Source organism: Streptomyces sp. NPDC025651 (genome assembly GCF_055558735.1).
The window spans coordinates 57,672-115,342 of sequence record NZ_JBVHLZ010000020.1 but is presented as its reverse complement, the minus strand read 5'-3'; the positions used below and the strand labels follow the sequence as shown (position 1 = coordinate 115,342).

General features: G+C 71.7%; 42 protein-coding genes (1 of these 42 only partly in view). 30 read left to right on the top strand and 12 right to left on the bottom strand.

Annotated elements, in window-relative coordinates; genetic code table 11:
• The first annotated feature begins 200 nt into the window (after positions 1-200).
• The 3 genes from ACZ4D5_RS41380 to ACZ4D5_RS41370 all read left to right on the top strand — a co-directional run bounded on the left by ACZ4D5_RS41380 (position 201) and on the right by ACZ4D5_RS41370 (position 5,045).
• The gene (locus ACZ4D5_RS41380; RefSeq protein ID WP_467777678.1) at positions 201-2,090 is read left to right on the top strand and encodes a family 20 glycosylhydrolase; all 1,890 of its coding nucleotides are present in this window, start codon (positions 201-203) and stop codon (positions 2,088-2,090) included.
• 131 nt (positions 2,091-2,221) lie between these two features.
• On the top strand, positions 2,222-3,796 hold the full coding sequence (locus ACZ4D5_RS41375) for an alpha-L-fucosidase (RefSeq protein ID WP_467777677.1): 1,575 nt from the start codon (positions 2,222-2,224) through the stop codon (positions 3,794-3,796).
• Between the two features lie 340 nt (positions 3,797-4,136).
• Positions 4,137-5,045 (top strand): nitroreductase/quinone reductase family protein, encoded by a 909-nt coding sequence (locus ACZ4D5_RS41370; protein WP_467777676.1) that lies wholly within the window; start codon positions 4,137-4,139, stop codon positions 5,043-5,045.
• 71 nt (positions 5,046-5,116) lie between these two features.
• On the opposite strand, the gene ACZ4D5_RS41365 is transcribed toward ACZ4D5_RS41370, so the two are convergent.
• On the bottom strand, positions 5,117-6,166 hold the full coding sequence (locus tag ACZ4D5_RS41365) for a LacI family DNA-binding transcriptional regulator (RefSeq protein WP_467777675.1): 1,050 nt from the start codon (positions 6,164-6,166) through the stop codon (positions 5,117-5,119).
• A gap of 306 nt (positions 6,167-6,472) precedes the next feature.
• On the opposite strand from ACZ4D5_RS41365, the gene ACZ4D5_RS41360 reads away from it, so the two are divergent.
• The 5 genes from ACZ4D5_RS41360 to ACZ4D5_RS41340 all read left to right on the top strand — a co-directional run bounded on the left by ACZ4D5_RS41360 (position 6,473) and on the right by ACZ4D5_RS41340 (position 14,254).
• Positions 6,473-7,768: an extracellular solute-binding protein gene (locus tag ACZ4D5_RS41360; protein ID WP_467777674.1), complete on the top strand. Its 1,296-nt coding sequence runs from the start codon at positions 6,473-6,475 to the stop codon at positions 7,766-7,768.
• A gap of 41 nt (positions 7,769-7,809) precedes the next feature.
• Positions 7,810-8,772 (top strand): carbohydrate ABC transporter permease, encoded by a 963-nt coding sequence (locus ACZ4D5_RS41355; RefSeq protein ID WP_467777673.1) that lies wholly within the window; start codon positions 7,810-7,812, stop codon positions 8,770-8,772.
• An 89-nt stretch (positions 8,773-8,861) separates the two neighbouring features.
• Positions 8,862-9,683 (top strand): carbohydrate ABC transporter permease, encoded by an 822-nt coding sequence (locus ACZ4D5_RS41350; RefSeq protein ID WP_467777718.1) that lies wholly within the window; start codon positions 8,862-8,864, stop codon positions 9,681-9,683.
• Between the two features lie 38 nt (positions 9,684-9,721).
• Entirely contained in the window at positions 9,722-10,987 is a 1,266-nt protein-coding gene (locus tag ACZ4D5_RS41345) for a glycoside hydrolase 5 family protein (protein ID WP_467777672.1), read from the top strand.
• 249 nt (positions 10,988-11,236) lie between these two features.
• Positions 11,237-14,254 (top strand): alpha-mannosidase, encoded by a 3,018-nt coding sequence (locus ACZ4D5_RS41340; RefSeq protein WP_467777671.1) that lies wholly within the window; start codon positions 11,237-11,239, stop codon positions 14,252-14,254.
• A 29-nt stretch (positions 14,255-14,283) separates the two neighbouring features.
• Here ACZ4D5_RS41340 and ACZ4D5_RS41335 read toward each other — a convergent pair whose 3' ends face one another.
• The 5 genes from ACZ4D5_RS41335 to ACZ4D5_RS41315 form a co-directional block, all read right to left on the bottom strand.
• Positions 14,284-15,006, bottom strand: coding sequence for a hypothetical protein (locus ACZ4D5_RS41335; RefSeq protein ID WP_467777670.1), 723 nt, complete (start codon positions 15,004-15,006; stop codon positions 14,284-14,286).
• A gap of 67 nt (positions 15,007-15,073) precedes the next feature.
• Positions 15,074-15,730, bottom strand: a complete 657-nt coding sequence (locus tag ACZ4D5_RS41330; protein WP_467777669.1) for a class I SAM-dependent methyltransferase — start codon at positions 15,728-15,730, stop codon at positions 15,074-15,076.
• 239 nt (positions 15,731-15,969) lie between these two features.
• Positions 15,970-16,689 (bottom strand): transposase, encoded by a 720-nt coding sequence (locus ACZ4D5_RS41325; protein WP_467777668.1) that lies wholly within the window; start codon positions 16,687-16,689, stop codon positions 15,970-15,972.
• Positions 16,690-16,818: 129 nt separating this feature from the next.
• Positions 16,819-17,667, bottom strand: coding sequence for a transposase (locus ACZ4D5_RS41320; RefSeq protein WP_467777667.1), 849 nt, complete (start codon positions 17,665-17,667; stop codon positions 16,819-16,821).
• Positions 17,668-17,923: 256 nt separating this feature from the next.
• Complete coding sequence (locus ACZ4D5_RS41315) at positions 17,924-18,634, bottom strand: FadR/GntR family transcriptional regulator (RefSeq protein WP_467777666.1); 711 nt, start codon at positions 18,632-18,634, stop codon at positions 17,924-17,926.
• A 205-nt stretch (positions 18,635-18,839) separates the two neighbouring features.
• On the opposite strand from ACZ4D5_RS41315, the gene ACZ4D5_RS41310 reads away from it, so the two are divergent.
• The 8 genes from ACZ4D5_RS41310 to ACZ4D5_RS41275 all read left to right on the top strand — a co-directional run bounded on the left by ACZ4D5_RS41310 (position 18,840) and on the right by ACZ4D5_RS41275 (position 26,979).
• Positions 18,840-19,919 carry a sugar ABC transporter substrate-binding protein gene (locus ACZ4D5_RS41310; protein ID WP_467777665.1) on the top strand — a complete coding sequence of 360 codons (1,080 nt, stop codon included), beginning with the start codon at positions 18,840-18,842 and terminating at the stop codon, positions 19,917-19,919.
• Positions 19,916-21,529 carry a sugar ABC transporter ATP-binding protein gene (locus tag ACZ4D5_RS41305; protein WP_467777664.1) on the top strand — a complete coding sequence of 538 codons (1,614 nt, stop codon included), beginning with the start codon at positions 19,916-19,918 and terminating at the stop codon, positions 21,527-21,529. The genes ACZ4D5_RS41310 and ACZ4D5_RS41305 overlap by 4 nt, the downstream gene beginning before the upstream one ends.
• Positions 21,522-22,559, top strand: coding sequence for an ABC transporter permease (locus ACZ4D5_RS41300; protein ID WP_467777663.1), 1,038 nt, complete (start codon positions 21,522-21,524; stop codon positions 22,557-22,559). The genes ACZ4D5_RS41305 and ACZ4D5_RS41300 overlap by 8 nt, the downstream gene beginning before the upstream one ends.
• A gap of 80 nt (positions 22,560-22,639) precedes the next feature.
• Positions 22,640-24,004 (top strand): L-fuconate dehydratase, encoded by a 1,365-nt coding sequence (locus ACZ4D5_RS41295; protein ID WP_467777662.1) that lies wholly within the window; start codon positions 22,640-22,642, stop codon positions 24,002-24,004.
• On the top strand, positions 24,001-24,756 hold the full coding sequence (locus ACZ4D5_RS41290) for an SDR family NAD(P)-dependent oxidoreductase (RefSeq protein WP_467777661.1): 756 nt from the start codon (positions 24,001-24,003) through the stop codon (positions 24,754-24,756). The genes ACZ4D5_RS41295 and ACZ4D5_RS41290 overlap by 4 nt, the downstream gene beginning before the upstream one ends.
• Positions 24,753-25,766, top strand: coding sequence for an aldo/keto reductase (locus ACZ4D5_RS41285; protein WP_467777660.1), 1,014 nt, complete (start codon positions 24,753-24,755; stop codon positions 25,764-25,766). Before ACZ4D5_RS41290 ends, ACZ4D5_RS41285 begins: the two co-directional genes overlap by 4 nt.
• Positions 25,763-26,077, top strand: a complete 315-nt coding sequence (locus ACZ4D5_RS41280; RefSeq protein WP_467777659.1) for an L-rhamnose mutarotase — start codon at positions 25,763-25,765, stop codon at positions 26,075-26,077. The genes ACZ4D5_RS41285 and ACZ4D5_RS41280 overlap by 4 nt, the downstream gene beginning before the upstream one ends.
• 56 nt (positions 26,078-26,133) lie before the next feature.
• Positions 26,134-26,979, top strand: a complete 846-nt coding sequence (locus tag ACZ4D5_RS41275) for an amidohydrolase family protein (protein ID WP_467777717.1) — start codon at positions 26,134-26,136, stop codon at positions 26,977-26,979.
• Between the two features lie 10 nt (positions 26,980-26,989).
• Here the strand turns inward: ACZ4D5_RS41275 and ACZ4D5_RS41270 are convergent, their stop codons facing one another.
• The gene (locus tag ACZ4D5_RS41270) at positions 26,990-28,417 is read right to left on the bottom strand and encodes a lipase maturation factor family protein (RefSeq protein WP_467777658.1); all 1,428 of its coding nucleotides are present in this window, start codon (positions 28,415-28,417) and stop codon (positions 26,990-26,992) included.
• A gap of 120 nt (positions 28,418-28,537) precedes the next feature.
• On the opposite strand from ACZ4D5_RS41270, the gene ACZ4D5_RS41265 reads away from it, so the two are divergent.
• From ACZ4D5_RS41265 to ACZ4D5_RS41235, 7 genes are all read left to right on the top strand, one after another.
• Complete coding sequence (locus ACZ4D5_RS41265; RefSeq protein WP_467777657.1) at positions 28,538-29,761, top strand: DUF6777 domain-containing protein; 1,224 nt, start codon at positions 28,538-28,540, stop codon at positions 29,759-29,761.
• A gap of 295 nt (positions 29,762-30,056) precedes the next feature.
• Positions 30,057-33,083, top strand: a complete 3,027-nt coding sequence (locus tag ACZ4D5_RS41260; protein WP_467777656.1) for an ATP-binding protein — start codon at positions 30,057-30,059, stop codon at positions 33,081-33,083.
• 335 nt (positions 33,084-33,418) lie between these two features.
• A complete protein-coding gene (locus ACZ4D5_RS41255; protein WP_467777655.1) occupies positions 33,419-34,072 on the top strand; it encodes a response regulator transcription factor in 654 nt (217 codons plus the stop codon).
• A gap of 7 nt (positions 34,073-34,079) precedes the next feature.
• Entirely contained in the window at positions 34,080-35,363 is a 1,284-nt protein-coding gene (locus tag ACZ4D5_RS41250) for an ATP-binding protein (protein ID WP_467777654.1), read from the top strand.
• 613 nt (positions 35,364-35,976) lie between these two features.
• Positions 35,977-36,924, top strand: coding sequence for a ParB/RepB/Spo0J family partition protein (locus ACZ4D5_RS41245; RefSeq protein ID WP_467777653.1), 948 nt, complete (start codon positions 35,977-35,979; stop codon positions 36,922-36,924).
• Positions 36,925-37,058: 134 nt separating this feature from the next.
• Positions 37,059-39,158, top strand: a complete 2,100-nt coding sequence (locus ACZ4D5_RS41240) for a SpoIIE family protein phosphatase (RefSeq protein WP_467777652.1) — start codon at positions 37,059-37,061, stop codon at positions 39,156-39,158.
• A 9-nt stretch (positions 39,159-39,167) separates the two neighbouring features.
• Positions 39,168-40,028 carry an Fpg/Nei family DNA glycosylase gene (locus ACZ4D5_RS41235; protein ID WP_467777651.1) on the top strand — a complete coding sequence of 287 codons (861 nt, stop codon included), beginning with the start codon at positions 39,168-39,170 and terminating at the stop codon, positions 40,026-40,028.
• A gap of 58 nt (positions 40,029-40,086) precedes the next feature.
• On the opposite strand, the gene ACZ4D5_RS41230 is transcribed toward ACZ4D5_RS41235, so the two are convergent.
• Together ACZ4D5_RS41230 and ACZ4D5_RS41225 are read right to left on the bottom strand one after the other, a co-directional pair.
• Positions 40,087-40,716, bottom strand: coding sequence for a zf-HC2 domain-containing protein (locus tag ACZ4D5_RS41230; RefSeq protein WP_467777650.1), 630 nt, complete (start codon positions 40,714-40,716; stop codon positions 40,087-40,089).
• 119 nt (positions 40,717-40,835) lie between these two features.
• Positions 40,836-41,351 carry a hypothetical protein gene (locus tag ACZ4D5_RS41225; RefSeq protein ID WP_467777649.1) on the bottom strand — a complete coding sequence of 172 codons (516 nt, stop codon included), beginning with the start codon at positions 41,349-41,351 and terminating at the stop codon, positions 40,836-40,838.
• 291 nt (positions 41,352-41,642) lie between these two features.
• Here ACZ4D5_RS41225 and ACZ4D5_RS41220 point away from each other — a divergent pair, with 291 nt between their 5' ends.
• Positions 41,643-42,926 carry a CapA family protein gene (locus ACZ4D5_RS41220; RefSeq protein WP_467777648.1) on the top strand — a complete coding sequence of 428 codons (1,284 nt, stop codon included), beginning with the start codon at positions 41,643-41,645 and terminating at the stop codon, positions 42,924-42,926.
• Between the two features lie 447 nt (positions 42,927-43,373).
• Here ACZ4D5_RS41220 and ACZ4D5_RS41215 read toward each other — a convergent pair whose 3' ends face one another.
• Positions 43,374-46,325: a glycoside hydrolase domain-containing protein gene (locus ACZ4D5_RS41215; protein WP_467777647.1), complete on the bottom strand. Its 2,952-nt coding sequence runs from the start codon at positions 46,323-46,325 to the stop codon at positions 43,374-43,376.
• A gap of 104 nt (positions 46,326-46,429) precedes the next feature.
• On the opposite strand from ACZ4D5_RS41215, the gene ACZ4D5_RS41210 reads away from it, so the two are divergent.
• From ACZ4D5_RS41210 to ACZ4D5_RS41195, 4 genes are all read left to right on the top strand, one after another.
• Positions 46,430-47,581, top strand: coding sequence for an ROK family protein (locus ACZ4D5_RS41210; RefSeq protein WP_467777646.1), 1,152 nt, complete (start codon positions 46,430-46,432; stop codon positions 47,579-47,581).
• A 127-nt stretch (positions 47,582-47,708) separates the two neighbouring features.
• Entirely contained in the window at positions 47,709-48,707 is a 999-nt protein-coding gene (locus ACZ4D5_RS41205) for an ABC transporter permease (RefSeq protein ID WP_467777645.1), read from the top strand.
• Positions 48,704-49,639, top strand: a complete 936-nt coding sequence (locus tag ACZ4D5_RS41200; protein WP_467777644.1) for a carbohydrate ABC transporter permease — start codon at positions 48,704-48,706, stop codon at positions 49,637-49,639. The genes ACZ4D5_RS41205 and ACZ4D5_RS41200 overlap by 4 nt, the downstream gene beginning before the upstream one ends.
• Positions 49,640-49,729: 90 nt before the next feature.
• Positions 49,730-51,361 carry an extracellular solute-binding protein gene (locus ACZ4D5_RS41195; protein WP_467777643.1) on the top strand — a complete coding sequence of 544 codons (1,632 nt, stop codon included), beginning with the start codon at positions 49,730-49,732 and terminating at the stop codon, positions 51,359-51,361.
• A 3-nt stretch (positions 51,362-51,364) separates the two neighbouring features.
• Here ACZ4D5_RS41195 and ACZ4D5_RS41190 read toward each other — a convergent pair whose 3' ends face one another.
• Positions 51,365-52,807, bottom strand: coding sequence for an amino acid permease (locus tag ACZ4D5_RS41190; RefSeq protein WP_467777642.1), 1,443 nt, complete (start codon positions 52,805-52,807; stop codon positions 51,365-51,367).
• Positions 52,808-52,904: 97 nt separating this feature from the next.
• Positions 52,905-53,366 carry a universal stress protein gene (locus tag ACZ4D5_RS41185; protein WP_467777641.1) on the bottom strand — a complete coding sequence of 154 codons (462 nt, stop codon included), beginning with the start codon at positions 53,364-53,366 and terminating at the stop codon, positions 52,905-52,907.
• Between the two features lie 91 nt (positions 53,367-53,457).
• Here ACZ4D5_RS41185 and lysX point away from each other — a divergent pair, with 91 nt between their 5' ends.
• Positions 53,458-56,784: a bifunctional lysylphosphatidylglycerol synthetase/lysine--tRNA ligase LysX gene (gene lysX, locus ACZ4D5_RS41180; RefSeq protein WP_467777640.1), complete on the top strand. Its 3,327-nt coding sequence runs from the start codon at positions 53,458-53,460 to the stop codon at positions 56,782-56,784.
• A gap of 113 nt (positions 56,785-56,897) precedes the next feature.
• A protein-coding gene (locus ACZ4D5_RS41175; RefSeq protein WP_467777639.1) for a polysaccharide deacetylase family protein crosses the window boundary here: on the top strand, positions 56,898-57,671 show its 5' portion. Its footprint extends 72 nt past the window's final position; 774 of the gene's 846 nt are visible here — the first part of the coding sequence; its start codon is at positions 56,898-56,900; its stop codon lies off the right edge, out of view.

The window sequence follows — 57,671 nt, the reverse complement described above, 5'->3', positions numbered from 1 at the left end:
CCACGCGCCCCCGACCTTCGACGGCGGGGGCGCAGGTGTGAGCGGGGCCTTTCGCGGGACCCCGCCGCAGCGCCTCATTCATCCGATGGGTCCGTGTGAGTTCACGCGGAGCAAAGGGGTGCGTGGCCGCAGGAATGTCCAAGTCCCTGTGGCGCGCGATGCATTGACACCTCTGTGGGGCGCTTGAATCATCGGACCTCATGACCGAACTGCGTTCGTTCTCCCTGCCCCGCCGCCGGTTTCCTCGCATCGCCGGTGCGCTCGCGGCGCTCGTCCTGGTGGCGGCGCCGGTCCCGGGCGCCGCCGCCGAGGAAGCCCCGCCGGGCGCGCCCCGCACCGTCCCCGCCCTCACCGACTGGACGCCCGCCGAAGGCAGTTACCGCTACGGGCCCGGTACCCGCCTCGTCGCGCGTGACCCCGACTCGCGCCGCGTCGCCGCCACGCTCGCCGACGACCTGAAGGCCGCGGGCAAGGGGCGCGTGCCCGTGGTGACGCGCGGTGCCGCGCGCGACGGGGACGTCGTGATCGACGTCGACCGGGCCCGGGAGTCGCTCGGCTCCGAGGGGTACGAGCTGCGCGCGGGTGACCGGCTGGAGATCACCGGTGCCCGCGAGGCCGGTGCCTTCTACGGCACCCGGACCCTGCTCCAGCTCCTCTCCCAGGGCGACGGCGTCCCGGCCGGAAGCACCGTCGACGTGCCGCGCTACAAGGAGCGCGGCGTCGGCGTCTGCGCCTGCTACATCAACATCTCCACGCCCTGGCTGGAGAACCTCGTGCGCGACATGGCGTATCGAAAGCAGAACCAGCTGCTTCTCGAGCTCAAGGTGAAGAGCGAGCGGCACCCCGAGGCCAACTCCTGGGGCTACTACACCAGGAGCGAGATGCGCCGACTCGTCGCGCTCGGCGAGAAGTACCACGTCACGATCGTTCCGGAGATCAACTCCCCGGGCCACATGGACCCTTGGCTGGAGAAGCGGCCCGATCTCCAGCTCACCGACTCCGACGGCAAGGCCCAGCCCTCGCGCCTCGACGTCACCAAGGACGCGTCCTTCGCCTACTACACGAGCCTCGTCGACGAGTACGCCGAGGTCTTCCCCGCGACGTCCTGGCGCATGGGGGCCGACGAGTACATGCTCGGCTCCGACTTCGCCAAGTATCCGCACGTCCTGGAGTACGCGAAGGAGAAGTACGGCGAGCGCGCCACCCCGCAGGACGCCTTCATCGACTTCGTGAACCGCGTGCACGCCTACGTGCGGAGCAAGGGCAGGAGCCTGCGCGTCTGGAACGACGGACTCACCGGCGACCACACCGTCCCCGTCGCGCCCGGCACCACCGTCGAGCACTGGCTGGACGTGAAGACGAAGCCGAGCGAACTCATCGGCCAGGGCCACCCGTTGATGAACGCCGCCTACTCCCTCTACCTCGTGCGCGGCGGCTTCCACACCGACACCGAGAAGCTGTACGAGCAGCGGTGGGACCCGCGCAGCTTCGAGGGCGAGAAGCTCGCCACCGGCGACGGCGTCACCGGCGCGAAGATCAGCCTGTGGCCCGACAACGGCCGTGGCGAGACGGAGAACGAGGTCGCGGCCTCCATGGCGCTGCCGCTCGCCCACATCGCGCAGGTCACCTGGGGCGACGCCCACCCCGACGCGACGTACGGGGAGTTCGTGGAGCGCGCCACGTCCGTGGTGCACGCGCCAGGCCGGCGTGACCTGACGAAGGTCCCCGTCGCCGACGGGACGTACACCCTGCGCGACACCGAGGGCCGTGCCGAGCCCCTCGACGTCGAGGTGAAGCGCACCGCCGACGGGTACGTGACGCTCAGGTCCGCGGAGAGCGGCGCCTGTCTGGAGACCCGCGGCGGCAGGCTCACGCTCAACGTGCCGCTCCAGCCCGGCACGGCCGTGACCCAGGAGACCTGCGACGCCGCGAACACGCTGCAGCGCTGGCAGCTGACGGAGGTGCCCGGCGGCCACCGGCTCACCAACGCCGTCACACGCATGGCCGCGCACGTGACGCGGGACGGGCGGGTCGTGCAGTACCCGCGGGACCAACGCGCCCCGGCGGTCTGGAGGTTGGCCGCTTCCTGACCCCGGAACCCTCAGCCCTGACCCCGGCCCCCTGACCCCGGCCCCCGGACCCCGACCCCGGACCCTCTGACCGCGACCGGCTCCCGACTCCGACCGCCTCCTGGCCCCGACCCGAGGGAGACAGCACCTCCATGACCGTCAGCAGACGCCTCTTCATGGCCGCCGCCGTCACCACGGCCGTCGCCGCGTCGAACACTTCGCCCGCCGTGGCCGCCTCCGCCGTCCCCGCCGCCCGGACCGGTGGCGAGCGGCCGCCCCACCGCATCCCCGTCGGCCCCGGCGACTCGCCCGAGACCCTCGTCGCCAAGGCGGCCCGAGTCCGCCCCACCGCACGCCAGATCGCCTGGCAGAAGCTGGAACAGACCGCGTTCCTGCACTTCGGCGTGAACACCTTCACCGGGCTCGAATGGGGCACCGGCGACGAGGACCCGGACGTCTTCCGGCCGTCCGGCCTCGACACCGACCAGTGGGCGCGCGCCCTGCGCGACGGCGGCTTCAAGCTGGCCATCCTCACCGTCAAGCACCACGACGGCTTCGTCCTCTACCCGTCCCGCTACACCAAACACAGTGTGGCGAGCGGCAGTTGGCAGTCAGGAAAGGGTGACGTGCTGCGGTCCTTCGCCGACTCGATGCGGCGGCACGGCATCAAGGTCGGTGTGTACATCTCGCCCGCCGACGAGAACCAGTACCTCCACGGCGTCTACGCCAACGGCAGCAAGCGCTCCCCGCGCACCGTCCCCACCCTCGTGCCGGGCGACGACCGGGCGGGCGAGGACCCGCGCTCCTTCACGCTCGACGCCACCGACTACGGCGCCCACATGCTCAACCAGCTCTACGAAGTCCTCACCGAGTACGGCCCCGTCGACGAGGTGTGGTTCGACGGCGCGCAGGGCCGCATCCCGCCGGACAAGGTCGAGACGTACGACTGGGACAGCTGGTACACGCTGATCCGCGCGCTCGCCCCGGACGCCACCATGGCCGTGCGCGGCCCGGACGTGCGCTGGGTCGGCAACGAGGGCGGCCTGGCGCGCGAGAACGAGTGGAGCGTCGTCCCGGTCAAGGACTCCGGAAACGGCAGCATCGACTACGCCCTCAGGTACGACGCGCCCGACCAGGGCAGCCGCGAGGCGCTCGTCGAGGCGCGCTCCGTCGCCCGCTACCTGCAGTGGTGGCCCGCCGAGTGCGACGTGTCCATCAGGCCGGGCTGGTTCTACCACGAGGACCAACAGCCCAAGTCGGTCGAGCAGTTGACGGACATCTGGTTCCGGTCGGTCGGGCGCAACGCGGTGCTGCTGCTCAACATCCCGCCGGACGGGCGGGGCCTGTTGCCGGACGCGGACGTGGTCCGGCTGCGGGAGTTCCGCGAGCGCATCCGCAAGGAGCTGCCGAGGGACCTCGCGCGCGGCGCGCGGACCCGGCACGACTGCGCCGCCGGTACGGTCACCGTCGACCTCGGCAGGCCCCGCGAGGCCGACCGCATCCGCGTCGCCGAGGACATCCGGCACGGCCAGCAGCTGGAGCACGCGGTGATCGAGGCGCGGACCGGCGGCGGCTGGCGGACGGTGGCCGAGGTCGACACGGTGGGCGCGAGTCGTGTGCTGACCCTGGCGGAACCGGTCACGGCGCGACAGTGGCGGCTGCGCGTGACCCGATCGCGGCGGACGGCGCGGATCGCGGAGTTCGGCCTCTACCGGTCGGAGGTGTGAGGGGCTCCCGCTGATGAGGTGCTCACGTCGATGAGGTGCTCACGTCGACGAGGGGCCCGCGTCGACGAGGGGCCCGCGTTGACATGTGGGGGAGCGGGTGACTCTAATGGTGCTCGTGCCGCGTGGCGCCGACCAAAGAGCAGTGGGCAGGTCGGCGATCGGGCGAGCACCTTCACTCAAGGACGACGCCGATGCATACGTCGTGAGTTCACACCGCAGGGCTTTTGCCTGATCCGCGCGCCTTCGCGCGCTCCCGCCACGCCTCTCCCGCGTGGCATTCCCCCACCTTCACCGCGCCCGGCGCGGTCCTCGACACCCCGTACGGAGATTGCACACCGTCATGCCCACATCCTTCAACCAGTCCGTGATCGACGAGTTCCGCGCCAACGCGGGCAAGGTCGGCGGCCCCTTCGAGGGCGGCGACCTCCTCCTGCTCACCACCACCGGCGCGAGGTCGGGCAGGGAGCACACCACCCCGCTCGGCTACGTGCGCGACGGCGGCCTGCTCCTGGTCGTCGGGTCGAACCTCGGCGCGCCGCGGCACCCCGACTGGTACCACAACGTCCTGGCCCGCCCCGCGGTCCGCGTGGAGCTCGGCGACGAGGAGTTCGAGGCGATCGCCGTCCCCGCGGAGGGGGAGCGGCGCGACCGGCTCTTCGAGCGCGTGGTGGCCGCCGAGCCCGGCTACGGCGACTACCAGGCGCGGACCAGTCGCGTCCTGCCGGTCGTCGTCCTGGAACGCCCCGCGCACGAGGCCGGCATCCCTGCCGAGGCGGGCAACTTCGCGGACAAGATGGTGCAGGTGCACCGCTGGCTGCGCGGCCAGTTGCGGCACGTGCGGGACGAGACCGAGGCGCACTTCGCGGCGCTCGCCGCGCACCGGGGGCCGGGGGCGCCGCCGGCCCCCGGGCTCGGCCTGCAGATCCGGCAGCACTGCCTGGCGTTCTGCGACGCCCTGGAGTTCCACCACACCGGCGAGGACGCGCACCTCTTCCCGGCGATGGCGGGCCACCACCCCGAGTTGCGCGAGACCTTCGACCGGCTCGCCGACGAGCACCGGACCATCGCCCGCATCCAGGGCGAACTCGCCGCACTCCTCGCGGACGTCGGGAGTGCGGACCCCGAACGGTTCCGCACCGAACTCACCCGCATGTCACAGGAGTTGACGGCCCACCTCGACTACGAGGAGGAGTCGCTGCTGCCGATCCTCGCCGAGCTCCCGTGGCCTCCGGGGGCACCGACGCCCTGAAGGGGCGCGGGGAACTACGCGGCCAGCCGCGGCATGCCCGCGGTCGGGATGCGGCAGCGGGTGCGGAGCGCCTAGCTCCGCACCCTCCCCGTACTCTCCCGCTCGATGAGCCGCGGCAACGGCACCTGTACCGTCGCCGCCGGCCCGTCGTCCAGGAGGGCGAGCAGTTCCCGGGCCGCGGTGCGGCCGAACGCCACCGTGTCCCGGGACAGCGCCGTCAGCCACGGGTGCACCATGCGGCACAGCGCCGAGTCCTCCCAGGCGACGACCGAGACGTCGTCAGGGACCGCGAAGCCGAGGGATCTCGCGGCGGCGACACCGGCCACGGCCATCACGTCGTTGTCGTACACGAGCGCCGTCGGCGGCCGCGCGGACTCCAGGACCCGCCGGGTCACGGCGGCGCCCTCCGCGTCCGAGTAGTCCGTGGGCACCGAACGCACCCCGGACAGACCGCGGCTGTCCGCCTCCGCGCGCAGGGTGCGGATGCGGCGCTCGGTGTGCGCGAGGCCTTCGAGGCCCGCGATGTGCACGATGCGGCGGTGCCCCAGCGCGTGCAGATGGCCCACGACCGACGCCATCGCGCCCGCGTCGTCCGCCCACACCGTGGACAGGCCCGGATGGCCCGCCTCCGGATCGGGCACGCCCCCCGTCACCACGGCGGGCAGGCCCAGCTCGTCCAGGAGTGCGGGCCGCGGGTCGTCGGTGCGCGGGTCCACCACCAGGACGCCGTCCACCCGGTGCTCGGCCCACCAGCGGCGGTAGACCGCGCACTCGGCGGCCACGTCCTCCACCACCTGGAAGAGCAGCCCCAAGTGCCGCTCCGCGAGGACCTCCTGGATGCCCGAGATCAGCTGCAGGAAGAACGAGTCGACACCCAGCGTCGCCGCGGGGCGCGCCACCACCAGGCCCACCGTCGCCGAGCCCTCGCCGGACAGGGCGCGCGCCGCCGTGCTGGGCCGCCAGCCCAGCTGCTCCGCGACCCTGCGCACCCGGTCGCGGGTGACGTCGGAGACGCCGGGCCGGTCGTTGAGCGCGAAGGAGACGGCGCTCTCGGAGACCCCGGCGCGGCGCGCGATGTCCTTCATGGTCGGCCGGCGCGCCGGTGACCGCTTGCCTTGCACCCGTTGCCCCTTTCCTGGCTCTCCTGGCTCCCGGTTTCCTGGCCGCCGGATACTAATGCGCTTGAGCTGTCCGACCCTAAAGCGCATTAGTCACTTGCCGCAAGGCCTTCAACACACCGTTCTGACCTGGACAGTTGATGCTCCGGCTCGGGGGCCCTCATCGGGTATCACGGAAATTCGCACGCCCGAATCCATTGACTTCTCCCGGCCGTTCCATGCAGGGTCTGCCTCGGCGCGAATCGCCCGGCTTCGACGGTCGCGATCACCGCCGTCTCACGCTGGGCCGAGCAAAGGAGCCGTTTCACCGTGCGTATCTCCCGTACCCCCCGCAGAGCGGTCGCCGCAGGCGCCGTCCTCGCCGTCCTGCTGCCGTTGAGCGCCTGTGGCGACGGAGACGGCGGCGGCTCCACGGACGCGTCGGGGAAGATCGAAGGCAAGATCACCTTCCAGACCTGGAACCTCAAGGCCAACTTCAAGCCCTACTTCGAGGGCCTGGTCGACGAGTTCGAGAAGAAGTACCCCGGCACGGAGGTCGACTGGATCGACCAGCCGGGCGAGGGCTACGCCGACAAGATCAGCGCCGACGCCGCCGCGGGCACGCTCCCCGACGTCGTGAACGTCTCGCCCGACCTCGTCGCCCCGCTCGCCAAGGCGGGCCTCGCCCTCGACCTCGGCAAGGCCGCGGGCAGGTACGAGAAGGAGTACCTCCCCGGAGCCTGGAAGAGCCACCGGATACCGGGCATGGACGGAACGTACGCCTTCCCGTGGTACCTGAACACCGGCCCCCTCTTCTACAACAAGCGGCTGTTCAAGGACGCGGGCCTCGACGAGAACAAGCCCCCGAAGACGTTCGACGAGCTCTTCGGCCAGGCCCTGCAGATGTCGAGGAAGAGCGACGGAAAGATCGCCACGCTCGCCAACGTCCCGGCCATCGAGGACTTCGGGCGCTACGGCGTCCCCCTGATGAACAAGGAGGGCACCGGCTTCACCTTCAACGACGCCAAGGGCGTCGAACTCCTCACCGAGTACAAGAAGTTGTACGACGCCAAGGCGCTCGACGGCCAGGCGATGACCGCCACGCCGGAGTCGACGGGCAAGAAGTTCCTCACCGAGGCCGTCGCCATGAACCCGGGCAGCGCGCTCGACCTGGAGAAGTTCAAGAAGGACGCGCCGAAGCTCTACAAGAACATCGGCATCACCCCGCAGATCAGCAACACCGGCAAGGACAACATGTACGTGATGGGCGTGATGGTGAACGCCCGCACCAAGCAGACGCCGGCCGCCGTCGCCTTCGCGCACTTCGTCACCGACGCCGAGCACCAGATGGAGTTCGCCAAGCAGGTCGCGATCTTCCCGAGCACCGAAGGCTCCCTGGACGACCCGTACTTCACCGAGCAGGACGGCAAGGAGGAGACCCGGGTCCGCGTCGCCGCCGCCAAGTCCATCAAGACGGCGGTGAACTACACGCCCGTGCTCTTCAGCGAGCAGATGAAGGTCGAGCTGCGCAACTCCGTCGCCAAGGCCCTGCAGGGCAAGGAGAGCCCCGAGGAAGCACTTGACAACGCTGTCAAGAACTGTGACCGGCTGCTGAAGCAGAGCTGAGCGCGGGCGCCGTGCCGAGCCATGACCAGGGGACGTCAGCCATGAAGACCCGTACCGCCCCAAGCCCCCCGGGCGCGAGCCGCGCCGCCGCCGCAGCGGGCGGCGGCCGGCCCGCCGGCCGGAGCCCCGCCAGGATCAGGCGTCAACTGCCCACCAGCCCCTGGCTGTTCGCCGCACCGGGGCTCGCGATCGTCGCCGTCTTCATCCTCTATCCGTTCGTCAGCACCCTGAACAACTCCTTCACCGACAAACGGACGTTGATGCCGGGTGAGTACGTGGGCCTCGCCAACTTCTCGGAGCTGCTGAACGACGACATGTTCTGGATCGGCCTGCGCAACAGCACGCTGTACGTCCTCGTGGTCGTCCCCGCGCTCGTCCTGCTGCCCTTGCTGCTCGCGATGCTCGTCCAGAAGCACATCCCCGGCATCACCTTCTTCCGGTCCGCCTTCTACACGCCGGTGGTCGCCTCCATCGTCGTCGTCGGCCTGATCTGGGTGTGGATGCTCGACGAACGCGGCCTGGTCAACGCGGTGTTGGAGGCCGTGGGCGTCGGCAGGGTCGGCTTCCTCAGCGACCAGTGGCTGCTCCTGTTCAGCGCCATGGCCGTCACGGTCTGGAAGGGCCTCGGCTACTACATGATCATTTATCTGGCGGCGCTCGCCAACGTGCCGCGCGAGCTCCACGAGGCGGCGGCCGTCGACGGCGCGGGGCCCGTGCGCCGCTTCTTCAGCGTCACCGTGCCCGCCGTGCGCTCCACCATGGTCCTGGTGGGCGCGCTCTCCTCGGTCGCCGCCTTCAAGGTGTTCTCCGAGGTGTATCTGATGGCGGGCCCCACCGGGGGACCCGCGGGCGAGGACACCACCCTGGTGATGCTGGTGCAGCGCGTCGGCACCGGACTGACCGGACGGGTGGGCTACGCCTCGGCCATCTCGGTCGTCGTCTTCGTCGTCACCGTCGCGCTGATGCTGCTCGTGCTGCGGGCGGACCGGAAGGAGGACGCGTGAGCATCACGGAGAACGTGCGCGCCACCGAGCACGACACGCGCACGAAGCCACGCCGCCGGCTGCGCGTCACCGACGACAACGGCCGCCGGATGCCCGTGTGGGAGATCGTCCTGCGCTACGGACTCCTGCTCGCCGTACTGGCGTTGATGATCGGTCCCTTCCTCTGGCAGCTGTCCACGTCCCTGAAGGGGCCGCACGAGGACATCTTCAGCTCGCCGCCGAGGTTCCTGCCCTCCGACCCGACCTTCCGCAACTACGAGCGGGTCTCCGAGACCATCCCCGTCTGGGACTACGCGCTCAACTCCCTGAAGGTCGCCACCGCCAACGTCGTCACCAACTGCGTGGGCGCCGCCCTCGCCGGCTACGCCCTGGCGCGCCTGCGCTACCGCGGCCGCGGAGCCGCCACGCTCGTCTTCATCCTGGCCATGCTGGTGCCCGTCGAGGGCATCATCATCGCCCAGTTCACGACCATGCGTGAGCTCGGCCTCAACAACACCCTCGTCGGTGTGCTACTGCCCGGCTGCGTCTCCGCGCTCAACGTCCTGCTGATGCGCAACGCCTTCCTGAACGTGCCCTACGAGATCGAGGAAGCCGCGTTCGTGGACGGCGCCAACGTCTGGCAGCGGTTCCTGCGCATCGCGCTGCCCGCGGTCAAGGGCACCCTCGCCGTCGTCGCGATCTTCGCGTTCATGGGCGCCTGGGACGACTTCCTGTGGCCGCTGATCGTGCTGAGCGACCCGGACCGGTTCACGCTCACCATCGGCCTGAACTACCTCCACGGCACCTTCGCCAACGACGAACGCCTCGTCGCCGCGGGCACCGTCATCGCCGTACTCCCGCTGATCGTCCTCTTCGCCTGCCTGCAGCGGTACTTCTTCCGCGGCGTCGGCGAGGGCGCGGTCAAGGGCTGAGCGCGCCACCCCCGAACCCTCCAGAACCAGGATTCGACTTGCCTTCTGCATCGCCCTCCGAACCGCCCGTCGGCGCGCCGCGCTTCGGCGCCAACTACACGCCGAGCCAGGGGTGGTTCCACCACTGGCTCGACTTCGACATCGACGCCGTGCGCGCCGACCTCGACTCCCTCGCCGCGCTCGGTCTCGACCACATCCGGGTCTTCCCGATCTGGCCGTACTTCCAGCCCAACCGCGCCCTGATCCGGCCGCGCGCCGTCGAGCAGCTGGTCCAGCTCGCCGACGCCGCCGCCGAACGGGGCCTCGACGTCAACGTCGACGGCCTCCAGGGGCATCTGTCGAGCTTCGACTTCCTGCCCGCGTGGACGCAGACCTGGCACCGGCGGAACATCTTCACCGACCCCGACGTGGTGTCCGGCCAGGCCGCCTATCTGCGCACGCTCGCCGCGGCGCTCGCGGACCGGCCGAACTTCATCGGCATGACCGTCGGAAACGAGATCAACCAGTTCTCGGCGGGGCCGCACCCCGACCCCGACCGCATCACCGAGGAGCAGGCCCACACCTGGCTGCGGACCGTCCTCGCCGCCTGCGAGGAGGGCGCTCCCGGCAAGCTGCACGTGCACGCCGAGTACGACGCCGCCTGGTACCAGGACGACCAGCCGTTCACCCCGGCGCAGGCGGCGCGGCTCGGTGGGGCGACCGCCGTGCACTCGTGGGTGTTCAACGGCACGGCACAGCGGCACGGGCGCACCGGTACGGCCACCCGTACCCACGCCGCGTACATGATCGAGCTCTCCAAGGCCTGGGCGGACGATCCCCGCCGGCCCGTGTGGCTGCAGGAGGTCGGCGCGCCCGCGCCGCTGATTCCCGCGGAGCACGCCGCGGGGTTCACCGAGGACACCATCGCCGCGGCGCTGGACTGCCAGGACGTGTGGGGCGTGACGTGGTGGTGCTCCCACGACGTGTCGCGCGACCTCGCGGACTTCCCCGAACTGGAGTACAGCCTCGGCCTGTTGACCAACGACGGCAAGGTCAAGCCGGCGGGGGAGGCGGTCGCCCGCGTCGCGCGGGAGTGGCGGGGGCGGGTGTACGCGCCCGCCGCGCGGACGACCGCGCTGGTCGTGGACGGGGCCGTGGCGCGGCGTTCGGAGTGCGGGCCGGGGGGCGCGGTGTTCGAGGCGTACGCGCGGCTCGTGGCGGCCGGGGTGCGCCCCGCGGTGGTCCTCGCCGGACGGGCGGCGGATGCGGGGCATCTCGCTGCGCGGGGCATCGAGGAAGTCGTGCGGCCGGAGGAGGTCCGCTAGGTCACGACACTTCCTCTTCCCCGAGCCCGCCCCTTCCCGAACCGGGGCTCCGCCCCGGACCCCGCTCCTCCATCGCCGGAGGGGCTGACAAGCCAGCCCCTCCGGCGATGGAGGACTGGCGCGGAGCACGATCGACCGAGCCCCGGGCGGCGGAGCCGCAATGTTCGGGAAGGGGCGGGATTGGGGAAGAAGTCCCGCCCACCGCAACCCCACCCGACCCGCACAGCAGAACCCCCTTGGAGACCCCTCATGCATGACGACCGCACCCTCGTCGAAGCCCGGCTCAAGCGCGTTCTGGACGAGCGCATCAGGCCCGCCGTGTACCCCGCCTCCGTGCCCCTCGACGTCGCCGTCTGGAACGCCCCCGACGAACCCGTCCCCGTCGCCGAAGGCCTCGCCGCCGACCCCGTCCCGACCGCCGTCGGGGAGAAGTGGGGCGTGCCGTGGGGCACCAGCTGGTTCCGCGTGACCGGGAGCGTGCCCAAGGAGTGGGCGGGGAAGACCGTCGAGGCGATCCTCGACCTCGGCTTCGACGAGAACATGCCGGGCTTCCAGTGCGAGGGCCTGGTCTACCGCCCCGACGGCACCCCCGTGAAGGGCCTCAACCCCCGCAACCAGTGGGTGCGGATCGCGGCCCCCGCCGAGGGCGGCGAAGAGGTCCGGCTGCACGTCGAGGCCGCCTCCAACCCCGTCATCCTCGATTACCACCCCTTCCTGCCCACGCAGTTGGGCGACAAGGAGACCGCGGGCAGCGAGCTCCAGTACACGCTGGAGCGCATGGACCTCGCCGTCTTCGACGAGACGGTGTGGCAGCTCGTCCTCGACCTGGAGGTCCTCGGCGAGCTGATGCAGGAGCTGCCGCAGGACTCAGGTCGGCGCTACGACATCGTGCGCGCGGTCGGCCGCGCGCTCGACACCGTCGACCTGCAGGACGTGAACGGCTCGGCGGCCGCCGCCCGCGCCCTGCTCGAAGGCGTGCTCACCACCCCCGCCGAGCCCTCCGCGCACCGCGTCAGCGCCGTGGGGCACGCGCACATCGACTCCGCCTGGCTGTGGCCGCTGCGCGAGACGGTGCGCAAGGTGGCGCGTACGACGTCCAACATGACCGCGCTCCTGGAGGACGAGCCGGACTTCGTGTTCGCCATGTCCCAGGCGCAGCAGTGGGCGTGGATCAAGGAACACCGGCCCGAGGTGTGGGCGAAGGTCAAGAAGGCCGTCGCCGACGGGCGGTTCGTGCCGACGGGCGGCATGTGGGTCGAGTCGGACACGAACATGCCGGGCTCGGAGGCGATGGCCCGTCAGTTCGTGCACGGCAAGCGGTTCTTCCTCGACGAGTTCGGCGTCGAGAACGACGAGGCGTGGCTGCCCGACACGTTCGGCTTCGCGGCGGGCCTGCCGCAGATCATCAAGGCCGCCGGTTCCAAGTGGCTGCTCACGCAGAAGATCTCGTGGTCGCAGACCAACCGCTTCCCGCACCACACCTTCAACTGGGAGGGCATCGACGGGACGCGGATCTTCACGCACTTTCCGCCCGTCGACACCTACAACTGCTCCATGAAGGGCAGCGAGATCGCCCACGCGGCGAGGAACTTCAAGGACAAGGGCGTCGCCCGGCACTCCCTGGCCCCCACCGGCTGGGGCGACGGGGGCGGCGGCACCACCCGCGAGATGGTCGCCAAGGCGGCGCGGCTCAAGGACCTCGAAGGCTCGGCGACCGTTCAGTGGGAGACCCCGGCCGCCTTCTTCGAGAAGGCCGAGGCCGAGTACCCCGACCCGCCGGTCTGGGTCGGCGAGCTCTACCTGGAGCTGCACCGCGCCACGCTCACCAGCCAGGCGGGCACCAAGCAGGGCAACCGGCGCAGCGAGCACCTGCTGCGCGAGGCGGAGCTGTGGGCGGCCACGGCGGCCGTACGGTGCGATGAATTCCCTTATCCCTACGAGCAGTTGGACCGCATCTGGAAGACGGTGCTGCTCCACCAGTTCCACGACATCCTGCCCGGCTCGTCCATCGCCTGGGTGCACCGCGAGGCCCGAGCCACCTACGCGGCGCTCGCCCAAGAGCTGAACGGCATCATCGACCAGGCGCAGCGCGCGCTCGCCGGGGAGGGCACCGGCACGCTGGTCTTCAACTCCACGCCGCACACCCGCGACGGCGTGCCCGCGGGCGGCGCGCGGCCCGCGGCCGTCGACGGCCGGTCGGCGATCGCCTCCCGCGCGGCGGGCGGCTTCGTCCTGGACAACGGACTGCTGAGGGTGGAGGTCGACGCGCGCGGTCTGATCGTGTCCGCGTACGACCTGGTCGCCGACCGGGAGACCGTCGCGCCCGGGCAGGCGGCGAACCTGCCGCAGCTCCACGCCGACTTCCCGAACATGTGGGACGCGTGGGACGTCGACGAGTTCTACCGCAACACCGTCACCGACCTCGTCGACGCGGACGAGGTCGAGCCGGGCGAGGGCGCGTCGGTGCGGGTCGTGCGGACCTTCGGCGACTCGCGGCTCACCCAGGTGCTCTCGCTGGCCCCCGGCGTCGGGCGCCTGGACATCGACACCGAGGTCGACTGGCACGAGACGGAGAAGTTCCTCAAGCTCGCCTTCCCGCTGGACGTGCACGCGGAGCGGTACGCCTCGGAGACGCAGTTCGGCCACTTCTACCGCGCCACGCACACCAACACCAGTTGGGAGGCCGCCAAGTTCGAGGCCTGCAACCACCGCTTCGTGCACATCGAGGAGCCGGGCTGGGGCGTCGCCCTCGTCAACGACTCGACGTACGGCCACGACGTGACCCGCACGGTCCGTGCCGAGGACTCGGGTACGACCACCACGCTGCGCGCCTCGCTGCTTCGCGCCCCGCGCTTCCCCGACCCCGAGACGGACCAGGGCGTGCACCGCTTCCGGCACGCGCTGGTGCCGGGCGCGGCGATCGGCGACGCGGTGCGCGAGGGCTACCGGATCAACCTGCCCGAGCGGCGCGTCACCGGCGGCTGTGAGGTGGCGCCGCTGGTGACGGTCGACGACGACGCCGTGGTCGTCACCGCGGTCAAGCTCGCCGACGACGGCAGCGGCGACGTGGTCGTCCGCTTCCACGAGTCGCGCGGCGGCCGGGCGAAGGCGACGCTGACGGCCGGGTTCACGGCGGGCTCGGTCGCGGTGACCGACCTCCTTGAGCGGCCGCTCGACGGTGTCGCCGCCCCGGAGCTCGCGGGTGACGCGGTGACGGTGTCGCTGCGGCCCTTCGAGCTGGTGACCCTGCGGTTCACGCGCGGCTGACGCCGGCGCCCGGAGTTCAGCAGCTCCCGTCAGCCGTTCCCGTCGGTCCGCAGCCATACGCGCAGCGGGCCGACGGGGGCGAAGCCCTGGCGGAGCGCGGCCGCCAGGGCTTCGCCGCCCTCGTACCCGACGACGGGGACGTCCGGCCACAGGCGGGCCGTGGCCGTGAGGCAGGCGCGCCAGGCGGAGTCCAGGTCGTCGTCGGCGGCGAAGAGGTTGGAGACGCCGACGACACCGGCGGCGGGGTAGGCGACGGCGCCCGCGGTGATCCGGCCTTCGGCGGCCCCGGCGAGGAAGACCGCGCCGTCATCGAGCAGGTGGCCCAGGAAGAGCGGCTCGTCCGACTCACCGCCGCCGGCCCAGGCGGCTTCCCAGGCGGGCAGCTCGGCGGCGCCGGCCACCGGTTCCCAGCGGGCCCCCGGCGCGGCAGGCTCCCCGGCGGCCCTGTGGATCCACTGGGCCTCGAACAGCACCTCGAAGCCGGCCCCGGAGAGGTCCAGCGTCGCGAAGCCGTCCTTGACCGAGGCGCCGGGGGAGGCGACGTCGATCCGTGCCACCACGTCGTCGGGTGTCACGCCGGGGGCGAGCGTCACGGCATCGGGATACAGCGGGGGAGTACGCCGAGGACTGGCCCACACGTCCCCTTCGACCGCCCCCGCCACCCCGTGGGAGCGGCAGACGGCGTCGCACCACTCGGCGTTGTTGCGTACGGCGGCGGTCAGGTACGAGGTGGCGCGCGGGTCAGTGATCACGCGCGGATGCTCCCAGAACCGCCGGTCCGCGTCGCGCGAATTTACGCCCGGTGTCGGTCCTGCTGGCTTATTGTGCGGTGGCCTCGACGGTGTCCTCCGACTTGCGGGCCAGCAAGTGGGCGTCGAGGAAGCCCCGCTCAGAGGCCGGGTCGTGGAGCAGCCGCGCGAACGTGATGAGCCCGGACCGGGCCAGCAGCTCGGCGAACCGGTCCGCCGGCCAGCTATAGGCGGGCGTCACCTTGTGGTCGAAGCGGAGCGGCTCAGGCCCCTCGGTCCCAAAGAAGGACACCAGGAGCAGGCCCCCTGGTGCCAGGACACGCGCCTGCTCGGCGAGCAGTGCGGGCAATTCCCCAGGCGGGGTATGGATCATCGAGTAGTGGGCCAGCACGCCGCCGAGCGCGCCGTCCTCGACTGGCAGGGCCTCCATGCGCGCCTCGTCGAACTGCAGCGCCGGATGGGCCCGCCGGGCGTGGTCGACCATGGCTGGGGAGAGGTCGAGCCCGAAGGCATCCAGCCCCAGGTCATGCAGCATGGCCGTCAGATGTCCGGGCCCGCAGCCGACATCGGCCGCCCGCGGGTTCCCCGTCCCGCGCACGAGCTCGGCGAAGGTGCCGATCATGTTCCGCGAGAACGGCTGCGTCTCCAGCCGGTCAGCGAACATCGACGCATACAGCTCGACGACCCCGTCGTAGGCCGCCCTGGTCTCGTCCTGGTGCTCCGCCACGGGAAGGAAGTTAACACCCGCCGTTCGCAGCTGTTCTCCCACCTCGTGCCGAATCCCGCGCCCGTCGCCGCAGACGCTCTCGCTACCACGACAAGACCACCACCCGGCTCCGCAACGAGGCCGGTGGGACCCGGAGCCGATACGCCGTTGGCAACCACAGTCGGTCACCAACTGGCTGGGTTCCTCGGGAAACCGGCGACAGTTGATTAGGCGATCTCACCAGTAAGACCCCTATTCGGTCACGCGGCGAGGGAGAGGTCGAGTCGGGCAAGGTGGCTGACGCGGGTGCGGTCGAGCGGGTGGCCGTTCCACCAGGCATCGAGGCGGATGAGGTTGAGCGCAACGGCGGAGAAGACGTGCTCCAGGTGGGTCTTCTGGAGACCGAGGTAGCGGGCACGTCTCCTCCCGGTGACCGCGACGGCCTGGTGGATGGTTCCCTCGATGCCCGCGCGGGTTCCGTACCCGGCTCGCCACTGCTCGTCGTCCTGCTGGAGGCGGGCATGGTCGAGGACTTCTTGCAGCTCGCGGGGTTGCGGGGAGAGGGTCCGGCCGCCGGTCTTCGAGCGGGTGCACTCGTCGCGCACCGGGCAGGGGCGGCATGTCTCCTTGTCGAACTTGATGACGATGGCCTTGGTACCGCGCAGGGTGGCGGGGCTCCACCAGGTGCTGGTGTCTCCGCGTGGGCAGGTGGCCTGCCGCTTGTCCCAGTCGATGGTGAACGCGGTGCGGTCGAACCCGGCGCCGGCACGCGCCTGAGGTGAGCTGTTCATCAGGACCGGGGTGACCAGGGTGACTCCGAAGTTCTTCTTCATGCCCACGATCAACTCGGCGGAGGCGTAACCGGAGTCGAGGAAGTGCTCGGCGGGCAGGAGATCGCGGGCGGCGAGCATGTGATGGACCGGTTCGGTCATTTCCGCATCGGTCACTGTGGCGTCGGTGGTCGCGATGCTGGTGATCAAGCGCGGCGGTGGTCCGTCGGCTCCAAGGGGCGTCGCCTGGCCGGTAGCCGCGTCCAAATCATCGGCATCGTCGCAGGACTCACTGATGTGGATCTTGTAGCCGGTCCACCAGGAGCCCTGTTTGAGGCCCTAGCGCGCGTCGGTGTCGTACGGAGAGGCCAGCCTCAGTCTGCCGGGCGGGAGGTCTTTGCTCTCCCGCCGCTTCACCTCCGCTCCGGCTTCGGACACGGTGCGGTGGTAGTTCTGCACCCACATCGTGCGCAGGACCTGCACCGCCGGGAGTTCGCGCAGCCAGGACGGAGCATCAGGGGCATGCACCGCCTCCAGCAGCGCGAACCCGTCCCGGCCGTAGACCAGAGCCATCTCCTCGCGCTTGCTCGTGGAAGCCGGCGGATGCCAGGAGTGAGTCCGTGGGCCGTAGCGGTCGGCCCATTCCCGAACGGACACCGCCCCGGCCAGCCAGTGCGGGGCCGCGCAGGCCAGCGCCTCCAGCGTGGCCCGCAGTGTTCCCCCGGCCAGCTCCAGCCTGTTCGGGTCGCGGACCGCCGCCAGCACGCGGGTGGAGTCGGTGCGCTGCCTGCCTCCCGCCTTCACCAGGCCCCGGTCCTCGAGGGCGGTCAGCAGCAGGTCGAGCACCTTCTCCTCCATCCCGTGCTCGACCAGCCGCGTGCGGAACTCGGACAGCACTGAGGCGTCGAACCCGGGATCATCCAGCTCCAGGCCGAGCGCGTACTTCAGGTCCATGCCGTACCGCACCCGGTGCGCTGCCGCCCGGTCGGTGAGGTTCTCGGCGAACCGCAACACCGTCACCAGCGCCAGCTGGCCCGGTGACCAGCCCGGCCTCCCTCTGGACCCGAACGCCTCGGCGAACTCGGCGTCCGCGAACAACTCGCCCAGCTCGTCACGGACCCGCATCGCCAACGGGTACGGGCCCCGTGCCGCCACCGCCCGCGCCACCTGCGCGGTCAGCTCAGGCACGGTCGGCCACGGCCTCGGCCGCATCGACATTCCACACCCCACGCGCGACCGGGATCGCCAAGACGGCCGCTGCTGTCCCGACCAACGAGCCGCCAGCCCCGCCGGGCACGGAACAAGCCAGCAGGATCGGTGCCGGTCCCCTGAACACGTCCGGTGACCGGCGCCACCGGCTGCTCGAACTTGTCTGTGGCCGCCGGGCCACGGCCCCCGGCAACCACCGGGCCACGCCCCCCACAGCCCCCACCAAACCGCCGCCTCACGCATCCAACTGCGCCCGTAGCCACTCCTCCACCTCGCCTACGTGCGCCGCCGCCGCGGCCCGCGCGGCCTCCGGGTCCCGGGCCACCAGGGCCCGGTGGATGCGGGCGTGTTCGCGGCGGGTGCGTTCGAAGGCGCCCGCCTCCTGGTAGCCGCGCCAGACCCGTGCGCGGAACGTGCGCGAGGACAGGCCCTCCAGGATCGCCGCCATCGTGTCGTTGCCCGCGGCAAGCGCGATCGTGCGGTGGAAGGCGAGGTCGTGCGCGAGGATCTCCTCCGGGTCGTCCGTCGCGTTCATCGCCTCCAAGTGCTTGGTCACGTCCGCCAGTTGGTCCGGTGAGATGCGGGCCGCGGCCGTCGCCGTCGCCGTCGCCTCCAGGACCCGGCGCACCTCCAGGAGCTCCAGGAGTCTCGGGCCGCGCGAGAGGTCGGCGACGACTCCGAAGGTCTCCAGGAGGTCCCCGGCCTCCAGTCGGGTGACGTAGATGCCGGAGCCGTGCCGGGCCTCCAGGACGCCGAGTACGGTCAGGGCCCGGATCGCCTCCCGCATCGAGCTGCGGGATATGCCCAGCCGGGCCGCCAAGTCCCGCTCGGTGGGCAGGCGTTGGCCCGGCTCCAGGCGGCCCTGGCCGATCATCGCCTTGATCTGTTCGATGGCCCGCTGCGTCACGGTGCCCTTCTGCGGGGCGGACGGTTCTGGCTGGTCCACGTAACGCTCCTCCACTGGGTGGCTCCTCCACCGGCCGGGTGCGGCGCAGTCTAGCCAGAGATGTGGTCGGACCACTACGGCCGGAAACCCCGGAAAGTTGGCGACGAGGGGTGTTGAGGGTGCCAAGTGGTCTGATAAATATTCGCGTCATCCCGCTCTTTCTCGTTCGACCCCACTTCGACCCCACTCGGTGAGGAGCCGTCAGATGGCCGGCAGGACAGTGCGCAACAGGCCCAGCAGGACGGGCACTTCGCGGGCGGCGCGCGCCGCGGCCGCCGCCTGCGCGTCCCTCGTGCTCGCGGGGTGCGGCAGCACGAAGGACGCCGCGTCGCCCGGCGGCGGGGGCGGCGGCGAGGGGAAGGTCGGCGTGATCCTCCCCCTGCTGACCTCGCCGTTCTGGCAGTCCTACAACGACTACGTGCCGAAGATGGCGAAGTCCGAGGACGTCGAGACCCTGAAGACCGTCAACTCCAACAGCGACCCCTCGCAGCAGATCACCGACATCAACAACCAGCTGAACCAGGGCGTCAAGGGCCTGGTCGTCGCCCCGCTCGACAGCGCCGCGATCTCGGCGGGCCTCGACCAGGCCGAACGCAAGGGCGTGCCCGTGGTCGCCGTGGACGTCGCGCCCGAGAAGGGCAAGGTCGCCATGGTCGTCCGCGCGAACAACGTGGCGTACGGCGAGAAGGCCTGCGACTACCTGGGCAAGCAGGTGAAGACCGGCGAGGTCGTGCAGATCATGGGGGATCTGGCGTCCGTCAACGGCCGGGAGCGGTCGAAGGCGTTCCGTGACTGCGTGAAGAGGAAGTACCCGAAGCTGAAGGTCCTGGAGATCCCCGCCAAGTGGGAGTCCGACACCGCCGCCTCCAAGCTGGACACGCTGCTCAACTCCCACCCCGACATCAAGGGCATCTACCTGCAGGCGGGCGGCGTCTACCTCGCGCCCACCCTCCAGACGCTGAAGTCCAAGGGGATGCTGAAGAAGGCGGGGGACAAGGAGCACATCACCGTCGTCTCCAACGACGGCATCCCGCAGGAGTTCGACGCGATCCGCAAGGGCCGGATCGACGCGACCGTCTCGCAGCCCGCCGACGCCTACGCCAAGTACGGCATGTACTACATCAAGGCCGCGATGAACGGGAAGACGTTCAAGCCGGGCCCGACCGACCACGACTCCGAGATCGTCGAGCTGCCCAGCGGCATTCTCGAGGACCAGTTGCCCGCGCCCCTGGTCACCAAGGAGAACGTCGACGACTCCAAGCTGTGGGGCAACACGGTCAAATGACGATGACTCAGCCCTCCGCAGACCGGCCCGCCGCCCCCACTCCCCTCGTCGAGGCGACCGGCATCGTCAAGCGGTACGGACCCACCGTCGCGCTGCGGGACGGCCGCCTCACCGTCCTGCCCGGCGAGTCGCATGCCCTGGTCGGCCGCAACGGCGCGGGCAAGTCCACCCTGGTCACCGTCCTCACCGGACTCCAGGCACCGGACGCGGGCACCGTCCTCTTCGACGGCGAGCCCGCGCCCCCGCTCACCGACCGCGACGCCTGGCGCCGCACGGTGGCCTGCGTCTACCAGAAGCCCACCGTCGTCCCCGAGTTGACCGTCGCCGAGAACCTCTTCATCAACCGGCAGCCCGAGGGCCGCGGCGGCTTCATCAGCTGGCGCAGGCTGCGGGCCGAGGCCGCGGAGGTCCTCGACACCTGGGACGTGCGCGTCGACCCCGAGGCCCGCACCGCCGACCTCAAGGTCGAGGACCGCCAAATGGTCGAGATCGCACGGGCGTTGAGCTTCGGGGCGCGTTTCATCGTCCTCGACGAGCCGACCGCGCAGCTCGACAACCGCGAGATCGATCGCCTCTTCACGCGCATGCGCGCCCTCCAGAAGTCCGGCGTCACCTTCCTCTTCATCTCGCACCACCTCCAGGAGGTGTACGAGGTGTGCCAGACCGTCACCGTGCTCCGTGACGCCCGCTGGATCACCAGCGCTCCCGTCGCCGAACTGCCGCACGGCGCCCTGGTGGAGGCCATGGCGGGCGAGGTCATCGCCGAACAGGCCGGCGCCGAGGAGACGGTCGTCCGGTCCGGGGTGCCCGCCGACGCCCCGGTCGTGCTCGACGCGCGGGGGCTCACCGGCGCCTCGTACACCGACATCGACCTGACCGTCCGCCGCGGCGAGGTCGTCGGCCTCGCGGGATCCAGCGGCAGCGGCAAGGTCAACCTCGCGGAGAGCTTCGCGGGGCTGCACACGCCGACATCCGGCACGGCTCGACTCGACGGCAGGACACTGCCGTTCGGCGATGTCACCGCCGCCCTGCGCGCCGGAGTCGGCTGCGTCCCGCGCGACCGCCACGACCAGGGCCTCGTCTTCGGCATGTCCATCGGCGACAACGCCACGATGAGCGTCCTGGACCGGCTCGGCCGCCACGGATTCATCGGCACGGACACCAGGCGCCGCTTCGCCGACGAGCTCATCGACCGGCTCGACATCCACGCCGAGGGCCCCGACCAGCCGGTATCCGACCTCTCCGGCGGCAACGCCCAGAAGGTCGTCATGGCCCGCGCCCTGGCCTCCGAGCCGCGCCTGCTCGTCCTCATCAACCCCACCGCCGGGGTGGACGTGAAGTCCAAGGAGTCCCTGCTCGCCCGCGTCGACCACGCCCGCGAGGACGGCACGGCGGTGCTCGTGGTCTCCGACGAACTGGACGACCTGCGCCGCTGCGACCGCGTCCTGGTCCTGTTCCACGGCCGCGTCGTGGCGGAACACGAGGCGGGCTTCGCCGATCAGGACCTGATCGCCTCGATAGAGGGAGTGGGTGCCGTAAGGGGCGTGGGGAACTGCGCGAACAACCCCCACCGGCCCGCGGCCGACACGCAAGGAGACCACCATGGCTGACCTCAAGGCCGCGCCCGCAGAAGCGACCCCCGCGCCCAACCGCACCGCCGAAAGCCGCGCGGCGAAAGGCGTCATCGTCCGCAGGGCACGTGAACTCGCCCTGGTACCAGCTCTGTTGCTGCTGATCCTCCTGGGGTCACTGCTCAACGACTCCTTCCTGACAGAGCGCAACCTCATCTCGATCCTCGGCGCTTCCGCCGCCCTCGCGATGGTCGTCCTCGCCGAGTCCCTCGTCCTGATCACCGGCAAGTTCGACCTGTCCCTGGAGTCCGTCGTCGGCATCGCGCCGGCCGTCGGCGCGCTCCTCGTGCTGCCCGCCGCCGAGGCCGGATTCGGCACGGACCTGCCCGCCGCCGTCGGGATCGTCGCGATCCTGCTCGTCGGCGCGGCCATCGGCGCCTTCAACGGCGTACTCGTCGTGAAGCTCGGGCTCAACGCGTTCATCGTGACGCTCGCCATGCTGATCGTGCTGCGCGGCCTGCTGGTCGGCGCGACCGAGGGCAAGACGCTGTTCGGCATGCCCGACGCGTTCTACACCCTCGCCACCTCCACCTTCCTGACCATCCCGCTCTCCGTGTGGCTCGCGGCGGTCGCCTTCGGCGTCGCGGGCTTCGTGCTCAAGTACCACCGGGTGGGCCGCGCGCTGTACGCGATCGGCGGCAACCCGGACGCGGCACGCGCCGCCGGTATCCGCGTGGAGCGCGTCATGCTCGGCGTGTTCGTCGTCGCGGGCGCCCTGGCCGCGATCGGCGGGCTCATGCAGACCGGCTACGTCGGCGCGATCAACGCCAACCAGGGCCAGAACATGATCTTCACGGTGTTCGCCGCCGCGGTCATCGGAGGCATCAGCCTCGACGGCGGCAAGGGCACCATGTTCGGCGCCCTCACCGGCGTCCTGCTGCTCGGCGTCGTACAGAACCTGCTCACTCTCGCCCAGGTGCCGTCCTTCTGGATCCAGGCCATCTACGGCGGAATCATCCTGGTCGCCCTGATGATCGCGCGGGTCACGACCGGCCGCGCGCAGGACTGACCCCGCGCAGCACGGACCTCGCGCGGGACGGGCCCCGCGCCGGTCCGCCGCTTCCCCGCACCCTTCCGGAAAGGCCTCCTGTGTCCCCGACTCCCGCCCGCATCACCGCGGTCGACACCTTCGACATACGGTTTCCGACCTCCCGGGAACGGGACGGCTCCGACGCGATGAACCCGGATCCCGACTACTCCGCCGCCTACGTGGTGCTGCGCACCGACGCGGGCGACGGCCTGGAGGGGCACGGCTTCACCTTCACCATCGGGCGCGGCAACGACGTCCAGGTCGCCGCGATCCAGTCGCTGCGTCACCACGTCGTCGGGCGCCCCGTGGACGAGCTGTGCGCCGACCCGGGCACCGTCAACCGCGACCTGATCGGCGACAGCCAGCTGCGCTGGCTCGGCCCCGAGAAGGGCGTGATGCACATGGCGATCGGCGCGGTCGTCAACGCCGTCTGGGACCTCGCCGCCAAGCGCGCGCACAAGCCCCTGTGGCAGCTCCTCGCCGACGGCACGCCCGAATGGCTCGTCTCCCAGGTCGACTTCCGCTACATCGCCGACGCCCTCACCCCCGAGGACGCGCTCGTCCTGCTGCGGGCCGGGCGCGAGGGCGCCGCCGAGCGCGAGAGCGCCCTGCGGGAGCGGGGCTTCCCCGGCTACACCACCTCGCCCGGCTGGCTCGGCTACAGCGACGAGAAGCTCACCCGCCTCGCCCGGCAGGCCGTCGCCGACGGCTTCACCCAGATCAAGCTGAAGGTCGGCGCGGACCTCGCCGACGACGTCCGGCGCTGCCGCACCGCCCGCGAGGCGATCGGCCCGGACATCCGCATGGCGATCGACGCCAACCAGCGCTGGAACGTCGACGAGGCGGTCCGCTGGACGCGCGCGCTCGCCGAGTTCGACCCCTACTGGGTCGAGGAGCCGACCAGCCCCGACGACATCCTCGGGCACGCCGCGATCCGCGAGGCCGTCGCCCCGGTCAAGGTCGCCACCGGCGAGCACGTGCAGAACCGCATCGTCTTCAAGCAGCTCCTGCAGGCGGGCGCCATCGACGTCCTCCAGCTCGACGCGGCCCGCGTCGGCGGCGTCAACGAGAACCTCGCGATCCTGCTGCTCGCCGCCAGGTTCGGCGTGCCCGTCTGCCCGCACGCGGGCGGCGTCGGCCTGTGCGAGCTGGTCCAGCACCTGTCGATGTTCGACTACGTGGCGCTCGCGGGCACCACCGAGGACCGCGTCATCGAGTACGTCGACCATCTCCACGAACACTTCGTCGACCCGGTCGTGCTGCGCGCGGGCCACTACACGGCCCCGACCGCGCCGGGCTTCTCGGCGACGATGCGGGCGGAGTCCGTCGCCGAATTCACCTATCCGGGCGGCACGTTCTGGGCCGCCGACCTCGCTCGGGACCCCGCACCGGGTCTCGCACGGAACAAGGGAGCAGCCGCATGACCGACTTTCAGGGGCTCAGGGCCCTGGTCACCGGCGGGGCCTCCGGCATCGGCCGGGCCACCGCGGAGCTCCTCGCCGCGCGCGGCGCCGAGGTGGCCGTCCTCGACCTCGACCCGAGCGGTGTGGACAAGCCCCTGCGGGCCTACGCCGCCGACGTCGGTGACGACGCGTCGGTACGGGCGGCGGTCGCGTCGGCCGCGGCCGACCTCGGCGGCCTGGACGTCCTGGTCAACAACGCGGGCATCGGCGCGCAGGGCACCGTCGAGGACAACGACGACGCCCAGTGGCACGCGGTCCTCGACGTCAACGTCCTCGGTGTCGTGCGCACCACCCGCGCCGCCCTGCCCCACCTGCGGGCCTCGTCGCGGGCGGCGGTCGTCAACACCTGCTCCATAGCCGCGACCGCGGGCCTGCCGCAGCGCGCCCTGTACTCGGCGTCGAAGGGGGCGGTGCTCTCCCTCACCCTCGCGATGGCCGCCGACCACGTACGCGAAGGGATACGCGTCAACTGTGTGAACCCCGGCACCGTCGACACCCCGTGGGTGGGCCGCCTCCTGGACGCCGCGCCCGACCCGGCCGCCGAACGGGCCGCGCTGCAGGCCCGCCAGCCCACCGGACGCCTGGTCACCGCGGACGAAGTCGCGGGCGCCATCGCCTACTTGGCAAGTCCCCTGTCCGGCGCCACCACCGGCACCGCGCTCGCCGTCGACGGCGGCATGCAGGGCCTGCGGCTGCGGCCGGCGGGCCGGTGAACGCCCTGGCGCGGCGCCCTCTCGGACCCGGCGGCATCGAGGTGACCGAGCTGTCCTTCGGCGCCGCCGGCATCGGCAACCTGTACGCGCCGATCACCGACGAAGCCGCGGCCGCCGCCCTCGACCACGCCTGGAACGCGGGCATCCGCTACTACGACACCGCCCCGCACTACGGCCTCGGCCTGTCCGAGCGCCGCTTGGGCGAGGCCCTGCGCGGCAGGGACCGCTCCTCGTACGTCATCTCGACGAAGGTGGGACGAATCCTGGAGCCCGCCGACGAGGTGAGCGGCGACGACCTCGCCGACGGCGGCTTCGCGGTGCCGCGCACGCACCGCAGGATCTGGGACTTCAGCGCGGACGGCGTACGCCGCTCGATCGAGTCCAGCCTCGCCCGCCTCGGCACCGACCGCGTCGACGTCGTCTTCCTGCACGACCCCGACCACCACGCCGAGGAAGCCTTCCGCGAGGGCTATCCGGCCCTGGAGAAGCTTCGCTCCGAAGGCGTCGTCGGCGCGATCGGCGCGGGCATGAACCAGGCGGAGATGCTCACCCGCTTCGTCCGTGACACGGACGTCGACGCCGTGCTCTGCGCGGGCCGCTACACCCTCCTCGACCACCGGGCGCTCGCCGGACTCCTGCCGGCCGCGAGCGAGCGGGGCGTCTCGATCGTCATCGGCGGCGTCTACAACTCCGGGCTGCTCGCCGACCCCAGGCCGGGGGCACGCTTCGACTACGTGGCGGCGCCGCCCGAACTCCTCGCGCGCGCCCGCGCCCTGGCCGCCCTGGCCGAGCGGCACGGCACCACGCTGCGGGCCGCCGCGCTGGCGTTCCCCTTCGGGCACCCGGCCGTCGCCAGCGTGCTGGTCGGCGTCCGCGCGCCGGAGCAGGTCACCGACGCCGCGGCCCAGTTCGCGTCCCGGGTGCCGGACGACTTCTGGCGGGAGGCGCGCGCGGAGGGGATGCTGCCCGCGGAGGTTCCCGTCCCCCTCACCGGAGAGGAGCGCCCGTGAGGATCGCCCTGCACACCAAGGTCCGCGCCGATCGGACCGAGGAGTACGACGCCGCGCACCGCGAGGTCCCGGCCGAGCTGACCGCGGCGATCCGGGCCGCGGGTGCTTCGTCCTGGACGATCTGGCGCAGTGGACCCGATCTCTTCCACGTCCTGGAGTGCGAGGACTACGGCCGCATGCTCGCCGAGCTGGAGAAACTGCCGGTCAACATCGCCTGGCAGGCCCGCATGGCCGAGCTCCTCGACGTCGTCCACGACTACTCCGCCGAGGGCGCGAAGGCCGGGCTCCCCGTCGTCTGGGAGCTGCCGTGACAGGCCCCGCGGACGGCCGTGCGGACGGCCCCGCGGACGGTCCGGCGAACGGCTCGGTGGACGGCTTGGTGGACGCCCACCACCACGTGTGGGACCTCTCCGTGCGGGACCAGGAGTGGATCACCGGCGACGCCCTCGCGCCGATCCGCAGGGACTTCTCGCTGACCGACCTCGCACCCGAGGCCCGCGCGGCGGGCGTCACCGCCACGGTCCTGGTCCAGACGGTCACCGTCCCCGAGGAGACCCCCGAGTTCCTCGCCCTCGCGGCGGACAGCGACCTCGTCGCCGGTGTCGTCGGCTGGCTCGACCTCACACGGCCGGACGTCGCCGACACCCTGGCGGCGCTGCGTGAACTGCCGGGCGGGCGGCACCTGGTGGGCATCCGCCACCAGGTCCAGGGCGAGCCGGACCCGCAGTGGCTGCTGCGCCCGGACGTCCGCAGAGGCCTTGCCGCCGTCGCCGACGCGGGCCTCGCCTACGACCTCGTCGTCCTGCCCCACCAGCTCCCCGCCTGTGCCAGGGCGGCCGCGGACCTTCCCCGACTCACCTTCGTGCTGGACCACTTGGGCAAGCCGCCGATCGCGACGGGTGCGCTCGAACCCTGGGCGTCGGCGGTCCGCGCGCTCGCCACCCGCCCCAACACCGTGTGCAAGCTGTCCGGCATGGTGACCGAGGCCGACCACCGCACCTGGACGGTGGACGACCTGCGGCCCTACGCGGACACCGTCCTGGCGGCCTTCGGGCCCGAGCGGGTCATGTTCGGCTCCGACTGGCCGGTCAGCACCCTCGCGGCGTCGTACGTCGAAGTTCTGGACGCGGCGCGGCTGTTGACGAGCGGGCTGGGTGCCGCGGAGCGGGCCGAGGTCTTCGGCGGCACGGCCCGCCGCGTCTACGGCTTCTGATCCGCCGGGCTCACTTCCTCGCGGCCGGCGGGGCGATCCGCGTCGGCGCGAGGAACTCACGGACGTAGGTGCGCTCCCAGCAGGCCCCCGTCGCGCGCAGCTCGCGCCAGGTCGTGTACCGGTAGCGGTAGAGCCGGGCGCGGATGTACGCCGGCGGGGCCTCGGGAGGGAACGGCGAGGACCGCAGCAGGCGCAGTGTGTCGCGGTCGCCGTCGAGCAGCCGCTCCACCAGCGGCCCGAACCACGACCGCGCGTACGCGGGCGAGAGCGCGGCGAACCACATCATCCAGTCGAGCCGCAGATGGTGGGGTGCGAACTGGCGCGGCCACCGCCGTACGTCACCGGGCTTGCCCCTGAACTCGTAAGCGCGCCAGTCGGATTCCTCCCGCGGCGCCGGATCGGCCGTCCCCTCGATGACGACCTCCTGGCGGACGCGGCTGACGCTGCCGAACGCGCCGTACGCGTTGACGAGGTGGAGCGGGTCGAACGAGCAGTTCATGACCTGCCGCCGGGAGAGCAGATTGCGCACCGGGCGGTGGCTCAACGCCAGGAGCAGCGCGGTGACGGCGATGACCACCACCTCGTACCAGAGGGGAGCGCCCGCGACGTCGGGTGGTGTGTGCCAGGCGGAGAGGTCGAGGGCGGCTGCCGCGAGCACGATGGTCAGCCAGTTCAGCCAGGAGAAGTTGCCGGACAGGACCAGCCACAGCTGGGTCGCGATCATCAGGGCGGCCGCGCCCGTCGCGATCGGCTGCGGGGTGAACAGGAGGAAGGGCACGGCGAGTTGGGTGACGTGGTTGGCCGCTGCCTCGATCCGGTGCACGGGCTTGGGCAGGTGGTGGAAGAACCAGCTCAGCGGCCCGGGCATCGGCTGCGTCTCGTGGTGGAAGTACAGGCAGGTGAGCTTGCGCCAGCAGGCGTCCCCGCGCATCTTGATCAGCCCGGCGCCGAACTCCACGCGGAAGAGCACCCACCGCAGCAGGAAGAGCACGAGGACGGGCGGCGCGACCCGGTCGTTGCCGAGGAAGACCGCGAGGAAGCCCGCTTCGAGGAGCAGCGACTCCCAGCCGAAGCCGTACCAGGTCTGTCCCACGTTCACGACGGAGAGGTAGAGGGCCCAGGGCACCAGCCACAGCGCCATCGCGGCCCACAGCGGCACAAGGCCGTCCACGCCGAGGAGCAGCGCGACGCCGACCGCGCAGCCCGCCCAGGCGCAGAGCGCGAAGAACCGGTCCGAGTAGTGGAGTTGGAAGAGGCTGGGCGCTTGCTTGAACGGCACCCGCGCGACGTACCGCGGCACGGGCAGCATGCCGCGCTCCCCGATGAGCGCCCGGAACTGCAGGGCGGCCCCCGCGAACGCCACGACGTAGACGGCGGCAAGGGCCCGCTGGAAGATCAGCCGGCTCAGCCAGTACGCGTCCGCCGTGAACCACTGCACGCCTCCATTGTGACGCTGGGTGAGCCCCTTCGGCTTGCGGGCCCGTCGGAGCCCCCGCAGACAATGGCGGGACGGCTCCCGGCACAGGGGGCGAACGGCACGGCAACGGCGGGAGAACCGGTGCGCGCATCCACCAGGAACCACGCGGCGGCCTTCGCGACCTTCGCGGTCTGTGCGGCCCTCGCGGCAGCGGGCTGTTCCGGCGACGGCGACAAGAACGCGGCCGACGGCGGCCGCGAACTGTTCATGCAGCCCGTCGCCGCGCAGGGCCCGGATCCGTTCACCGACTCCACCGCGAAGACGTCCGCGAGCCCGCCGCCCGTCACCCGTTCGCCGCAGCCCTCGCCCACCGGGTCCGCGACGCCGCAGGGCACCCGCTCCCTCTCGGGCGGGACCCCCGGTCTCTACGGCGGCACGCACTCCATCGGGAGCTGCGACGTCGACCAGCAGGTGCGCTTCCTCACCGCGGACCAGGCCAAGGCCCGTGCCTTCGCGCAGGTCTCCGGCATCGACCGGGCGGCCGTGCCGAGCTTCCTGCGGGGGCTGACGCCGGTCGTGCTGCGGGCGGACACGCGCGTCACGAACCACGGCTTCCGGGGCGGCTCCGCGACGAGCTTCCAGTCGGTCCTGCAGGCGGGCACGGCCGTCCTGGTCGACGAGCGGGGCCTGCCCCGGGTGCGCTGCGCGTGCGGGAATCCGCTGAAGCCGCCGGTCGCCTTCCAGGGGACGCCCCGGCACAACGGACAGCCGTGGAGCGGCTATCAGCCGACGCGGGTCGTCGTGGTGACCCCGGCTCCGCAGCCGATCACCAGCATCACCATCGTGAACATCGTGGACAACACCTGGATCGAGCGGAAGATCGGCGACGAGGACGCCGACCAGGACCGCGCGACCAAGCCGCCGGTGACACCCCCGACCCCCACGCCGACCCCCACCACTCCGACGCCGAGCCGGTCGTCCACGGGCGGTGACGAGGACCCGACCAAGGACCCGACCAAGGACCCGACCAAGGATCCGGACGAGGACCCCACCCAGGACGGCCCCACCAAGGATCCGGACGAGGACCCCACCCAGGACGACCCCACCAGGGACCCGGACGAGGACCCGACCCAGGACCCCGGTGACTCCACGACCGACTGCCCCACCGTCGCGCCGACGGACCCGGCGTCCCCGCTGCCGCCCGACTGCCCTTCGCCGCCCACGCCCCCGGACTCCCCGTCGATCCCGGAGGGCCTCACCGAGGCGCCCACCGAGGAGCAGGAGCCGGACAGCCTCGTGCCCGACGACCCCTACCTGTCCGAGAACCCGCTCACCGACGGCGATCCCGGCACCTTCGACAGCTGACGGGCCGAACCAGTCAGACGGCGGGCGAAGTGGCCATGCGGAACGGGCCAATCATTCCCCGCCCCTCGTGTCGCTGTCGTCCCATTCGCCTCTGCTGTGTTTTCCCGCAGCTGGTAACCGCGTTCCGAAATTCCGTTGAGTTCACTCATCAGGCAAATGCGCAAGAGTTTACGAACGATATGGAGCGGGGTCGTCCGATTCCACGTCGCGTGGCGCGTTCGCGACGGTAATAAGACGGCATTGAGTCAAATACCGCTGGTAGTTGATTTTCATATATGGCAGAGTCGACGCACGGATGGCCGGTCAAGCCGAAGGAATTGATCCAGCCGGTCTTTCGGGTCGCTCAAGGATCAGCCGTCAGGCGCGGGGGAGAAGTCGGCTCATGAACTTGGTGGAACGTGGTGAAGAATTCTCGATCATGGAAAGCATGCTCGACGCGTGTGCGGACGGGCATGGCGGAGTCGTTCTGGTAAGCGGTCCCGTGGCCAGCGGCAAGACCGCGCTGCTCCGGGCCTTCGGCGCCCGCGCGACCGCCGCGGGCGCGCTGTATCTGCAGGCCACGGCGTCGGACGCGGAGAGCGATCTGCCTCTTGGCGTCATGGGGCAGCTGTTGCTCGGCGCCGACCTGCCCGGCGCGGACGCACGGCGCGCGGCGCGGCTCGTGGATCTGATCGCGGGCTCGGCGCAGTCGCGCAGGGCGGCCGGGGAACTTCCCGCCGTCGCGATGGACGAGATTCCCGAGCTCTGCGGGATTCTCATCGAAACGTCCAGGGAAAGGCCCGTGGTGCTCACCATCGACGATGTGCACCACGCCGACGGGCACTCCCTGGAATGCCTCCTCTACCTGGCGCGCCGGCTCGACGTGAGTCGCATTCTGGTCGTCCTCGGCGAGAACAGCGGCTTCCTGGCCGGTAATACGCGATTGCGCGTTGATTTGCTGCGACTGCCGGGGTGCCGAAATATCAGGCTCGGTCCGCTGCAGCGGCACGGAGTCGCAGAGATGATCTCCGTATTCGGCGAGCCGGGGTGGCGGACGCGCAAGTTCGTCTCGGAGCTCCACGAGATGGGCGGCGGCAGCCCCCTCCTGACCCGGGCACTGATCGACGACCACCACCGGTCCTTGCGCGCCCGCGAGGACCACCGCGTCGCCGACGCCAGCGACGACCACCGCGCCTTCGGCGCCGCGGCCGACCCGTCCGTCGGCCTCGTGCCGGGCGAGGCCTTCGTGCAGGCCGTCGCCACCTGCCTCTACCGCAGCGACCTCGCCACCCGGCGCAGCGCCTGGGCCCTCGCGGTGGCGGGCCCGGACATCTCCCTCGCCGAACTGATGGAGATCCTCGGCAGCAGCAGGGAGTCGCTCCACCGCAGCCTGCGTGCCCTCAACGAGGCGGGGCTGCTCGACGGCGGCTGGTTCCGCCACGCGGCCGGGCGCACCGCGGTGCTCAGGAGCCTGGAGCCCGCGGACCGTGCCCGCGTCGAGGCCCGCTGCGCCCAGGTCCTGCACGAACACGGCGCGGCAGCGACCGTCGTCGTGCAGCACCTGATCGCCGCGGGCACGGTCGACGCGCCCTGGGCGCTGCGCACCCTGATCGACGCGGCCGAACGCGCCCTGGCCGACGACGAGGTCGAGCTCGCCCTGACCTGCCTGCGAGTCGCCCGCGACACCGGCACGGACGCGCGCCAGGCCCTGGAGATCAGGGCCGCGCTGACCCGGGCGGGCTGGCGTGTCAACCCGTCCAGCGTCGCCCAGCACCTGCCCGAGCTCACGGCCGCCGCGCTCGACGGCAGGCTCGGCTCCCGGGACGCCGACGAACTGGTCGGACACCTCCTCTGGTTCGGCCAGGTGGACCGGGCACTCGACGTGCTCTGCGCCTCCGAGCGGCACGGCTCCGAGCCATGGGCGCAGCCCGGACCCGGCACCCCGGCCCGGCACGACTGCCCGCGCCGCTGGATGGCGTACGCCTATCCGGGCCTGCCCGCCTCGGCCCGCACCTGCCTCGGCACGACCCCGGAGCACACGACCCCCGAACACGCGACACCCCAGCACGCGGAGTCCTTCGCGCGCAGCCCCCACCAGCGGGCCGCGAGCCTGATGCGGGCTCTCCTCGACGGCGCCGAAGACGACGTCGTGGTCAGGGCCGAGCAGATCCTGCAGAGCAGCCGCCTGGACGACGGCACCCTGACGGCGCTCCTCGTCGCGCTCAACTCCCTCGTCCTCGCCGACCGGTTGGAGACGGCGGCGTTCTGGTGCGAGACCCTGATCGAGGAGGCCGCCGAGCGGCGCGCCCCCATGTGGCAGGCGCTGCTCGCCTCTGCCAAGGCCCGCGTCGAGCTCAGGGCCGGCGCCCTCGTCGCGGCCCAGGAGTCGGCGCGCTCGGCGCTCGCCCTGGTCCCCGTCGACGGCTGGGGCGTGGCCGTCGCCTCTCCGGTCGCCACCGCCGTGTTCACCAAGACCGCCATGGGCCGGCTCGACGAGGCGGCCGCCCACCTCAGCGTCCCCGTCCCCGACGCGGCGTTCCAGACCCCCGACGGGCTGCTCTACCTGCGGGCCCGCGGCCACTACTACCTCGCGGCCGGACGCCCGTACGCGGCGCTGGACGACTTCCTCACCTGCGGGGACCTCATGACGCGCTGGGAGTTCGACCTGCCCGCGCTCGTGCCCTGGCGCACCGACGCCGCCGAGGCCCATCTGTCGCTGGGCGACGACGACCGCGCCCGCGCCCTTGCCGAGGAGCAACTCGCCCTGATCGGCGGATACAAGGGCTGGGTGCGCGCCGTCTCGCTGCGGGTCCTGGCCGGCGCGCTGGGGGCGGCGCACCGCCTCCCCCTGCTCGGCGAGGCCGTCGAGATCCTGCGGGACCGCGGTCATCGGCTCGAACTGGTCCGCGCCACCGACGAGTCGGCCCGTGCCCAGCGCGAGCTCGGGAAGGTCGGTCAGGCGCGGGCCCTGGCCCGCAAGGCACAACAGCTGGCGGGGGAGTGCGGGGTGCCCGTGCCCCGGGTGCCGCCCGCCGCGGAGGCCGGCAGCCCGCACCCGGCGGAACAGCCGTGGTCGTCCGGCAACCGCCGACATCCCGACGAACTCAGCAACGCCGAACTGCGTGTGGCCACGCTCGCCGTCCGTGGCCACACCAACCGTCAGATCGCCGACAAGCTCTGCATCACCATCAGCACCGTCGAACAGCATCTGACCCGCGCCTACCGCAAGCTCGCCGTCCAGCGGCGCGCGGACCTCGCGGCCAAGCTGAGTCCGCTCGCGGGCCCCGGAGGTCGCGACGGGCCCGCGACGCACGACGCCTGCGACCGGATGCACGTGGGCTAGGCGATGGAGGAGCACCGCCCCGGCGAGACCGAGGATCAGGAGGACATCAGTCATGTGCCCGTCTCCCCGTTGGTGACCACGGCCGGCATCTCCTTGTCGCGAGGCCCTGTGCGGTAGGTGCGGTGACGATTCCGTTTCTACGCCGGGGACGGTCACACCACGGTCCGAAGATCTGTGACCGATGCACAGGAATGTCCATGAGCGCGGGGTCACACGCCACGGACCCGGGGAGACTGTGACCGGTATGTGACAGGGGATCGGGCAACGTGATTGTCCATGATCAGTACGAGCGGCCCGATCCCTCGGCCCGTGACACGTCAGGGGAGGGGTGGGCGATGAGGGTCCTGGTGGTCGAGGACCACACCGAACTCGCGGAGTCGGTGGCGCGGGTGCTCCGCCGTGAGGGCATGGCGGTCGACGTCGTCTACGACGGCTCGGACGCCCTGGAGCGCACCTCCGTCGTCGACTACGACGTGGTCGTGCTCGACCGCGACCTGCCCGGCGTGCACGGCGACGAGGTCTGCAGCAAGCTGGCCGAACAGCCCATGCACGCACGGGTGTTGATGCTCACCGCGTCCGGCACGATCGCCCACCGCGTGGAGGGCTTCAGCCTGGGCGCGGACGACTACCTGCCCAAGCCGTTCGCGTACGCCGAACTGGTCGCCCGCATCCGGGCGCTGGCCCGGCGTTCGCAGCCCGCGCTGCCGCCCGTGCTCGTCCGCGGCGACCTGAGACTGGACCCGGCACAGCGGATCGCCTCACGCGCCGGGGAGCGGCTGCCGCTCACCCCCAAGGAGTTCGCGGTCCTGGAGTACCTGCTCGCGGCCCAGGGCCGGGTCGTGTCGGCCGAGGAGCTCCTGGAGCGCGTGTGGGACGAGGCGACGGACCCGTTCACCACCACCGTCAAGGCGACCATCAACCGCCTGCGGCCCAAGCTCGGCAACCCGCCCGTCATCGAGACCATCCCTCGGGGCGGCTACCGGATTTGAGGGACCCATGCGCCTGCCCTCGCTCGCCACCGCGGCCCCGGCGCTGACGCGCCGCCTGGTGCCCCGACGGGTGGGCGTACGCCTCACGCTGCTGTACGGAGTGCTGTTCGCCGTCTCGGGCGCGGTCCTGCTCGGGATCACCTATCTGCTGGTCGCCGGGGGCCAGGGGGGCCGCGTGCTCGTCGAGGACGGCGGCGGCGCGATCCCCCTGCCGGGCGGCGGCATGCTGCCCGACCCGGAACTGCCGGGCATCGGCACCACCACCCGGCCCGGCGAGACCAGCCGGCAGCTCGCCGAGCAGGCGGCCCTCCAGGACGAGGCCAACCTGCGGGAGCTCCTGGTCCAGTCCGGGATCGCGCTGGCCGTCATGGTGGTGCTCTCGGTGGCGCTCGGCTGGCTGACCGCACGGCGGGTGCTGCGGCCGCTGCGCACGATGACCGGCACCATCCAGCGCATCTCGGCGCACAACATCCACGAGCGGCTCGCCGTCCAGGGGCCCGCCGACGAGCTGAAGGACCTCGCCGACACCGTCGACGGACTCCTCGGCCGGCTGGAGGGCGCACTCGACTCCCACCGGCGCTTCGTCGCCAACGCCGCGCACGAGCTGCGCACCCCGCTGACCCTGGAACACGCGCTCCTGGAGGAGTCGTTGATCGACCGCGACGCCACCACGGAGTCGTTCCGCGCGAACTTCGAGCGGCTCCTGGAGATCAGCGAGCAGCAGGCCCGCCTCCTGGAGTCGCTGCTCACGCTCTCCAGCAGCCAACGGGGCCTGGACCACAGGGAACCCCTCGACCTCGCGCTCGTCGTCGAACAGGTCCTGGACGCCGCGCGCCCGGAGATCGCCCGGCGGGGCCTGCGGACCGAGACCGGGATCGGCCCGGCGGCGGTGGTCGGCGACCTGGGCCTCGCCCAGCGCCTGGTGTCCCATCTCGTCGACAACGCCGTGGGACACAACGTCCCAGGCGGCCTGGTGGAGATCGGCACCGGCACCAAGGACGGACGCGCCGTCCTGGCCGTGGCCAACACCGGGCCCCCGGTGCCCCCGGAGCACGTGGAGCGGCTCTTCGAACCCTTCCAGCGGCTCGGTCGCACGGCGGCCGAGGGCCACCACGGCCTCGGGCTCTCCATCGTCCAGGCCATCGCGGCCGCCCACGGCGCCGCGATCGGCGCAAGGGCCCGCCCCGGCGGTGGACTCGCGGTGGAAGTCGTCTTTCCTTCGCACACCGGACTTCCCGGTGGACACGGAATTGACATTGGGCAGTTGGACAAGGCGGCCGGACTCCGTTGAGGAAAATTCAGGACACTTCTACGGTGGTCGCCTGATGGTGCGGTCAAATCGTCGATGAACCGCTTGCGGCCGCTCGGAGAATTCCCTCGACCGGTGTGGGCGCGGTAGCTGATCCACACCCGATGACCACCGTGAACGGCCCGGTGGAGCAGGCCAGTAGGGGTGGCTAGGGGTGGCGGAAGCCAGGGCGCGCTATTAGTGAGGGGTACCAGCGCGGAAAGCGCGTTGTTAGGGTGAACGTGTTCGGTTTGCTGCGAGTTGATTTCTGTGATCCGGCGAGATACTCGGCCGGGATTCATAGCGGTGGTTGAAGACGGCGAAGGTGCACATCCGCGCGCTGCACCCTTCGCCGTTCCGGGAGAACACGCCCGCGCAGCGCGCAACGCATTCACTTCAGGGGCCCTCGACCAAGGGCGAACGCGTACGTGGCGCACTTCATCGACGTACTCCTCAGGGAGTCGCCGCCGGGGCGGAGCCGCCCGTTGGCCGCGGCAGGGGCGCGGCGGTGTGGCGTGAGCCGTTCGGTGCGCCGGGACGCACACGCACGGGGGACGACAGAGCTTGAGGGGGAGTTGAGTTGGCAACACCTGGGCACGCACGGATCGATCAACTTATGGTCGTCGAGGTCGAGATCGGCTCGCTGTCGACGACCGACTCACCGAGAACCGCCGGAGTCGATCCGGAACACGTGGAGGCGCTCGCGGTCGTGCAGACGCCGCTGCCGCCCATCACCGTGCACCGGCCGACGATGCGCGTCATCGACGGTCTGCACCGCCTGCGCGCCGCCGAACTGCGCGGGCAGACGAAGATCGCGGTGAAGTACTTCGACGGACCCGAGGACGACGCCTTCGTGCTCGCCGTCGAGTCGAACGTCACGCACGGCCTGCCGTTGACCGCGGCGGACCGCAAGCGCGCGGCCGCGCGGATCGTGGCCTCGCACCCGCAGTGGTCGGACCGGATGATCGCCTCGGTCAGCGGCATCGCTCCGGGCACCGTCGCGGACATCCGCAGACGCGCACCGGGCTCCGGGAACGGCACGGCGAGCCGGATCGGCCACGACGGGCGGGTCCGGCCGATCAACGGCGCCGAAGGGCGCAGGCTCGCGAGCGAGCTGATCGCACAGAACCCCGGCCTGTCGCTGCGGCAGGTCGCCCGTGTCGCGTCCATCTCGCCGGAGACGGTGCGGGACGTGCGCAACCGCATGATGCGGGGCGAGGACCCGGTGCCACGGCGCGGTAGGCAGGGGAACCGCGACGACCACCGTGCCCCCGTCCCGCGCGTGGGCCGCCCGGCGGCCGTGCCCGACCGGGACGCGGCCCAGGACAGGGCCGCCGCCGTGCAGCGCCTCAAGGCCGACCCCGCGCTGCGCTTCAGCGAGATCGGCCGCACACTGCTGCGGCTGCTCAACATCCACACGATCAGCATGGAGGAGTGGGACCAGATCATCGACAAGGTGCCGCCGCACTGCCGGGGCATCGTGGCCTACCTGGCCAACGAGAGCGCCGAGATGTGGACGGAGGTGGCCGTGCGCGTGCAGAGCAAGGTCGCCGAGTCGGCATAGTGCTCGGGCCGGGTCCCGGGGCCGCACGGCCCCGGCACCCGGCCGTCCAAGTGCGCACCCGCACGGTTGGACGGCGGAGCCCCGCCGGGCGGCCCCCACGTGCGCGCTCAGGGGCATCCGCCTAGCGTGGGCCCATGGAGCACGACCCTCCGGGGCACTGCCGCCACGGACAGCAGGCCGGTGAGCCGACCGGCTGTTTCCTGGAGCTGTACGGGGCCGCGCTGCGCATGGGCTGCTTCGACTGGGACCTCGACACGGGCCTCATGCACATGGACGCCACCGCCCACGAGGTCTTCGACGTACGCCCCGACGAGTACGACAACAGGCCCGAGACCCTCGCGATGCGCGTCCCGACCGTGGAGGGCCACCGCCTCGACCAGATCGTCTCGCACGCCCTGAAGGACGGCAGCGAGGCGTACGGCGCGTACTTCCGGGTCCGCTGCCGCAGCGGCACGCTGCGCTGGACGCACACCCAGGCCGTCATCCGGCGGGACGCCGACGGCCGCCCGCACCGCATCCTGGGCATCGTCAGGGACGCCACCCGCGAGCTCGGCGACAGCCCGACGGCGCCGCGTGTACGGGCCGAGGAGGAGGCCGAGCGGCGCCGCACGACCAGCATCGTCCAGGGCGTCACGGCGGCCCTCGCGCACGCCCGCACGGTGCGGGACGTCATCGACGTACTCAAGGACACCCACGGACTCGCGCACCTGGGGGCGGCGAACCTGGTCATGGGCCTGGTCGAGGCCGGGCGGATCAGGCTCGTCGCCGAGGGGCCGACGGGCAGCTTCGTGCCGGGCACCCGCTTCACCCGGATCGACGAGGCGTACCCGATGAGTGAGGTCGTCCGCACCCTCGGGCCGCGCTACATCGAGACGGCCGACGACTTCGCGGAGTCCTACCCGCTCCTGTGGCCGCACATCGACGAGCTGGGCATCACCGCGGCCGCCTATCTGCCGCTGATCGCGCAGGGCCGCGTCATCGGCGTCCTCGGCCTGCTCTACCAGCACAAGACCGGCTTCACCACCGAGGAGCGCAACGTCCTGGTCGCCCTCAGCAGCAGCATCGCGCAGAGCCTGCAGCGCGCCATGTTCTACGAGCAGGAGAAGGACCTCGCCCAAGGGCTCCAGCAGGCCATGCTGCCGCGCACCATCCCCGGCGTGCCCGGCGCGGAGATCGCCGTGCGGTACCGCTCCGCGGCGCTCGGCAGGGACATCGGCGGCGACTGGTACGACGTGATCCCGCTGCCCGGCGGCCGGGTCGGCGCGGTCATCGGCGACGTCCAGGGCCACGACACGCACGCGGCCGCCGTCATGGGCCAGCTCCGCATCGTGCTGCGCGCCTACGCCGCCGAGGGGCACACGCCCGCCACCGTGATGGCCCGCGCCTCCGGCTTCCTGCACGAACTGGACACCGAGCGCTTCGCGACCTGCCTGTACGCGGAGACCGACCTGTCGACCGGCGTCGTGCAGTTCGTCAGGGCCGGGCACATCGACCCGCTCCTCCAGCTGACCGACGGCTCCTGCCGCAGGGTGCCCGTCGACGGCGGCCTGCCGCTCGGCCTCTCCGCCGAGTTCGGCCGGCTGGACTACCCCGTCACCACCCTCGAACTCGACCCGGGGCAGACCCTGTTGCTCTGCACCGACGGCCTCGTCGAGGAGCCGGGCACCGACCTCGACGACGGCATGCGGGCCCTCGCCGAACTCGCCGCCACCGGGCCGCGCGACCTGCAGCGGCTCGCCGACCGGCTCTGCGGCGCCGTCGACGACCGGGGCGGGGACGACGACGCCGCGCTGCTCCTGATGCGCCGCCGCCTGATCGACGCGCCCCAGTCCGGCGGCCGCCTCCAGCAGCACGTCGCGCCGAGCGACCCGGAGGCGCTCGCCGAGGCCCGGCACATGATCAGGGCCGCGGTGCGCGCCTGGGGCGCGGGCGAACGGGCCGACGAGATCGAGCTGGTCGCCGACGAGATGATCACCAACGCCCTGATGCACACCGACGGCTCCGCGATCGTGACCCTGCGGGTCCTGAGCGGCGTCGACCGGCGGCTGCGCGTGGACGTCGAGGACTCCTCCAGCGCGCTGCCCCGCCGCAGGGACGCGGGCGAGTCCGGCGTGTCGGGGCGCGGACTGCTCCTGGTGGACCGGCTCGCCGACGTCTGGGGCGTGGACGCGCGGGGCAGCGGCAAGTGCGTGTGGTGCGAGTTCGTCGTACCCGCGAGGAACGCGCGGGGCTGAGGGAGGACGATGCCGGAACTGCCCGAGGTCGAGGCGCTGAAGGACTTCCTGACGGAGCGTCTGGTCGGCCACGAGATCGTGCGGGTGCTGCCCGCCGCGGTGAGCGTCCTGAAGACGTACGATCCTCCGCTCGGCGCCCTGGAGGGCCGCACCGTCACGGCCGTGGCGCGGCACGGCAAGTTCCTGGACGTCGACGCCGACGGGCTCCACCTGGTCACCCACCTCGCCCGGGCGGGCTGGCTGCAGTGGAAGGACCGGCTCCCGGACGGCGCCCCACGGCTCGGCAGGGGCCCGCTCGCGCTGCGCGTCGCCCTGGAGACGGGGGAGGGCTTCGACCTCACCGAGGCGGGCACGCAGAAGCGCCTCGCCGTGTACGTCACCGAGAGCCCGCAGGAGATCGGGGGCATCGCCCGCCTCGGCCCCGATCCGCTGGCGCCCGGCTTCGACGAGGCGCGCCTCGCGGAGCTGCTTGCGGGCGAACGGCGCCAGATCAAGGGGGCGTTGCGCGACCAGAGCCTGATCGCGGGCATCGGGAACGCGTACAGCGACGAGATCCTGCACGTGGCCCGCATGTCCCCGTTCCGGCTCACGTCGAGTCTCACGAAGGAGGAAGTCCATGGGCTGCATGTGGCGCTGCTGGCTACGTTGAACGAGGCGGTGGAGCGCTCGCGCGGTGTCGCGGCGGGCCGTCTCAAGGCGGAGAAGAAGAGCGGCCTGCGCGTGCACGGCCGCACCGGTGAGCCGTGCCCGGTGTGCGGCGACACGATCAGGGAGGTGTCCTTCGCCGACTCCTCGCTCCAGTACTGCCCGACGTGCCAGACGGGCGGGAAGCCGCTCGCCGACCGCAGGATGTCGCGGCTGCTGAAGTAGGCGCGGTCGGAGCGGTGCACGTCATGGCGGCGTGGCGGTATGCGGAGCGGCGGACGGTCTACGGGCGCGGCAGTGTGAGCAGTCGCTCCCCGTCGGCCGTCCGCACCTCGTAGCGGTCGGTCGCCGCCGGGCGCAGCGCCGCGACGCCGTGGGTCTCCACGGTCCGCGGCGGGGCCCGCCACGTCGTGACGGTCCGCTCGGACCCGTCGGTGCCGACGGCGACCAGCTCGCAGACCCGCCCCTGGGCGGCCGGGTCCCGCACCGTCAGGCCGATCTCCGTTCCCCAGGCGCGGTCGCGGGCGGTCAGCGCGGCGAACGCCCCGCTGCGCGCGTCCCGCGCGCTGATCCGCACCGGCGCGGGATCCCGTGCCGTCACGACCGACACGGCGGGCGCCCCGACGGCCAGCGCGACAGCCGCGGCGACCGCGCGCAGCCATCGCCTGCGCCGCGCCCCGCACCGCCGCCGGGCCTCCCGCAGCAGGCGGTCCAGGAGGGCAGGGCCGGGCGCGGCGGCCAAAGACACGCGCCCGTACCGCGTCAACTGCCGTGCCGTCGCTTCCAGTTCGTCGAGGGCGAGCAGGCAGGCGGGGCATCCCGTGAGGTGGTCCTCGAACCGGAACGCGTCCGCGCTGTCGAGGACGCCGAGCGCGTAGGCGCCTGCGTCGCGGTGCCGCTCCTGGGACCTCATGGCGTTCCTTGTCGGTGAGGGTGTCGCTTGCCCACCGGTACGGAGCGGACGGCCGAATCGCTCAAGGTGCCGCGGCGTCGATCGGAACGGCCGGTCACGACAGCGGGACGGAGCGGCGGTCAGAACAGATGGATCGCCAGATGCCCGAGCGGCAGGCCGAGCCGCCACGCCGGCGTCCACACCTTCGGACCGTCCTCCTCGCCGGGCACGGGGCCGCCGCCGGGCACGGCGTCCAGGTCGGGAGCGAGCAGCTCGGTCTCCTCCAGCCAGCGCCAGGCGATGTCGGCGAGCTCCAGGTCGGGCGAGGGGGCGCCGGAGGCGACGGCGTCCTCCATGAGCAGCTCCATCCGCTCGCGGATCCAGTCCTGCCATGCCTGGTCGTGGGCCGTGAGCGACCTCCAGGTGTCCAGCTGGGAGATCACGCGGATTCCGGACAGCTCGCCCCTGCTGTCCGAGAGGAAGATCGTCAGGGCGAGGGCGTCGCGCCCCGCGCGGTACTCGAAGGACGTCGGCGGCATCAGGTCGCCGGTGCGCAGCAACTCGTCCGCGATGTACTCGGCGTACAACCACGCCATCGGTACGGTCAGTTCGCCGCCCTGGGGGCCGTTCGTGTTTCCTCTGCTCTCGTGCCGCATCCCGTTCCGCCTTCCTCAGGTCCGTGCGCGTCGCCGGCCTCTGGCCCCCCACTCCGGCACACGGATGAGGACAGCCGATTACCCAACGGGGGTGCTGAGCAAGGCGCTTTACGGAGCCTTGACCCGGCCCACGGTTTCACCGCAGGTCGGCGGGGGCGTGTTGTTCGCGTCACAGGGGCACTCCGTTTGACTCCGTTTCAGGGACTGCGGCGGCATTGGTCCTTGATTTGCCGTTAGATCCGCATGTGGATTCGTCTGGCCGAATATCGCCCCATCCATGGAGCCCGATCGATGACGCAGCGCGCACGGATCTCACGGCACACACGGACCACATCCACCCCAGGAAGCCCAGGTCGGACGGCACGTACGGCGGGCGCGGCGGCGGCCCTCCTGCTCGTCGGCCTCGCGGCGACGAGCGCCTGCACGGCCGCTCCGGAGGCGGCGCCGCCGCGGCAGCAGAAGGGGCCCGGGGGCGAGCCCGCCCCGCGCCACCCCGCCCCCGCCCACTCCCCGGCGGGGGGTGGCGCCGCCGAGAAGCGGGGCTTCACGCTCGCCGCGTCCGGTGACGTCCTGCCGCACTCCTCGATCATCCGCAGAGCCAACGCCGACGCGGGCGGCGACGGGTACGACTTCGCGCCGATGCTCGCGGGCGCGAAGCCGGTGATCTCCCAGGCGGATCTGGCGATCTGTCACATGGAGACGGTGTACGGCGCGGACGGCGACTACACCGGGTACCCCAGTTTCAAGTCCCCGCCCCAGGTGGCCCGCGCCCTCAGGGTCACGGGGTACGACTCGTGCTCCACCGCCTCCAACCACACCCTGGACGCCGGCGCGGCGGGCGTGCGCCGGACCCTGGACGCGCTGGACAAGGCGGGTGTCAAGCACGCGGGATCGGCGCGTTCGGCCAAGGAGGACAAGAGCCCGGCGTGGCTGCGGGCGGGCGGCGCGAAGGTGGCGCAGCTGGCGTACACCTACGGCACGAACGGCTATCCGCTGCCGAAGGGCAAGCCGTGGTCGGTCGACCTGATCGACCGCGGCAAGATCATCGCGGACGCCCGCGCGGCGCGGAGGGCGGGCGCGGACGTGGTGGTGGTGAGCCTGCACTGGGGCACGGAGTGGCAGGACACCCCGGACCGCCGGCAGCTGGGACTGGGCAAGCAGCTGACCTCGTCGCGCACGAACAACCACCCGGACATCGACCTGATCCTCGGCACCCACGCCCACGTCCCGCAGGCCTACGAGAAGGTGGGCGGCCGCTCCGGTACGTGGGTCGTCTACGGCATGGGCGACCAGATCGCCGGTGACATGATCAACCACGCGGGCGTCCACGACCCGCGCGGCAACCAGGGCACCATCGGCCGCTTCACCTTCGCCCCGCCCACCCGCCCCGGCGCCCGCTGGGAGGTGACGAAGGCGGAGTTCATCCCGATGTGGTTCAACACGGCCACGGGCCGCGTGGTCAACCTCAACAGGGCCCTGGACCACGGCGCGGACGTCGCTGACATCCGCGACCGCATCCGCAGGGTGGTGCTGAGCAGGGGAGCGGCGACAAGCGGCCTGAAGATGGCCAAGTAGCCACGGGCCCGCCCCACTTCCGGGACCGCACACCGACTCGACACCGCCTGGGCTCCGGCACGGGCCTGCGGCCCGGGGCCGCGCCGGAGGGCGGGTCATGCGCCGCCCCGGCTCCGGCGCGGGCCTGTGGCCCCGGGTGTGGGCCGTGCTTGCCTTCATGGGGCGTCCGCACCGGAGTGCGGCTCGGGCTGGCACCGGCCGTGCGACGCACCGGCCCGGCCCCGGCGCGGGCCTGCGCCGGAGGGCGGTCGTGGGCGCCTGTCGGCGTATGGCCCGCACCTGAGTGCGGGTCGGACGGCTCGCCCGGCGTCGGCCGGGCGGTGCCGCCTGCTTGGCTTCGGTGCGGGCCCCTGGCCCGGGAGCTGTGCCGGTGGCGGGCCGTGCTCGCGCGCCGTTCGGGCCGCTCGCGTATGTCGGCTGCCGAGCGGTCGGCCCCGGTCCGGAACCTCAGGCCCCGTCCGCGTCCACGATCCGCAGCAGCCAGCCCCGCCCCGGGGCCACGGGGACCGGCTCGGCCGGTGCGAAGGTTCGCTCGGGCTGGAAGCCGGGGATCGGGGGTGCGTAGGCCGCCACGGGGGTGCCGTTCGCCGTCAGGGTGACGTCCACCGGGGCGGGCGCCCAGGACGCCAGGGCCGTCGCCGTGCCGGAAGGGCCCTGCCACGTCGTCGCGAGGACGTCGGCATGGCCCGTCCGCACCGGTGGGTCCTGTGTCCACCAGCCCGTCATCTCCGCCTCCGGCAGGCCCAGTTGGTCGAAGGCCCGCCACAGCGGCCGTACGTCCGTCATCGGGGCCCGTGCCGTCATGCCGAACACCAGGCCGCGCCACGGGTTGCCGCCGCCCTCCAGCATCTCGCCCATCAGGCCGAAGGGGATGCCGGAGATCTCCACGAGCCAGTACGCCGGATCGGCCCCGGACCCGCGGCCCTCCCCGCCGTCTTCCCCGTCGTAGTCGAAGAGTTCGCCCAGCCAGAGGCGATCGACGTACGGCAGGAGCTCCGCGTACAGATTCGCGCTGGACGCGAAGCCGTCGGGTGCGCGGAACTGGTTGCACGAGTGAAGGTCGACCAGGGGCGCCGACGGCCCGGAGCGGGCCAGCGCCTTGCGGACCCGCTTCATCGTGGCCCTGTCGTACGCCACGTCGTCCAGGTAGAGCCCGTCCACGCCCACGACCCGCCGCAGCCGCTCGATGCCGCACACGTAGGAGTTGTGCCAGCGCGAGTCGCCGGACGTGACGACCGCGACGTCACCGACGTCCGGCGCCACCCACCCCGGGACGTAGCTGGCACCCATGTGCTCCTGGAGCCAGGCGTGCCCGCCTCCGGGCCCCGGCGCGAAGATCTCGTCGCCGAGCGCGGCGAGCACCGGCAACTCCGGTGTGTGGCGCGTCAGTTCGCGCACCGTGTCGTACACCTTCACGCGGACGCCGAGCCGATGCGCCTCCTGGGTGTAGGCCCGCAGCGTCTCCGCGGCGAGCAGCGGATCGTTGATGTACGGATTCGGTGGCGTCGCGTGGTGCAGGTTCACCACGTTCGCGCCGTACCCCGCGACCTCCTCGGGCGAGGCGTACGCGTGGAAGTACCGCTCGGTGAGCTGGCGCGCCGGATCCAGCGGCTTGAACGGCGTGAGCAGCAGCCGGAACTCGAAGCACCGGCTCTCGCCCGCCCGCAGCCGCAGCGGCCCGCTGTACGCGACGAGCGCACGCACCCCGCCGCCCGTCCGCAGTCGCACGCCGCCCTCCCCGTCGCCCGCCCAGGAGCGGGGCGTGACCAGCGGCTTCTCCCGGTAGTAGTTGGTGTTGAGCGGCCGGGAGTAGTGCTCGTCGCGCAGCGAGAGCTGGAGCCCCGCTGCGGGATCGCCGAGCCAGAAGGCGTCCTGGTTGAGGGTGGAGGTGTCCCACGTCCAGTCGTACGTCGCCGGGCACGCGCGCCCCGTGAGCCCGAGCCCCATCGCGTACCGCGCGACGTCCTCGCGCACCGGAACGTCGAGCGTGACATCGAGCTCGATGTCGGCGGTCGCCTCGACGGTGGCGCGCACGACGAGGAACCCGTCGGCCTCCAACTCGCCCTGGGTGGACAGGAGTACGTCCCGCCCGACGGCCCGCGTGGACCAGCGCACGCGTGCGGGGCCGGGCTGGTCGATGACGAGCGGCTCGTACTCCACGGGTCTGCCGATGCCCAACGCGCAGGGGGCGGCGAGGACGTCACGCTCAGGGCCGTCGGCGCGTGTCACGGACGGCGTGAAGCCGGAGACGATCCGGCGGGGGAGCCCGTCGGCGCCGATCTCGACGGTGCGGCCGAGAATCGCGAGCCGATGCCCGTCGACCATCACGGGAGTGAACGGCGGCACCGTCTCGTCGTCCTGCGCCAGCGTCGAGTCCAGCCAGCGGAGCCGCGCGAGCCGCGCCGGTTCGCCCGCCCCGTGCCCGGCGACGGCGGCCTCGCCGACCGTGAGCCGCAGCGGAAGCACCCGCTCGGGCACGCCCTCGGCACGGACGGCGATCTCGCCCTCGTACACCCCGGTCCCGGCCCGCTCGGAGACGTCGACGCCCAGCCAGAGGGCGGTGACCCCGCCCGCGGCGACGTCGACGCGGCGCTCGAAGGCATGGCCGCGCGCGTCGATCCCGCCGGTGCTGAGGCACCGTACGGGAAACGGCAGCCCCCGCACCTCGGCCCGCACGTCCGCGAGGTCGGCCAGCGCGTACACGCCGATCTGCACCGCGTAGAACTCGCCGCGGTCCGCCGTCCCCGCGAAGGGCGCCCCGGGGGTGGCGTGGGCCCAGCGCGCGGGCAGCCTCCCGTACCGCCCCAGCGGGTACGCCCTGTCCTCGCCGAAGAGCAGGAACTCCTCGCCCCGGTGGGCCTGTTGGAGCGCGGCGCACTCCTCGGCGGTCGCCGCGAAGCCCATCGGCGCGAACGAGTCGACCGCGCTCGCCGCCTCGTACCGGAACGCCTCGGCGCGGGGGAGGCGGGACCAGGCGTCGTCGCCCCGGTCGAGACCGCAGCGGTGCATCCAGCCGGGGTCCGCGGTCCTGGTCGGCGGGCGGTAGGCGGCCTGTGGGTAGTACGGCTTTCCGGTGTGCGCGTACGGCAGGTAGTGCACCGCGTACGCCCCCGGGCCCTCCGCCGGCTCGAAGGCGATGCGGCCGCGCTCGTCTCCCACCTCGACGGCCACCGTGTTGTGCACGCGCAGCCCGGACGGGGCGAGGACGATCACGTCCACGTCGCCCGTCACGGAGCGTACGCTCAAGTCCTGGCGGCGCCACGGCAGTTCGGCGGCGACGGCGGGGGCCGCGGCCGTGACGTCCACCAGCAGGCGATGATGTCCGTAGACGTCCTGGTCCCAGAGGCCGACGCCGCACTCCAGCTCGGGATGGCCGGCCTGCGGTTCTGTCCCACCCATCTGTGCTCCCCAAGGGCGCTGTTTATTAGGTAAGTTTCTCAATCGCTCCGGGTCACCCTGAGAGCAACCGATCTTGCTGTCAAGGGGGAGGGGCGGAGGGGCTCATGAAAGAACCCACTGGCGGACCCGCGAGCGGCGATCCTTCACTGCTGCGCCGGCTGAACGCGGCGGCGGCGCTGCGCGTCCTGCGCGAGCGCGACGAGACCACCGTGCCCGAGCTGGCCGCGCTGATCGGTGTCTCCAGGCCCACGGCCCAGGATCTGACCGCCCAACTCCTGCGCGAGGGGCGGCTGGTGGAGCTGGCCCCGGGCAGCGGCAGCGTCGGGCGGCCCGCCCGCAGGTTCCGCTTCCGCGCCGAGGCGGGCCACGTCATCGGCGTGGACATCGGTGCGCACAAGGTCCTGGTGCTCGCCGCCGACCTGCTCGGCAGGACGGTCGCCGCCCAGCGCGTCGCCGTCACCCCCGAACTCCCCGCGCGCGAACGGCTCGACGCCGTGCGCACCGCCATCGCGGGCTGCCTCGCCAAGCCGGAGGCGGCCGGTGTGCGCCCGCTCGCCACCGGGGTCGGCACCAGCGGCATGGTCGACACCGAGGGGCGTGTCGCGGTCAGCGACTCGCTGCCCGAGTGGACCGGTCTCGACCTCGCCCGCGAGCTCTCCGACGCCGCCCGCGGACAGGTCCTGGTCGGCAACGACATCCAGCTCGCCACCCTCGCCGAGTGCACCGGCGGGGTCAGTGTCGGCGTGCGCGACTGCGTCTACCTGTACGTCGGCAACCGCCTCGGCATCGGCCTGTGGCTCGGCGGTGAACTGCACCGCGGCCACCACTCGGCCGCCGGTGAGATGGTCGCCGGAGACGGCTGGGAGCGCTCCTACCAGCGGCTTCTCGACTGGTTCGCGGGGCACCAGGGAGCGGACCGGCCGACCAGGGAGAACGCGGCCCGAGCGGTGGTGACCGCCGCCGCGGCGGGCGACGGGGGCGCCGAGTACACCCTGCGCGCCTTCGCGGAGGCCCTCGCCGACAGCCTGGCCCGCCACGTCGCGGTCCTCGACCCGCAGTCGGTGGTGCTCGGCGGCGGCATCTCCCGGGCGGGCGCCCTGCTCAGCGAGCCGTTCGCCGAGCGGCTCGGCGCGCTCTGCCCGTATGCGCCGACGGTGCAAACATCGGCACTCGGCGAGGAATCCACCGCAATCGGGGCAGCCCGCCTCGCACTGGAACACATCGATCACGCCGCGCAGAAAAGTCCAACTCCTTAGGGGTGCGGGGTGGTTGACGGGCGGGAGCCGCACTTCCATGATGTGGCTCTCTTTCGGCAAGTTGGCTTCTTAATTGGCCGGCTGCCGGTGTCCCCATTCCGTCGTGCCGCCAGGCCAGGGAGTACGTGTGACATCCCAAGGAACGCTGCGCAGGACCAAGGCCGCGTCGCCACCGACCGCGTCCGCAAAGAAGCCGCAGGGCCCGCCGCGCCTTCGCCGAGTCCCGCTCCGCGTCCGATGGCGCGACAACTGGGTGATGCTCGCGCTCATGGCCCCGGGTGTGCTGTTCTTCGTCGGCTTCTTCTACGTGCCGATGCTGGGCAACGTCATCGCCTTCCAGGATTACCAGCCCTTCATCGGCTTCAAGGACAGCCCGCTGGTCGGCCTCGCCAACTTCCGGGAGCTGTTCGCCGATCCGGCGTTCTGGGAGTCGGTGCGCAACACGCTGGCCTTCGCCGCGCTCCAGCTGATCTTCTTCTTCCCGGCCCCGCTGGCCCTCGCGCTGCTGATCAACAGTCTGGTCAGCCCGCGCGTCAAGAAGTTCGTGCAGAGCATCGTGTATCTGCCGCACTTCATCTCGTGGGTTCTGGTGGTCGCGCTCTTCCAGCAAGTCCTGGGCGGCGCGGGCCTGTTCAGCAACTACCTGCGCGACCACGGCATGTCGCCGCTCGACGTGATGAGCGACCCCAGCACCTTCCCGCTGCTCATCACGGGACAGGTGATCTGGAAGGACATCGGCTGGGGAATGATCATTTACCTGGCGGCCCTCGCCAACGTCGACCAGAGCCTGTACGAGTCGGCGGCCGTCGACGGCGCAGGGCGGTGGCGCCGCATGTGGCACGTCACCCTCCCCGCGGTCCGCGGCGTCACGATCATGCTGCTCGTGCTCCGCCTCGGCGACGTGCTCTCCGTCGGCTTCGAACAGTTCCTGCTCCAGCGCGACGCGGTCGGCGCACGCGCGGCGGAAGTCCTGGACACCTACATCTACTACCACGGCGTCGTCTACGGCGACTGGGGCGTCGGCGCCGCGGCAGGACTGGTCAAGGGAGTCATCGGGGCCCTGATGATCTGGGGCGCCAACAAGGTCGCCCACGCCTTCGGAGAGCGCGGGGTGTACAGCAAATGAGCAGCTTCGGATCTCCCCTGCGTGCCAAGGCCGACCGGCAGCGCACCCGCGAGGAGCGGCCCGTCTGGGAGGAGCCCCCGACGAAGATCGGCTCCACCGCCAAGGCCGTCGTCATCACCGTCATCTGCGCCGTGATGATCCTGCCCTTCCTCACGGTCCTCTCCACCAGCCTCGCGTCCCGCAAGGAGATCACCGAGTCCGGCGGCTTCGTGCTCCTGCCCACGGACCCGACCCTGGAGGCGTACCGCACGATCCTGTCCGGCGGCATCGTCTCCCGCGCCGTGATCGTGAGCGTCCTGATCACCGCCGTCGGCACGGCGCTCTCGCTCCTGACGACGATCGCCCTCGCGTACGCCCTGAGCAAGCGCGGCGTCCCCGGCAGCAAACCGGTCCTCCTGATGGTCCTGTTCACGCTGCTGTTCGCGCCGGGCATGGTCCCGATGTACGTGGTCGTCAAGGAGCTCGGACTCCTGGACTCCTACTGGTCGTTGATCCTGCCCGTCCTGATCAACGCGTTCAATCTCGTCGTCCTGCGGGCGTTCTTCATGAACATCCCCGACGAGCTCTACCAGGCGGCCCGCATCGACGGCGCGGGCGACTGGCGCATCCTGACCCGCATCGTGCTTCCGCTGTCCAAGGGCGTCGTCGCCGTCGTCGGCCTCTTCTACGCGGTGACGTACTGGAACGCCTTCTTCAACGCGATGCTCTACCTCAACGACTCCGGCAAGTGGCCCATCCAGCTGGTCCTGCGCACCTATGTCGTACAGAACAAGTCGATGACGGCCGACCAGCTCGGCATCGCCAACATGCCGCCGCAGCAGTCCCTCTCCATGGCCGTCGTCATGCTCGCGCTGCTCCCGATCCTGGCGCTCTTCCCCTTCCTGCAGAAGTACTTCACCAAGGGCGTGCTGACCGGAGCCATCAAGGGCTGACCCCGCTCCCCCCCGACCCCACCCGCGTCACCCCTCGCCCCCACCCGCGTCTCATCCCGACCTCACCCGCGGAGATTCCCCATGCCTGGCATGTCCCGACGCACCTTCCTCAGCCTCTCCACCGCCGTCGCGGCGGGCGCGGCCGCCACCTCCCTGACGGGCTGCGGCTCGGCCGCGAAGAAGACCGGCGAAGCGGCCTCGTCGAAGGTGAGGCTCCCTTCGTACGTCCCCTTCACCAAGGTCGAGCCGGACCTCGCGCCGAACTCCAAGGGCCTGTCGGCCGGCTTCCTCTCCTACCCGAAGGAGCTGGTGCGCAGCGTCGCGAAGACCCCGGGCGACGGCTCGAAGATCACCATGCTCACGGAGATCTGGACCCAGCCGCCGACCCCCAAGGACTCCAACGCGTACTGGGAGAAGCTCGACAAGGAACTCGGCGTCGAGCTGACCGCGATCCTCGGCACCGACCCCGGCTACGAGGAGAAGTTCTCCGCGACGGTCGCGGGCGGCGACCTGCCCGACCTGCTGTGGATACCGCCCAACCAGGGCATCCAGCACATCGCCGAACTCCTTGAGGCCAAGTGCGCGGACATCACCGAGTACGTGTCGGGCGACGCGGTGAAGACGTACCCGAACCTCGCCGCGATGACCCCGGCGCACTGGAAGACCGCGGTCGTCAACGGCAGGATCTGGGGCGCGCCCGTCCCGTACCCGTCGTTCGGCCAGGTCTACGGCGGCAACCCGAACGTCTGGGAGAAGGCGGACGGCCTCCAGGCATCGGGCCCCGAGGAGTTCCTCGCCAAGTGCAAGGAGGTCACCGGCGGCAAGACCTGGGCCCTGGAGCCGATCTACGTCAACGCGGCCAGCGTGATGAGCCAGTGCTTCGGCGCCCCCAACAAGTGGCGCCAGAACAAGGACGGTTCGCTGACCTGGTTCCAGGACACCGACGAGTACGAGGAGGCCCTGAACTTCGTCCTGAAGCTGAAGAAGGCGGGCGTCTTCTACCCGGGCAACCCGAAGATGGCCGACGCGTACATCAAGATGGCGCAGGGCGCGATCGGCGCCTGCGTCTTCGCGAACCCCTTCAACGCCCGCAAGGACACCCGCGTCCAGGATCCGGGCCTTGCCGCCGAGATCCTGATCCCCTTCGCGGCGGGCGGCAGCAAGCCCCGCCACCACTACCACCTGGGCACCATCGGCTACACCGCGATCAAGAAGGGCGACGAGAAGCGGGTGCGGATGCTGCTGCGCGTCCTCGACTACCTGGCGGCGCCGTTCGGCAGCAAGGAGCGCGAGTTCCTCGAATACGGCACCGAGGGCGAGGACTTCACGTACGACAAGAACGGCTTCCCCACCCGCACCAAGCAGGGCAAGCAGCAGGTCGAGGGCCTCTACAGCGGCCTGATGACCTCGACGACCTCGCCCTTCGCGATCATCGCGTCCAGCTTCCCCGGCACCGAACGCGTCCAGGACGTCAAGGACGTCTACGCGGCCGAGCAGAAGCTCCTTCGGACGGCCATCCGCAACCCCACGGTCGGTCACTACTCGGACGCGTACACCCAGCACTACGGGCGCATGTCCACCGAGGCGACCGACCTGGTCAACGACATCGTCAGCGGGCGCAGGAAGCTGAGCGAGTGGAAGCCGTTCTGGGCGGAGTGGAAGAACAAGGGACTGGAGCAGATGGCCCGCGAGTTCCAGAAGTCGATCGAGCGGAGCGCCTGACGCCTACGGGGCCTTGTCGCCCGGCTCCGCCGGGACCGCCTCGGCCTTCGCCAGCTCCGACTTGCGGTACGAGTAGCCGAAGTACACCAGGAGACCGACAGCGAACCAGACGGCGAACCGCACCCAGGTCTGCCACTGCAGGAACGTGATCAGCCAGAGGGAGAAGACGACCCCGAGCGCCGGGACCACCGGCATTCCGGGACAGCGGAAGGTGCGCGGCAGGTCGGGCTGCTTGTAGCGCAGCACGATCACCGCGACGCACACCACGACGAACGCCAACAGGATCCCGATGTTGGTGAGTTCGGCCGCCTCGCCGATCGGCAGGAACCCGGCGATGGCGGCCGACGCGAACCCGACGATCCACGTGACGCGCGTCGGCACGTGCCGCGTCTCGTGGGTCTTGGCGAACCACTTGGGAAGGAGCCCGTCGCGCGACATGGAGAACCACACACGTGTGACGCCCAGCATGAAGGTGAACATCACGGTGAGGATGCCGATGATGGCGCCGACGGCGATGACGTCGGCGAGCCCGCCGAGCCCCACGGACTTGAACGCGCTGGAGAACCCGCTCTCCGGGTCGATGTCCGTGTAGCTCTGCATGCCGGTGAGCACCAGGCAGGCGAGCACGTACAGGACCATCGAGATGGCCAGGGAGTAGAGGATCGCCTTCGGCATGTGGCGCTGGGCGTCCTTGGACTCCTCGGCGGCGGTGCTCATCGCGTCGTACCCGAACACCGCGAAGAAGACGGTCGCCGCACCCGTGAACGCGCCGCTGACCCCGAAGGGGAAGAAGGGCTCGTAATTGCCGGTGTTGATGTGGAAGAACCCGACGCCGATCACCACGAGGACGACGAGCACCTTCAGGACCACGACGACCATCTCGAAGCGCGCCGCGTTCTTGATGCCGAGCGTGAGCAGGTACGCGATGAGCAGGCACAGGAGCGCCGCGAAGAGGTCGACCTTGTGCCCGTCGCCCGTGCCGGGCGCGCCCAGCATCCACGTGGGCAGCTCGGCGCCCATGTCGCCGAGGAGAAAGTTGAAGTAGCCGGAGATCCCGATGGCGACCACCGCCACGATCGCCGTGTACTCCAGGAGCAGGTCCCAGCCGATGAACCAGCCCGCGAGCTCACCGAGCACCACATAGCCGTAGGTGTACGCCGATCCGGCCTTCGGGATGAGGCCCGCGAACTCGGCGTACGAGAACGCCGCCGCGGCGCTCGCGACGCCCGCGACCAGGAACGAGATCAGGACCGCGGGCCCCGCCTTCTCGTTGGCGACGGTGCCCGCGAGCGTGAAGATGCCGGCGCCGATGATGCCGCCGACGCCGATCGCGGTGAGCTGCCAGAGCCCGAGCGAGCGGGCGAGTCCGCCGCCCGCCTCGGACTCCTCGATGCGTTCGATGGGCTTGCGGCGCAGTACGCCGTGCCCCTTCTGGAGTCCCGCCATGAGGTCCACCTCTTCGCTGACGGCCGTCGGCTGATGGCGGATCATGATGGCCCAGCCGTGCCCGCGACGGAAGACGCCACACCCCGGGGTCCTCAGATCACGGGACCACGGTGACCGGCCAGCGGCCCGCCTTCACCAGGCGCACGGCGACCGAACCGACGATGCGGTGGCCCGCCTGCTCGGAGGCGCCGACGACCACGGCGTCGGCCTTCAGTTCGTCGGCGGCGGAGACCAGGCCGTTGTAGGGGTCGCCGCGGAACGTGTGGAACTCCCAGCGGACGTCGAATATGTCCTTCACCCGCTCGGCCGCGTCCCTGATCTCCGCGATCAGGCCCTCGGCGATCTCGTCGGTGGTCTCGGCGACGGGGGCGCCGAGCGCCGCGCCCGCCGCCATCACCGGCTGGATGTACACCACGGCGAGCAGGGCCCGCTGCCGCCGGGCCAGGCCTCCGGCATATGCCGCGGCCCGCAACGAGGAATCGGAACCGTCGACTCCGACCACGATCACCTTGGGCCCGTCGGTGCCGCGTTCGAACTGCTGGGACTGGTCTTCACTCACGCCGAGAGGTTAACGGAGCGGAGTGCTCCGGCGGCAGCCGCCCGCACCGGCTCGACGAGCGGGGCGGCCGAGCTGTTCCTAGAGTCGTGCCATGACGGTCAGCACGGAGAAGCCCGAGGCCGACGGACCGGAGCCCGGGGCCGACGGGCAGGAGCCAGGGGCCGGCGGACAGATACGCCCGCGCGGCGGATTCCTGTCCCGCGTCCCGGAGGTGTTCGCCGCCTTCTTCGGCACCCTCGGCATCTTCTGCGCGGTCCTCTCGGTCATCCCCCCGCTGCGCCGCCTCCTGCGCCCCGTCATCGACGTCCTCGACCTCGTCACGGTCCCGGTCAGCGTCAACCTCGCGTACGCGGTCTTCCTCTTCCTGCTCGCCGCCGCGACCGCGGCCCGCAAGAAGGTCGCCTGGTGGCTCGTCGTCATCTATCTGGGCCTGCTCCTCGCCTTCGACGTGCTCGGCGCCGCCCTCGGCTTCTGGGCGGAGTCGCTGCCGTCCTTCGTCGTCTGCGGCGTGGCCTTCGTCCTGCTGATCCTGGCCCGCAAGGAGTTCTCCGCCGACTCGCGCCGCGGCGCCGTCTGGCGGGCCATCGCGGTCCTCGCCGCGGGCCTCGGCATCGCGATCCTGCTCGGCTGGGGCCTGGTCGAGCTCTTCCCCGGCACACTGCCGCGCGGCGAGCGCCTGCTGTGGGCCGCCAACCGCGTCTGCGGCGGGCTCATCCACGGCCGCGACTACTTCGACGGCTCCCCGCCGCGGCAGCTCTACTTCTGGCTCGGCCTGTTCGGCGCGCTCGCCCTCCTGAACGCCGCCGCCACGCTCTTCCGCTCCCAGCGCATGGAGGCGGCCCTGCACGGCGACGAGGAGCCCCGCATCCGCGCGCTCCTCAAGGCGTACGGGGACCAGGACTCCCTCGGCTACTTCGCCACCCGGCGCGACAAGGCCGTCGTCTTCTCGCCCAGCGGCAAGGCGGCCGTCACCTACCGCGTCGAGGCCGGCGTCTGCCTGGCCAGCGGCGACCCCGTCGGCGACCGCGAGGCCTGGCCGCACGCCATCGGCGCCTGGCTGGACGTGGCCCGGCGGTACGCCTGGCAGCCCGCGGTGATGGGCGCCTCCGAGGACGGTGCCACCGCGTACGCCCGCTCGGGGCTCGGCGCGCTGCAGCTCGGCGACGAGGCGATCCTGCACGTCGCCGACTTCGACCTGGACGGCCGCGACATGCGGGTGACCCGACAGGCCGTGAACCGTGTGGCCCGCACCGGCGCCACCGCCCGGATCCGCCGCCACTCCACGCTCACCGACGAGGAGATGGAGGAGATCATCGACAAGGCGGACGCCTGGCGGGACACCGAGACCGAGCGCGGCTTCTCCATGGCTCTGGACCGCCTCGGCGACCCCGAGGACGGCGAGTGCCTCCTGGTCGAGGCCCTGGACGCCGACGGCAGGCTCCTCGCGCTGCTCTCCCTGGTGCCCTGGGGCAGGGACGGCATCTCCCTGGACCTGATGCGCCGCGACCGCACCGCGCCGAACGGCGTCATGGAGTTCATGGTCGCCGAACTGTGCGTCGCGGCACCGAAGTTCGGGGTGCGCCGCGTCTCCCTCAACTTCGCCGTCTTCCGCTCGGTCTTCGAGGAGGGCGGCAGGATCGGCGCGGGGCCCGTCCTGCGGCTGTGGCGCAAGCTGCTCCTCTTCTTCTCCAAGTGGTGGCAGCTCGAAGCGCTCTACCGCTCCAACGCCAAGTACCACCCCGAGTGGTACCCGCGCTTCATCTGCTACGGCGACAGCGGCGCCCTCGCCCGCATCAGCCTGGCCTCCGGCATCGCCGAGGGCTTCGTGTCCGTGCCCTCGCTGCGCAAGCTCTGGGGCAAGGGCCACAAGCCCCGCGGCGTCACCCAGCCCGCGACCACCGAGGGGCTCCCGTCCATCGCCGCGCTCGGCCTCGCCGGGCCGGACGACGCGGCCGGCGCCGACCCCGCCTCGAAGCTCCCGGAACAGATCCGCATCCGGCACCGCAAACTCGACCGGCTGCGGGCCGAGGGCGTCGACCCCTACCCGGTGGGCCTGGCCCCGCGCACTCACCAACTCGCCTCCGTTCAGGGCGACATGACGGGGCAGCAGGTCACGGTCGCGGGCCGCGTCATGCTCGTACGCGACTTCGGCGGCGTCGTCTTCGCCGTCCTGCGCGACTGGTCGGGCGACCGCCAGCTCGCGCTCACCCGCGACATCTCGGGCCCCGACGTCCTCGACCGCTTCACCGCGGGCACCGACATCGGCGACCACATCACGGCCACCGGCACGGTCGGCACCAGCGACAAGGGCGAGCTGACCGTCTTCGTCACCGACTGGCGGCTCACCGGCAAGTGCCTGCGCCCCCTGCCCGACAAGCGGCGCGGCCTGACCGACCCCGAGGCCAAGGTCCGCCGCCGCTATCTCGACCTGGTCGCGAGCCCCGACGCCCGCGACGTGGTGCGGGCCCGCTCCACCGCCGTGCAGGCCCTGCGCCAGGGCCTCCTGGACCGCGGCTACCTGGAGGTCGAGACGCCGATGCTCCAGCAGATCCACGGCGGCGCCAACGCCCGCCCCTTCACCACCCACATCAACGCCTACGACCTCGACCTGTATCTGCGCATCGCCCCCGAGCTGTACCTCAAGCGGCTCTGCGTCGGCGGCATGGAGAAGGTCTTCGAGATGGGCCGCACCTTCCGCAACGAAGGTGTGAGCTACAAGCACAACCCCGAGTTCACGATGCTGGAGGCGTACCAGGCCTTCGCCGACTACGACGTGATGCTCGACCTCACCCGCGAACTCGTCCAGGGCGCGGCCGTCGCGGCCTTCGGCAGGGCGGTGGCGCACAAGGACGGCGTCGAGCACGACATCTCCGGGCCCTGGCCGGTCAAGACCGTGTACGGAGCGATCTCCGAGGCCCTCGGTGACGAGGTCGACGCGGACACCCCGCTGGCCGCCCTGCACCGGCTGTGCGACCGGGCCGCCGTCCCGTACACGAGCGACGACGGACGCGGCGACGTCGTCCTGGAGATGTACGAGCGGCTCGTCGAGGAGAAGACGGAGCTGCCCACCTTTTACAAGGACTTCCCGACCGACGTCTCCCCGCTCACCCGCCAGCACCGCACCGACCCGCGCCTCGCCGAGCGCTGGGACCTCGTCGCCTTCGGCACCGAACTGGGCACCGCCTACTCGGAGTTGACCGATCCGGTCGAGCAGCGCCGCCGCCTCACCGCCCAGTCGCTGCTGGCCGCCGGGGGAGACCCCGAGGCCATGGAGCTCGACGAGGACTTCCTCGACGCCCTGGAGTACGCGATGCCGCCCACCGGCGGCCTCGGCATCGGCGTCGACCGGCTCGTCATGTTCCTCACCGGCCTGACCATCAGGGAGACCCTGCCCTTCCCGCTCGTACGCCGGGTCTGAGGCACCTCCGGGCAGGCCCGGGGCCGGTCCGGGGCACGTCTGATCGGGTGCTTTCGGGGGCTGCCCCGGTGTTGGTGTGCCACGCGGGCCTTCGGCCATGCGACGGATTAGTCATGAAAGACGATCAGCTGACCCCAGGGCGTCGGGTCCTGCTCCGCGCCGCCGCGGTCCTCGGCCTGACCGCGACCGCCGGATGCGTGGGCACGGAGAGCCCGTCCTCTCCGGGGCCCACCGCCACCGGCGGCGCGCCCGCCGCGGGCCCGCAGGCCGCCCGCGCGCTCAAGCCCTCCGCGTACCGCCTCCAGCCCATGGCCGGACACGGCCCGCAGCGCGCGGCGCGGGCCCTGCCCCGGGTGCGCAAGGCGCCGATCCTGCGCATGCCGGGGCGCGAGCGCTCGATGGTGCTGACCTTCGACGACGGACCCGACCCCCGCTACACCCCGCACATCCTGCGCACGCTGCGCAGGCACGACGTCCGCGCGATGTTCTTCGTCTGCGGCGAGATGGCCGTCGACAACAAGGACCTGCTGCGCGAGATGGCCGACGACGGGCACCTGATCGGCAATCACACCTGGAGCCATCCGCTGCTGCCGCGGCTGAGCCGCACCTCGATGCGGGACCAGATGGAGCGCACCTGCGACGTCATCGAGGACACGACCGGCGAACCCCCCGCGTGGTTCCGTGCCCCCTACGGCGCGTGGAACCGCAACGCCTTCCAGCTGGGCGCCGAGCTCGGGATGGAGCCGCTGGCCTGGACCGTCGACACCCTCGACTGGACCGAGCCCGGGTCGGCGACCATCGTGCGGCGCGTGCGCGCGGGCGCCGGGCCGGGCGTCGTGGTGCTCTCGCACGACGCGGGCGGCGACCGCTCGGGCAGCGTCGCCGCC

Coding starts and splice junctions, on each gene's coding strand:
- ACZ4D5_RS41245 (WP_467777653.1), top strand. CDS start 35,977: ATGGTCGTCGAGGTCGAGATCGGCTCGCTGTCGACGACCGACTCACCG.
- ACZ4D5_RS41195 (WP_467777643.1), top strand. CDS start 49,730: ATGTCCCGACGCACCTTCCTCAGCCTCTCCACCGCCGTCGCGGCGGGC.
- ACZ4D5_RS41310 (WP_467777665.1), top strand. CDS start 18,840: ATGGCCGGCAGGACAGTGCGCAACAGGCCCAGCAGGACGGGCACTTCG.
- ACZ4D5_RS41240 (WP_467777652.1), top strand. CDS start 37,059: ATGGAGCACGACCCTCCGGGGCACTGCCGCCACGGACAGCAGGCCGGT.
- ACZ4D5_RS41260 (WP_467777656.1), top strand. CDS start 30,057: ATGGCCGGTCAAGCCGAAGGAATTGATCCAGCCGGTCTTTCGGGTCGC.
- ACZ4D5_RS41200 (WP_467777644.1), top strand. CDS start 48,704: ATGAGCAGCTTCGGATCTCCCCTGCGTGCCAAGGCCGACCGGCAGCGC.
- ACZ4D5_RS41290 (WP_467777661.1), top strand. CDS start 24,001: ATGACCGACTTTCAGGGGCTCAGGGCCCTGGTCACCGGCGGGGCCTCC.
- ACZ4D5_RS41355 (WP_467777673.1), top strand. CDS start 7,810: ATGAAGACCCGTACCGCCCCAAGCCCCCCGGGCGCGAGCCGCGCCGCC.
- ACZ4D5_RS41300 (WP_467777663.1), top strand. CDS start 21,522: ATGGCTGACCTCAAGGCCGCGCCCGCAGAAGCGACCCCCGCGCCCAAC.
- ACZ4D5_RS41220 (WP_467777648.1), top strand. CDS start 41,643: ATGACGCAGCGCGCACGGATCTCACGGCACACACGGACCACATCCACC.
- ACZ4D5_RS41380 (WP_467777678.1), top strand. CDS start 201: ATGACCGAACTGCGTTCGTTCTCCCTGCCCCGCCGCCGGTTTCCTCGC.
- lysX (WP_467777640.1), top strand. CDS start 53,458: ATGACGGTCAGCACGGAGAAGCCCGAGGCCGACGGACCGGAGCCCGGG.
- ACZ4D5_RS41255 (WP_467777655.1), top strand. CDS start 33,419: ATGAGGGTCCTGGTGGTCGAGGACCACACCGAACTCGCGGAGTCGGTG.
- ACZ4D5_RS41250 (WP_467777654.1), top strand. CDS start 34,080: ATGCGCCTGCCCTCGCTCGCCACCGCGGCCCCGGCGCTGACGCGCCGC.
- ACZ4D5_RS41235 (WP_467777651.1), top strand. CDS start 39,168: ATGCCGGAACTGCCCGAGGTCGAGGCGCTGAAGGACTTCCTGACGGAG.
- ACZ4D5_RS41375 (WP_467777677.1), top strand. CDS start 2,222: ATGACCGTCAGCAGACGCCTCTTCATGGCCGCCGCCGTCACCACGGCC.
- ACZ4D5_RS41230 (WP_467777650.1), bottom strand. CDS start 40,716: ATGAGGTCCCAGGAGCGGCACCGCGACGCAGGCGCCTACGCGCTCGGC.
- ACZ4D5_RS41370 (WP_467777676.1), top strand. CDS start 4,137: ATGCCCACATCCTTCAACCAGTCCGTGATCGACGAGTTCCGCGCCAAC.
- ACZ4D5_RS41340 (WP_467777671.1), top strand. CDS start 11,237: ATGCATGACGACCGCACCCTCGTCGAAGCCCGGCTCAAGCGCGTTCTG.
- ACZ4D5_RS41225 (WP_467777649.1), bottom strand. CDS start 41,351: ATGCGGCACGAGAGCAGAGGAAACACGAACGGCCCCCAGGGCGGCGAA.
- ACZ4D5_RS41350 (WP_467777718.1), top strand. CDS start 8,862: ATGCCCGTGTGGGAGATCGTCCTGCGCTACGGACTCCTGCTCGCCGTA.
- ACZ4D5_RS41190 (WP_467777642.1), bottom strand. CDS start 52,807: ATGGCGGGACTCCAGAAGGGGCACGGCGTACTGCGCCGCAAGCCCATC.
- ACZ4D5_RS41305 (WP_467777664.1), top strand. CDS start 19,916: ATGACGATGACTCAGCCCTCCGCAGACCGGCCCGCCGCCCCCACTCCC.
- ACZ4D5_RS41215 (WP_467777647.1), bottom strand. CDS start 46,325: ATGGGTGGGACAGAACCGCAGGCCGGCCATCCCGAGCTGGAGTGCGGC.
- ACZ4D5_RS41210 (WP_467777646.1), top strand. CDS start 46,430: ATGAAAGAACCCACTGGCGGACCCGCGAGCGGCGATCCTTCACTGCTG.